The following is a 57671-nucleotide window of genomic DNA, read 5'->3' on the forward strand; positions in this document are numbered from 1 at the left end:
CAGTTGCCAGACTCATTTGCTGCACATGTGCACGATATATAGCATCTGCAGGGTCAAAGCCTGCCGTATCTGCATCAGCATCAACTAAACCGCCAAGGTAAGAGATGCGCCCCCAGCCATTTGATAAACGGGTAAGTTGTTCTTCACTTTCTTCCCATTTGGCACCAAAGTGGAGTGTATGGTACGTGTCACCCCAATCAAATTCATGTTCTAAGTTGAGTTCAAATGAATCACGATAGAAGTTTATATTGTCATATTGTGAATAAGCGCCAACACCACCGCTGCCTTTCATTACACCATCTTCAAGATAGCCATAAGTATTAATTAATGCGGTAGCTCCGGCATTATAAATAGCGATTTGCTCTTCTGTGAAACCTTCTTTAGAGACATATTCTCTTGGTTTTGGCACCGAAAAATAGCCCATCTGAGTAAGGTTGTTAACATCAAGCTGACTATTTAACGAAGGTACGACACTCAACTCAGTATCTGGTTTCGAACCTGTTTCTAATTCAAACTTACTGTATTGGAATGACAGGGTGGTTGCAGAGCCTAAAATCCAAGAGCCATCTAACGTAAAGATATCTTGGTCGGCTTTGCTACCAACAGATACACTGTCAGTTTCGTAAGCGCCTATTGAATCGCCTTTTACCTCTTTATCAGAGGTACGTTGTGAAATATTAATTAAAATATCGTCGGTCGGTGCCCATGTAAGCTTACCGAAGTATTCGTCACGGATACTTTCATAGTCTTTTACTTCGCCATAAGCTGTATTCTTGTTAGCCTTCGTTTCTTCAGGGCGATAATACGAGGTATAAAAGTACAGTGTATCTTCAATCAGCGGTCCACCTAGGCTTGCAGTTAACCAGCTTTTATCCATCTCATAACTTTCTTCGCCTATAGGGGTCGCAACAAAACTCTTCGGTTGTGCTTTGTATTCAACGTTACCGTGAAATTCATCAGTACCAGATTTTGATACTGTATTGATTGAGAAGCCACCTGAACGGTTAAAGCCTACCGCTTTAGCACCACCGCGGTCCATGGTGACATACGCCACGTCATGGGTCGAAGGCTCTGACGCTAAATTACCAAACATTGGCATAGAAACATTTACGCCATCAAAACCGTATGAGTTATCAACCCCTGAACCACCTGCTGACGGACCTAAAACTGTGTTCGCCGAAAGCTCCACACCTGGTACAAGTTTTAATAGGTCTCGGTAGTCTTGACCCACTGGCACGTTGTTGATTGCCTCTTCGCCTAGTGAGTTGGTCAGAGCTGACTTACCCTGACGGTATAATTTACTACCAGTAATGGTGATGACCTCAACATTTTCATTTGCGCCGCCGAAGGTAACGTTAAGGCTCGATGTTTGCTCAAGCAAAACATCGACGGTCATCGTTTGAGTGACCCCGTTTTTATCGGTGAAAGTGAGTTCATAAGTCCCCGGTTTTAGTTGGGGTAAGTCGTAGCTTCCGTCTTCACGAGTCACAACAGTGCGTGGTTTCGGCATTACGTTACTTTTTGCCGTTACCGTGATCCCCGCCAGAGACTGCTGTGCCTCTGGTGTTGATACTTTACCCTTGATTCCACCGGTTAAATTAGCAAAGGCTGGTGCGCTGGCTAAAGCCGCGGCCATTACAACACCTGTTAGAGCTGTTTTCTTTGCGCGAAGTGCATTATGTGTCGCTTTAGCTATGGAGCTTATTACGAGTGAGGATGCATGTTGTTTCATTGTTTCCCGTCCTTATATTTATATGCTTTGTTGGACTGCTTACCCAATTGAGACTTATGAACTTTAAAATTATGTTGCCTATACATTAAACAGCTGTTAGAAGAATCGGTCAAGAATATTTTTTTGTTACTCATGTTTGTTTGTGGAATAAAATATATTACCTTTATTGGGTAAGTGTTTGTGTTCATTTGCTTTTAAGAGCATACGGAATGTGAGGGGCTTTTTTGTAAGAAATTATGATCGCTTTATTTTTTATTAGCTTATACAAATCAATACATAACAAGATAGGTGAGGTGCAAATTTAGTTGCTAAATAAAGGCATAAAAAAAGCAGCTTTCGCTGCTTTTTTAGGTTTATAGTCAGTATTTAAAAATTAGTTATTCTTAAATTCGCCTACAACTTCATTAGAATGTTCTAGTAATTTCCTGCCTTGTCGACTCGATTGAGTCAGTGCAATGAACAGAATATCAATGACAAAATCTTGTGCAGTTCGGGCTAAAATTGATGACAGCCTTACTGATTCACCTTCAGCAACAGAGTAGAGTTTTACATCTGCTGAGTCTGCGACGGGGCTACTACCAAACTTAGTGACTGAGATCACTGCGCTGTCGTTTTTCTTAGCTTGTTTAACGACCTCAGCAATTTCACGGGTCATCCCCGATTCACTAATTGCAATAACCAAGTCACCTTTTGAAAACGTAGCAACGTAGGCAAGTTGGGCGTGGCCGTCTGGTTCAGCGATAGCTGGCATTCCTAGTTTTTGTAATTTATAAGAGAAATCTTTGGCAACCAGCGCCGAGCCACCTAAACCGCAAATAAGAATACGTTTAGCTGATTTTAATAATTCAACCGCTTTTTCGATTGCAGGCGCTTCGTTAAGGTTTTTGGTTTCAGTTAAAACGGCCAGTTTACTGCTGAGTAATTTTTCGGCAATTTGTTCAAGAGAGTCGTTTAAGGTAATTTTACCGTGTAACTTGGGCTCGCTGCTTTCATCGTTTAGTGCATCGATAACGGCTAGCTTAAAAGCAGGAAACCCTTTGTAACCTAATTTTTGTGAAAACTTAACCACGCTTGATTGGCTAACACCAACCACTTTTGCTAATTCAACAGAGGATAAATTACGAATCGCATTGGCCGAGTTTAATGTGAAATCTGCTAGTTTTGCTTCGCTGCTCGACAAAGACTGGCGTAAGGCTTTAATTTTTACAAAAGTAGACATTCGGGCTCACTTTGTTAGTTAACTTATTCTTTGTGTAATACAAACTTTTCAATCGAAAATATTAAGCGCCAAGACGCAAAATTAAGTATAAACGACGAATTATTTTTGTTTTACTCGAATTAACTTTGGAATATTTTTCTTAATTTAGATGGAATAATATAGTTTTATTCCATAATAGATACAACATTATTTGTTGAGATAGCACCATTTTTAGTGAGGTAGCGATAATGTATGCTTTTTATTCTTAGATCTTAAAATAAAATATTTTACATGTTAAGTCGGTGTTGCTACTGTATTGCAGTGAATCGTCAATGCTTAAAACTTCAGGTATGAAACTGTTATGAGTTTTCCCTCTTTAAAAACATTACTTAAACAGCTGTGTTATCTCAGTGGCGCTGCGCTTTTAGTCAGTTGTGCCAGTAATCAATATACGTTTACCCAGTCAGCTAACTACAGTCATCGCGTTAAGTTTTTAGTGATGCACTACACCGCGATTGATTACGAAAAGTCGATGCGAGCTTTAGTGGATGAAGGGGGCTTAAGCTCACATTACTTATTACCGGAGTCGGGCGATTCAAGTTATCCGCACGATAAATTAGAAATTATTCAACTTGTTGATGAGAACGATCGCGCGTGGCATGCTGGACGAAGTTACTGGCAAGGACGTGAAGATTTAAACGATCACTCCATTGGCATTGAAATAGTGAATGTGCCTACATGTCATATTCCTGAGCATAGTTCGCCTGCAATGCAAAATGATGCAAGCAAGCTGTGTATTTATCCTGATTATGATGCCAAGCAAATTGAATTATTAATTACGTTAAGCAAAGATATTCTTAAACGCAATCCAGATATTGGGCCAACTCAAATTGTAGGGCATTCAGACATTGCGCCAAGTCGTAAAAATGATCCTGGTCCGCGTTTTCCTTGGTATCAATTATATAAAGCGGGTATTGGCGCGTGGTACGACAGCGACACGGTCGATAAGTATTGGCAGTTATTTAGTGCATCGAAACCTTCGACAGAGTTAATGCAAAAAGCCATGCGCAGCTACGGTTACGAGGTGATTGCAACAGGGCAACTTGATTCACAAACATTAGATGCGTTGAGCGCCTTTCAAATGCACTTTTTACCTTGGCATGTTAGCGGTAATAACGATGCCAGAAGTGCAGCTGTGCTGTTTGCTTTATTAGAAAAGTATTTTCCTAAAAAGAGCGAGAGACTGTTTAAAGAGTATCAGCAACAGCAACTGGCAACGGAGCCTGAGACAACGGTGCTTGCGAATGCACAAGTTGTCGTACGTATTCCATCGCTCGACCCTAGTAGCCGTGAGTTAGTAAATAACCGAGGCACGTTTCAAGCGTATAAGGGACGTGGTGAAATAATCATTGAAAATCACGATGCCCGCAGTGCTGATATTTATATTAATGGTGAAAAAATTAATATCGCATCACCATTAACAGCTGAAAAAGTATATCAATACAGCTTAGCGAAACGCACTCATAACGGTATTAACACCTTTAAAGTTGACAATGTTCAACCCGAGGGGGCGAGCTTAACATTGCGGTTTCCTTACCCAACGTTGATTAAAAACACACATAAAGACCGTTTTAAGGCTGTTGATGAGCTGATAAATCAAGAAGTCGCCGCAGGATTTCCTGGCGCTGTGCTTGGCGTTATTAAAGAGGGTGAGTTAATTAAATTAAGCCACTATGGCGCTGCTAAAAAGTACCATGCAGATGGCACATTACTCGCATCGCCTGAAGCGATGAAAAACGATACCTTATTCGACATTGCCTCGAATTCAAAAATGTTTGCTACTAACTTTGCGTTAATGAAACTTGCAAGCGAAGGTAAGTTAGATGTAGAAAAACCATTATTTTATTACCTGCCAGAATTTAGAGGCAGCGGTCGAGAGCAGCGTTTAGTAAAGGATTTGCTCACGCATAGCGCAGGTTACCCTGCAGTGGTTGATTTTCACCGTAAAGATAATAAATTTGGCGAACGGTTTTTCTCGCAAAACAGTTTACGTACCAAAAATTTACTGCTTACAGGAGTGCCTTTTGTGGCGGGGCGTAATGTAAAGCACCTCTATTCAGATATTGATTACATGTTGCTAGGCGTATTGATTGAGCGCATTAGCGGTATGCCTCTCGACAGCTATGTTGAAAGCCAACTCTATCAGCCGCTAGGGTTAACACACACAGTGTACAACCCTTTGCAAAAGGGATTTTTAGCGTCGCAGATTGCTGCAACTGAAATAAATGGTAACACCCGTGGCGGGCGTATTGAGTTTGACAATATTCGTACCGATGTATTGCAAGGTGAAGTACATGACGAAAAAGCCTTTTATGCTTTAGGGGGCGTAGCAGGGCATGCAGGCCTCTTTAGTACGGCTGGCGATATAATGGTATTGATGCAGGTGCTGCTTAACGGCGGTGGCTACGACAATAAACAGTTATTTACCCCACAAGTACTCGCGCAATTTACTCAGCCTCAAGCCAGCGACGAAACCTATGGCTTAGGCTGGCGAAGAGCAGGGCACCAAGCACGCACATGGCATTTTGGCCCGTATGCCAGCCCAAGAGCCTATGGTCATACTGGCTGGACCGGCACCGTTACTGTGATTGACCCCGAGTATGACCTTGCCATCGTGTTACTTACCAATGCCCGTCACACACCTATTGAGGGCAACGATAAAAGTTATGAATTTGTCGGAAAGCGTTTTGAAACAGGTAAGTATGGTTCAATTATCTCACTGATTTATGAGAGTATATTAAATCACTAGTCGATTTAAGTTGAGTTTAGCGGCAAAGCCATTAAGCTTAGCGAGTTTTTGCATAATAAAAATAAAATATTGGTCTTAATTTAAAAGGGTTTTTATGTCTTGGTATTCAATTTTACCACCCTTGATTGCTATCTTAATTGTGTTTTGGCGCAAAGAAGTGATCATGGCTTTATTGGTCGCCGTTGCGTCGTCTGAGTTTTTGCTAGCCCTCAATGGTGAAGGCAATAGTGTGTTTTACACTTTTATCAATACCATTGAACGGGTAATCGAAGTCGCGAGCTCAGCGGGTAACAGCCGTATTCTTATTTTTAGTATTTTGATTGGTGCACTGCTTGCCTATATTCGTGAATCTGGCGGTGTGGCAGCAACCGTAAACCTATTAATGAACAAAGGTGTTGCTAAAAGTAAGCGCCAAGTGGGTTATTTAACCATGTTCTCGGGCATTGCGGTGTTTATTGAATCGAACTTGAGCGTATTAACTTCGGGTATTTTATCGCGAGGTTTATTTGATAAATTTAAAATGAGCCGGGCGCGTCTTGCCTATATTATTGATAGTACCAGTGCACCCGTGTGTATTTTAATTTTACTTAACGGCTGGGGTGCGTATGTGCTTGGCCTACTTGGTAACTACGAGATGGAAGAGTCTGCTGTTTCGGTACTGTGGGGCAGTATTGGTTATAATTTTTATGCGATTATCACCTTGCTCATCGTGTTTTATACCATTACTTTCGACAAAGTACATGGGCCATTAAAACAAGCCGAAGAGAACTTTGAGCAGCAAGAAACCGAATTAGCAGAAGAAGTTAAAGGCTCAAAAGCGCGTTACATGCTTATTCCACTTATTACCTTAATTGGCAGCATGGTTGGCTTTATGTTCTGGACTGGCGATGGCGATATTGCTAGTGGCAGTGGCTCAAAATCAGTGTTGTATGCAACCATTTTAGCCTGTGTAGTCGCTTACTTTTTAATGATTAGCTCTCGTGATTTTACTCACCATAAGCTTGTTGATATTGGGTTTAAAGGCATGGGTGAATTATTACCGCTGGTTGCAATTGTCTTGTTATCACTCACACTTGGTGCGAGCTTAAAAGACTTAGGCACCGGTGTGTTTGTAGCGGGGCTTGTGGGTGATTTCTTACCTATTTACCTTGTTGTGCCAGTGCTATTTTTAACCGGAGCGGTTATTTCATTCACAACGGGCACCTCGTGGGGCACATTTGCCATTCTTATTCCAATTGGTGTGCCGCTTATTCAAGCGCTAGGTTTACCGCCTTCACTGGTTATTGCTGCCATTCTAGGTGGCGGTGTGTTTGGCGATCACTGCTCGCCAATTTCAGATACAAGTGCGGTATCGGCGATTGCCTCTGGGTGTGACTTATTAACCCACGTTAAAACTCAAATGCCTTACGCCTTATTCGGCGGCGCATTAACCTTTATCGCTTATTTGGTAACCAGTATTTTGGTTTTGTAACTTTAAGCCCTTAAGCAAACAATAAAAAACCACAGAGAAATCTGTGGTTTTTTATTGTCCGTACCTCGTATTTCTAGGCTCGCTTCTCAAATCTCGATAGCCAGCACGTTCAAATCTGATATCTGACGACTGAAAACTAGCTTCTTCGAGGTGACAGCTTAAGGCTTGGAGCTAGGCTTTAGGCACAACTTTATAAATACCTACACCATCAACCCCAAGGTATAAATCTCCATTTGGATGGGTCGCAATACTGCGCACTCTGCCAACACCCTCAAATACTTTGCTGTGGCCAGTGACTTTATTACCATCGAGTTTAACAAGCACAAGGTGAGCAAACTTCATTGAGCCCACGGCTATTTGCCCTTGCCACTGCGGGTATTTATCGCTATTTATAAACGCCATACCAGAGGGCGCAATTGAAGGTACCCAGTACCAATCAGGTTGCTCCATGCCTTCGCGGCTTGTTTCATCAGTGATTTTTGTACCAATGTAGTTAATGCCGTAGGTGATCTCAGGCCAACCATAATTAGCCCCAGCTTTAATAATATTAATTTCATCTCCCCCACGAGGGCCATGTTCATGACTCCAAATTACCCCAGTTTCTGGGTGCATAGCCATACCTTGAGGATTACGGTGACCATATGAGTAAATGCTTTTACGCGCGCTCTTATGGTTATAAAAAGGGTTTGATTCAGGAATAGAGCCATCACTGTTGATACGGTGAATTTTACCCGCATCGTAATCAAGGCTTTGTGGGTGAACATCTCTGTCGCCACGGTCGCCAATCGAAAAATACAAATAACCGTCTTTATCAAACTCAATACGCGAACCATAGTGTTTAGTTGTTGTGGTATTTGGTTCACCATTAAATAAGAGTTGCTGGTCTACAAGCGTCATGTCCTTTAAACGTGCACGCATTATTGAGGTGTTATAGCCTTCATCATCACCTTCATAACCTGAGTAAGAAAGGTAAATCCAGCCATTGTCGGCAAAATTTGGGTCGAGCTCTATATCAAGTAATCCCCCTTGGCCTTCTGCGTGAAGCTTAGGAGTTCCTTTGATTATTTGTTTATCAAGCTGACCATCGCGGATCAGCCTTAACTCACCACGCCTATCGGTCACTAATAAATCACGCTCGTTTAGCCACGCCATACCCCAAGGGATCTGAATCCCTTTACTCACTAATTCAAGCTCATACTTATTGGCACTGGCATCTAACGGAATTGTTTGCTCTGGCTGCGCACATGCCTGCAAGCTGGTTAAACTGATAGAAGCGACGACGAGGCTGCTAAATAAAGACTTTTTCATGGTTACTCCAAATTATTAAGCACAATACTATTAGCCTAGCTTGTTCGTAGGTAAATTGTTATTAACTTTCAGTAAAGTGCGACTATTGGTAGAAAAAGCGGGATAGAACAAAAGCGGTTGTAAGTTAGGGGTTAGGGGTTAGAGGCTAGAGGTTAGAGGTTAGGGGTTAGAGGTTAGGGGTTAGAGATTAGAGGTTAGAGATTAGAGGTTAGAGATTAGAGGTTAGAGGTTAGAGGTTAGAGGTTAGAGGTTAGAGGTTAGGGGTTAGAGGTTAGAGGTTAGAGGTTAGAGGTTAGAGTAGGAGTAGGAGTAGGAGTAGGAGTAGGAGTAGGAGTGGCTTCAGCCGTGAATTACGTGAGATTAGTACGCAGGGTAAACCCGCTTCTCGCTTCTCATTACTCGAAGTTAGCGCAATCGACTCACAACTAACGACTGGAAACGAGTGTCTTAACTTTCACATTTCACGGCCTCATGCGTTAACTGTTTAAGTGCGATGATTTGCCCTTGTTGGTTTTGGTCAAGGGCCAACAGGTCGCCTTGGTGAATGTGGGTATCGAGTGTGCCGTGTTTTTGTAGCTCTTCAAGTAGTGACTGTTTTATTTGTACGAGTATATTTTGCTCGCAGTCTGCGATATACCAATCGTTATCAACACTGACTAAGCGGCCAGTGAAGCGGGTACGGGTTTGATGAGCTGCAAGGGCGTGTTGGTAGTCGGCATCTAGGGTCTGTTTTTGTTGTTTTAGGTTGCTGACATAGCTGCCTTTTGCGTCAAGTTCATGAACTTCAAGCCAGTGGTAATCTGATAAATCTACAGCATATACGTCAGTCAGTTCGCGGTTATTGTATTGCAACATAATAAAGCCCAAAATGGCCAGCGCAGCAAAAACACCTGTCATTTGAAGTCCTAAAAAGCGTTGCTGTTTTGAGCGAGCTTGTTGTGGCTTTTGCATTTGCGTCAGCTGCTCAGGACTTAAAGTATGCTGTGCTTTGCGTTTTTGATAATGCGCTTTTAAATCGGCATCAAATTGCTCGTCGTCACGCTTCATGATTGCCTCCAAGTTGTTGTTTTAGGTTTTGACGGGCGTATCGCAGCCGAGTTTTTATGGTCTCATGGTTGCTTTGTGTAATGGCAACAATGTCATCGAGGCTAAAGCCTTCTTGCTGTAATGTCAGGGCTTCTCGCTGTACAAAGCTAAGCGCCATTAGTGCTTTATCAAATGCGTCATAATCGTAGTGATAACTTGCATCGTGTGGCTCAGACACTAGCTGGTTGTCTTCTAGTTCAACAAATTTTTGTTGTTTTCGAAACTCATCAATTAGCACGTTACGCGCTAAACGAAATAGCCACGCTTTTGGGTTGTTTTGCGCGTGATAAAAGTCACGTTTATCAATGACTTTTAACCAGGTTTGCTGGCAAATATCGAATGCTAAATCTTTATCACTTTGTGTTACTAGGTAGTGATAAAGGTCGTTACCGTATTGAGCAACAAGTTGGTTGAGATAACGGTTGTCGCCTGTTTTGGCATACAGCGCCAAACAATCGCTGTTTGGCGTGTCAAATAACCATGTCTTGATGCTCATTAGCATAGGCCGTTATCCATCTATTTTAAAATCAAGTTGAACGCTTTGGTTTGTTTGTAATTGTGCCACACCTTCAACTACTTTGGGGCGGTATTTCCAACGTTTTATAGCGCGAATAGCTTCTCGGTCAAATACTCGTTTTGGCTCAGCGTCAATAATGACTGGGTCGATAACTTCGCCGGTGGGTGAAATGCTGAAACTAATTTGCACCCATCCTTCAATACCATCACGTGCAGCAACAGGGGGATACTTAGGGTTAATACGCACGATAGGGGTCGCATCACCGGTTGGTTGATTAATTGCTTTACTGAGTGAGTCGCCAATGCCATCAAATTTTATAGTAGGTGTTGCATCGGAAATGATTATTGTATCTGGGTTTTCAGCAGCTGGCCGCGGGGGCGTTTTCGGTGGCACCTGAGCAACGGGCGGTGGCGGCAAAGTTTGCTTTACTTGCACTTTTGAGTCTTCGGGCACTTGGTAAATTTCAACGGTGATATCGGGGCCCATTTTTATATCTGCGCGTTGCTCTGCTGAAATTAGGTATTGCATAAAAGCAAATGCAGCAAAGGTCATTACCCCGCCACCTATAATTGCGACGGTTGTCTTTAAAGCGCCATTGCTGTTATTCAAGCTTGCTGAGTTTAGTGGTAAAGTATGCATAGCCGTTCCTTTTTGGATAATTGCTTTCATAGCTAAAACGGCTGGCAAATAAAAAAGGGGTGAAACTATTTTCACTTTTTATTTTTTCACTTTAATTAGTGTGATTCTTTAGGTAGTTATGAAACTCATTCAAATAGATAAAGCCCGTTACCGTAAGCATTTAAACCACGTTATTGTAGCGTGTGTTATTGCTTTAGCCGTTGGTAGTTTAGCCATTTCACAAACCTTGATTGCGTTATTCCCAGACCCAAGTGGGAGTCATTTTCACTGGAATCTATTGGGGGTTGTTGTGTGCAGTTTGCTGGTGGGCTTTGTACTCAATAAATACCGCAACCATGATTATATGACCGAGATTGTGTATGTGTGGGAGCTTAAAAAAGCGCTGAATAAGATTACCCGTAAAATGCCAAAGCTAAAAGCGGCTGGGCGTGAGGGCAATGCCGATGCTTTATTAGCGATTCATTACAGCTATGCTGGCTCGCGTTTGTTATGGCAGCTCGACGACAACACCATCACTATGGATGAGCTGGCAATTAAACAAGCTGAGCTTGATAGTGTCGCCGAGAAATATAATTTAAGCCTGGATGCCGAGCGCTATGATGAGGCTATTTTAAAGAACTTTTAAGGACGAGTAATGAAGAAGGTTTTGGTTGTATGTTTGGGTAATATTTGCCGCTCACCAACTGCTGAAGCGGTGCTCAGAAGTCGTGCAAAGACGCTTAATGTTAATGTAAAAGTCGACTCAGCAGGCACGATTGGCTATCACCAAGGTAATCCACCTGATTCACGTTCAAAAGCAGCAGGCGAAAAACGAGGCTACAGCTTTAAAGGGATTTATTCGCGCCCGGTTACGCAGGCTGATTTTTATGAGTTTGATTTTATTTTAGCGGCTGACAAGCAAAACCTTGCTGATTTACACGCGCAATGCCCTGAGCATTTGCAATATAAATTGTCGTTATTTTTAAGCCATGGTGATGCGGGCGAGCAAGAAATTCCCGATCCTTACTATGGTGGCGATCAAGGTTTTGAAAAGGTCCTAGATTTAATCGAAAACGCGGCGGATAACTTGCTCAAAAAGCTTTAATTTTTTTAAAAGGTCGCACTGCGACCTTTTAGTTTATTTTGATTAGTTTATTTTAAAGTCGAGCTGAACTTGGGTTGTTGATGCAACGGCATGCCCATCTTCAAATTTTGGGGCATAACGCCACTTTTTCATTGCTTTTATAGCTTCTACTTCGAATGCTTTACCGCCTTTAGACTCAAGTACGGCAACGTTATCTACAAAGCCTGTGGGAGTCACTTCGAACTCCATAATAACAGAACCACTTTGTCTAAGCTGTGCCTTTGACATGGGGTACTTAGGATGCACGCGATACAAGGGCTCTTGCTCTTGGTTGTCTTTCCACGGCACCATTTTTGCGATAGCAATACAGTGTTTGGTTGCTTCATCGCTTTTACCTATTTTTTCGTATAAATGAACTAGCTTAGAGTGGGCGTCCAGTTCGGCTTTGTGATCAAAACTGAGTGCGTCATCAAATACTTTAACAACATGGTTAAGGCGCTCAATTGCGTAGTCATAATCGTGCCTGCTTTGAGCAAAAGCGGCGGCTAAAAAGTCTGCTTGAATACGCTCTAGCGAGTTACTTGGCACATTATCTTTGTAATATTCATCGGCTTCTTCTAGGTAACGTTTAGCTGTTAAGTAACGTTCACCACTGTTTTTAAGGGCCAAAATACGTGCTGCACTGAGCTTACTGTCGGCAACCAGTTTGTCATTCTTTTGTTGCTCAGCAATGCTAATTAAGTCGCTTAAGTAAGCACTTGCTTTTCTTGCTGATTGAGTCGATTCAGCCATGCCGAGCAGTGCATCATAGACTTCGGTACTGTGTTCACCATGTCTTTTTTCTAAAATAGTGTATGCCGTTTTGTATAACTCGTATTGTTTTTCGTGCTGGTACGTGGCAAGACTATTTGCGTAGTTAATGGCTAAATTCGCTGTATTATCGGTGTTTTCGCCATACACTTTTTGACCGAGTTGATAGGCTTTTTGCGCAAGTTCGGTAGTGTCTTGTTGGTTTTCAAGCGCAGCTAAATAGGCGCGGTAAGTTTCATTAAACTCACTGTTTATATCTTGATTAGCTAAACAAGGCTGGCTTAATAGTATGCCATAAACATATGGCTAAAGAGGCTTTTTTCATAATAATCCTTATTATATTTCGCAAGTTAGCTTTTAAATAAACCACAAACGAGGGTTACTCATATTTATTAGTCGAGATTAACAAAAGGTATTATAAATGTCACTTAATTGGGTAATTTCTAGTTAAAAATGCGGAGGAAGTGTTGATGAATACGGCTGTAAAATTAAGCTTGAAAGATGTGCAAAGCTCGTATCTTCGTCTGGTTTGAGTGTATAATACTTGAATTGCTGGTAACTGCCTCAATATTAGTTATCACTCGTCGTATGTTGCATTCTTACAACCTCAAACTGTTGTAATCACATTTGCAGTATTGCATTTATTTTTTTAATTTGGATTTGTCGTGGCGCAAGTAAGAGCAAGAGTCCAGCTAAATGTTGGCAAAAACAGTGATATCCCTGCAGAAATCGTCTCGTTTAGTGGTTTAAATGATGGTCAAGAGCATATTGCTTTAGTATTTAATCAAGCCGACACCGAGCAAGACATCCCCTTAATTCGTATGCATTCAGAGTGCTTAACGGGTGATGTATTTCATTCTTCGCGTTGTGACTGTGGTGAGCAGTTAAATGAGTGCATTGAAATGATGCATGAGCAAGGTGGAATTTTATTATATTTGCGCCAAGAAGGGCGTGGCATAGGTTTATACAATAAGATTGATGCTTATGTATTGCAATCGCAAGGTATGAATACTTACGAAGCGAATAACCACCTAGGTTTTGCCGATGATTTGCGTGATTTTTCTGACGCTGTTTTAATGCTCGAGGCACTTAATCAAAAGCATGTTAAGTTAATGACTAACAACCCAAATAAGCTCAAAGCTCTGCGTGATGCTGGCATTGAAGTTGATTCAGTTGTCGGCACGCATGCACACATTAAAGCAGGTGTTGTTGGTAATCGCGCTTACTTAGAAACAAAAATCAAACATGGTTCACACATGCTTGATATCAAAAAAATTAAAAAGCCTGAATAATTTTCACAGCAGGTGACTATAAACAAATAGCGCACCCAGTTATACTCGGTGCGTTTTGTCGTTATTGAATGAGAAGCTATGTCGATCGAAGTGCGTATTTTTAAAGCCGATGCAGGCGTAAAATGGTTTAAAGCAGGTTGGGAAATCTTTAAGCTGCAACCGTTTACGTTTATTTTAATGCACCTATTAATAGGTGTGATTGGTTTCTTATCGTTAGTGTTACCCCTGCTGCAAGTTGTCGGTGCATTTGTTGCCCCATTTTTAATGGCGGGCTTTTATCAAGCCGTGCTAACTAAACAACAAGGTGGCACGATTAGTCAGGCAGATATCTTTAAACCGTTTACCAATAAAGGGAATCGTATTGGTTTAGTGCGAGTTGCTGTGTATCAAATGGCGGCGGGCATTTTATTAGCGGTGTTATCTAATTTTATCTTTGCAGATGCCTATGCGGTTATTTCAAGTCAAACGTTCGACCCACAAAACCAAACACACATAGCGGATTTACTGGCAACCATTTCTATGGGGCAGGTGGCCGTTTTTTTACTGGCAATCTGTGTGTATTTAACGGCGTTTGCTTATGCAGTCCCCTTGGTTTATTTTCAAAAGCAAACCAACATGTTCCAGGTATTAAAAACCTCGTTCATGGTGTTTTATCATAATATGGCTCCGTTAGGTGTTTACGGTTTGATTTGTGCTGTATTAATGCTGATCTGTATACCTTTATCGTTTATTCCACTATTGGTTTTAATGCCAATTTGTTACATTAGCTTCTTCGTGTCTTTTCAGGCTATTTTTATGCCAGTTGTGCCAAAAAGTGATGACCAACCAAAGACACCAGAAACATCGTCACAATCAGGACGCTTTGACGCGTAATGGATGATAAAGAAAAAAAGTTAAAAAATTACGTACTTTGGTTACTTTCACGACAAGATTACTCGCGTCGTGATTTAACCCGAAAGCTACAACAAAAAGAAGCGACGCCCGAGTTTACAGAGCGTTTGTTAGATTGGTGTGAGTCACACAACTTTATTAACGAGCAGCGCTACTGCGAAGGGTTTGTACGCCGCCATTTAGCGAAGTATCATGGGGCTAAACGCATCCAAAGCGAAGCAATGGCAAAAGGGATAGATCGGGCTTTGTTAGACAAGACGCTCGAAGAGTTCGAAATCGATTGGTTTGAGCTCGCACAGGACGCATATTTAAAAAAGTTTTCAAATTCACGTAGAGAACTCGATCAGAAAGAAAAAGCGAAACGTGTACGCTACTTGATGTATCGAGGCTTTAATTACGAACAAATTGATTTTGCAATGCAAGCACAGCAATAAACGGGTGAGACTTTCACATGCAGCATATGACTACCGCACAGATCAGGCAACAGTTCTTAGACTTTTTTGCCTCTAAACAACACCAAATTGTTCCTTCAAGCTCGCTGATCCCGGGCAACGATGCCACATTATTATTCAATAACGCCGGCATGGTGCAATTTAAAGATGTATTTTTAGGTGCGGAAAGCCGCCCTTATTCACGTGCAACCAGCTCACAGCGTTGTGTGCGCGCAGGTGGTAAACATAACGACCTTGAAAACGTGGGTTACACTGCACGTCACCATACATTCTTCGAAATGTTAGGTAACTTCAGCTTTGGCGATTACTTCAAACAAGACGCGATTAAGTTTGCGTGGCAGTTTTTAACAGAGACTGTAAAGTTACCGCAAGAAAAGTTATTGGTTACTATTTACCACGATGACGAAGAAGCGTTTAACATTTGGCACAAAGAAGTGGGTCTAAGTGAAGACCGCATCATTCGTATTGCAACCAGCGATAACTTCTGGTCAATGGGTGACACGGGTCCGTGTGGTCCATGTTCAGAAATCTTTTATGATCACGGTGAAGAAATTTGGGGGGGGCCTCCAGGTTCACCTGAAGAAGATGGCGACCGTTTCATTGAAATTTGGAACCTCGTATTCATGCAATACAACCGCCATGCCGACGGTACAATGGAGCCGCTTCCTAAGCAATCTGTTGATACTGGTATGGGTCTTGAGCGTATCGCGGCTATTTTACAAGGCGTTCACTCAAACTACGAAATCGATTTGTTCCAAGCACTCATTGCTGCGGCGGCTAAAGTAACCAACGCGCAAGATTTAAATGATAAATCATTACGCGTAGTGGCTGACCACATTCGTTCGTGTGCATTCTTAGTGTCTGACGGCGTTATGCCATCAAACGAAGGCCGCGGTTACGTATTACGTCGTATTATTCGTCGTGCAGTACGTCACGGTAACAAACTTGGCGCAAAAGGCGCGTTCTTCTATAAGCTTGTTGCTGCACTAATCGAGCAAATGGGTCAAGCGTACCCTGAGCTTGCTAAGCAACAAGAAATTATCGAAAAAGTATTACGCATCGAAGAAGAGCAGTTTGGTAAAACACTTGAGCGTGGTCTAGCGATTCTTGAAGAAAGCCTTACTGACATCGAAGGTGATGTGATCCCGGGTGATTTAGTCTTCAAGCTTTACGATACTTACGGTTTCCCTGCTGATTTAACGGCTGACGTTGCGCGTGAGCGTTTCATGACTATTGATGAGCAAGGTTTTCAAGAGTGCATGGCTGTTCAGCGTAAGCAAGCACAGCAAGCGGGTAAATTTGGTGCTGATTATAACCAGCAACTTAAATCTGAAAAACACACAGACTTTAAAGGGTACGACTCAGAGCACTACACTGGCACCGTGGTTGAATTATTTGCTGAGGGCCAATCTGTTTCTGTACTTGAAGATGGCCAAGAAGGTATTGCAATTCTTGACCGTACACCATTCTACGCCGAGTCAGGTGGTCAGGTTGGTGACACGGGTGTGTTAAAAGTGGCGGGTGGTGAGTTTGTTGTTACTAACACTACCAAGCTGGGTAATGCATTTGCGCACCATGGTCGTGTACAAGGCCGCATTGGTACAAACGACAAAGCAGAAGCAACAATTGATGCTGCACGTCGCGATAGCATTAAGAAAAACCATACTGCCACGCATATTTTACATGAAACGCTTCGCCAAATTTTAGGTGATCACGTAAGTCAAAAAGGCTCACTGGTTGACCCTGAGCGTTTACGTTTTGATTTCTCTCACTTTGAAGCCGTAACAAAAGATGAATTACGTCAAATTGAGCGTGCAGTGAACGACGAAATCCGTCGTAACTTTGCGCTTGAGACTGAGCTTATGGCAATTGATGAGGCCAAGGCAAAAGGGGCGATGGCGTTATTCGGTGAGAAATACGACGACGAAGTGCGCGTAGTCACGATTGGTGATTACTCAATCGAGCTGTGTGGTGGTACTCACGTTAAGCGTGCTGGTGATATTGGTTTATTCAAAATCGTATCAGAAAGCGGCATTGCAGCTGGTATTCGTCGTATCGAAGCGGTAACAGGTGCTGAAGCTGTTGCGTATGTCAGTGAGCAGGAGCAACAGTTAAACGATGTTGCAGCTCTAGTAAAAGGTGATAGCAGCACGGTACTTGAAAAAGTAACAGCACTCCTTGAAAAGTCAAAAGGGCTTGAGAAGCAAATTGCTCAGCTTAACGATAAGCTAGCAAGTGCGGCGGGTGCATCGCTACTTGACTCAGTTGTTGAAGTGAATGGTATTAAACTTCTAGTTGCTGATGTAGCTGGTACAGAGTCGAAAGCATTACGTGGCATGGTTGATGACCTGAAAACGAAGATTGGTTCAGGCGTGATTGCACTTGGTGTAGCAAACGGCGACAAAGTTAGCTTAATTGCCGGTGTAACTAAAGACCTGACAGGCAAAGTGAAAGCGGGTGAACTTGTTAATCACATGGCTGCACAAGTGGGCGGTAAAGGCGGTGGTCGTCCTGATATGGCGCAAGCGGGTGGTACTCAGCCAGAGAACCTAAGCGCAGCCTTAGAAAGCGTAACTAGTTGGTTATCTGAACGTTCTTAATCACTAGTGGCACTTATCGTCCAAAAGTTCGGCGGCACTTCAGTGGGCTCCATTGAGCGTATTGAGGCCGTCGCCGACCTTGTTGTTAAAACAAAACAACAAGGCCATCAAGTTGTGGTGGTGCTCTCGGCTATGTCGGGAGAAACTAACCGTCTGATTGACCTCGCTAAACAAATAGATTCTCGGCCTAGTGCCCGTGAACTCGATGTGTTGCTTACCACTGGTGAGCAAGTGTCGGTATCGTTGTTGGCAATGGCAATAATTAAGCGTGGACACTCAGCTGTTAGCTTACTTGCCGATCAGGTAAATATTCGTACTGACAATATGTTCGGTAAAGCCCGTATTGAAGAAATTGCAGCGACACGGCTAAAGCATGAGCTTGAGCATAACCGGATTGCAATTATTGCTGGTTTTCAAGGCCGTGATATCGAGGGCAATATCACCACGTTAGGTCGCGGCGGCACTGATACCTCAGCAGTTGAAATTGCGGGGGCAATTAATGCCGATGAATGCCAAATTTATACTGATGTTGACGGCGTTTATACGACCGATCCACGCATTGAACCAAATGCGCGTCGTATGAGCCATGTTACCTTTGAAGAAATGCTCGAAATGGCGAGTTTAGGCGCAAAGGTCTTACATATTCGCAGTGTCGAAGCAGCAGGAAAGTATAATATACCGCTCAGGGTGTTATCGAGTTTTAATCCCGATCAAGGGACCTTGATCAGTTTTGAGGAGCCGGATGTGCAAGCAAATATTGTGTCGGGTATTGCGTTTAATCGAGATGAAAGTCTTATTTATGTCAACGCAGTGCCACAAGGAATGGAAAACCTTGCAAAAATTTTGCAACTTTTTGCAGAATTCGGTATCGAAATAGATATGATTAATCAAGTTAATCATAACTTTGAAAAAATAGACTATGCTTTTACTGTGCACACAAATGATTTTGAGCAGGCGCTTGAAATTTTAACCAGTAACCAAAGTGCTATCAAAGCTGAATCTATAAATGGAGTAAGCAATGTTGCCAAGGTATCTGCTGTTGGCGTAGGGATGAAATCTCACTCAGGTGTCGCAAGTTTATTTTTTAATGCACTTGCACAAGAAAGCATCAAAGTGATACTTATATCAACATCAGAAATAAAGATATCAGTTTTAATTGATGAAAAGTATTTAGAACTGGCTGTACGTGCACTACACAAAGTTTTTTTAACTGAAAATGAGTAAGATATAGAGTTTTTACTTACTTTTAGGTCTAGTTTTCATTAAAATGATTTTGACGCGGAATCTTTTAATTTTTTGGAACATGGGAGCAAGAGAATGCTAATACTAACTCGAAGAGTAGGTGAAACCCTAATGATCGGTGACGAAGTAACAGTTACTGTTCTTGGTGTTAAAGGAAATCAGGTTCGCATTGGTGTAAATGCACCTAAAGATGTCTCTGTACATCGTGAAGAAATTTACATGCGAATCCAAGCAGAGAAATCTAACCCTAATCCGGGTAATGTTTAATCAGCAAAAAGATTTTTTAAGAGCCACTCATTGAGTGGCTCTTTTATTTAGTGCGGTGGTCATTGCTTCGTTTAGCGCTTGCTTTGATAAATACTGCATGCCTTTGTCTGCTTTTAAAATATAACCCCGCTCTGTTTCAATAATCTCATTGATTTGCTGCCAACTTAATTGGTAGCTTTTGTAAGGGTTTTCGGCTTTTACACCCTCATCATCAAAACTAACGGTTACTTCACTGCCTGATGCGCGACTCAGCATTTGCCTAGTGACCCACCAAGGGCGTTTGTAGTAAAACGATAAACACTCAACGATAGCCAGCATAAACATAAAGCTGCCAAGGTAATGGTTTTCAAGCATATAAAAGGCAAGTAACCCTAGGCTTATTAGCAATACTAATAATGGATATTTTGGTTTTGCCTGTGAAGAGTAGGGCAATGACTCATCAAAGCACTCATAGTAATAAGGTTTATCTAGTGTGTAAGTTATACTTAGCGACATTCATGGTACTCACATTATTTGATACATGAAGTTTATCATTTTTAGAAAAAAACTACCGTAGTTGGTTTTCATTTTGTTGTCATTATGAGAGCTTATACCAACCTGCAATATTACTTAATCATTCAGAGGGATTAAACCTGACGCTAGCTGCGTTAAAAGTTTCTATCTAGAACAACGTAATGATGAAGCTTTTCGCCTTGCTATTGCCCGTTTTACCTGTCTCTAAACAGCTTATTTAATTAAGCTGCCTAGAGTTTAAGTGAATGCGTTTAAGTAAATGTGTTTTTAGGCGAAAATATTATGCTCTTTAGCTCTTTAGCTCATTATCTTTAGCTCTTACAGTGGCCACTAACTCGTTTTTAGTTATGGCCGACATGCCTTATACACCGATTGATGAAATTAACCTTGCTAAGCCCAATGGCAAGTTAGCAAAAGCTGTTGCGACTACGCCTCATGGCTTTTTGATGCATTTAGGTGATATGAAATCTGGCTCTCTTGCATGTACCAATGAACTCTTAACAAGCAATAAAAAACTACTTACTTCTCTTTCTTCTCAGCCATTTATTTACACGCCTGGCGACAATGAATGGACCGACTGTGACCGTGCTACGCTAAATCCCCGTTTTGATGAACTTGAGCGATTAAACTACGTTAAAGGATTAATGTATGACGAAGCATACGTTAAAAAAGCGAAGCAGCTAGAGGGCTTTACACAGCAGGCCGATATGCTTGAAAACGCTCGCTGGCAGTTTGACGGAATAGAGTTTCGCACTTTGCATATACCAGGTACGTTTAATGGCCGCTCTCAAATACTAAAAACTGATAAACATGTTGCACTCGATGCGGCCGATACACGAGACAAGCTTAATGTAAATTGGTTAAATCAGGCGTTAGTTAATCAGAGTGCGAGGGCATATGTGTTTGGCTTTCAAGCCGATATCTATCGTTCAACTAAAAAGCAGCCATGCGCTGATTTACGCCGAAGCGACTGCGACGCCTTTAAAGTATATCGAGATGCAATCAATGACTTTGCAAAGCGCACTGATAAGCCGGTGTTGGTAATGCATGGTGATACCCCCCCATACTGTCAGCAGCAACTGGCTGATAATTTAACCCGTTTGAATGTACCCGGCGACTTTGAAGTAAGTGATATAGCGAAGGTGAGTTTAGTCGATGGTAATTGGCAAATTAACAGTATGGCGTCAGGGAAGGTATTAACTGTTCAATGTAAGTAAAAAATTAAGTAAAAAAAGAGCGGCTTTATAAGCCGCTCTGGTTTTAAGTTATTAAAACTTTAACTTCACACCCATTTTAAATTGACGACCTAAAACGTCATAGTTACTTGGGAATGTGTTACCTGAGTTTGAGCTTGTATCACCAGCTTCACCACCCACTACAGGTGGCTCTTTTTCAAACATGTTATCAATACCGAATGTAACATTCATGTATTCGGTAACATGATAGCTGGCAAATAAATCGAAGTAATCGTAGCTTTCAATACTTCTGAATTCTTCAAAAACATTAGGTGCTTCGATTGGCTCAACATCAACACCATCTATATGGCGCCATTGTAATGAAACCGTAAAGTCTTCCCAAATCCAGCTAGTACGTTGTACCCAGCGTAATTCAGAAACAGGATCACAGCTTGTGCTGAAATACCCTTTACAGTCAATAATGCGGGCAGTGCTGGAACTTTGTGATTCTTGAGTTAGGTATTTGTTTACATTACCAGAGAACTGCAATTCGCCCATATCATCAAGCAAAATACCAAAATTAAACCCAAGCTCTACACCCTCGGCGCGTTGGTTTTTTAAGTTGGTCGTAAATTGCTCAATACCCGCGCCAGCAATTGTTAAATCACCCCCAATGCGGTTGATTTTTGCACACTCGTTTGCATCGCCAAGTACATAACATGCATCTAGAATTTCCTGAGCTGAGAAGTTACCAATAATATTATCAATATCAATATCGTAGTAATCGAGTGTAATTGTAAAGTTTTCAACTGCACTGAACTCAGGCGTCCAGACAATACCCGCAGTAAATGTTTCTGCTTCTTCAGCACCAGGTGGGTTTAAAGGATCGCTCCCGCTGATAACTTGCACTTGACCAGATATTACATCTTGTACATTACCTACTTGCGCGTCAGTCATGCCAGTTGAAATACAAAGTTGTCTCAACGTTGCATCAATATTAGCGGCATTTGCGACAGAGCAAGGATCTTGTTGTGCATTGTCTAAGCCTGTGACTACAGGTGATGCAATCTCACCAACATTAGGTGCACGTGTTGCTTGTTGTTGCATTACACGAACAAGTACATCACTTACAGGGCGCCAGTTAAAACCGAGCTTCCAAGTTTCGTTACTACCAACAGTGTCATAGTCTGCCCAGCGGAAACCAAATTCAACATCAAGTGTTTCAGCACCAGGTAACCCATCTAACACAGGTAGGTAACCTTCTAAAAATACCTCATCAACTTTAAAGCCACCCGAAATTGGTAGCTGGTTACCACCGGCTCCCCCTTGGCAGCTTGCAGGGGCAAGTTTTAAACATTCATCCGGTTCAAAAAGGCCTTTTTCGCGACGATTTTCGTAACCAAAGCTCATCGAAAGTGGCGCACCTGCACCTGGAATTTCGATAAAATTAATGGCGCCATTAACCGTTGCGGTGAAAATTTCTTGGCTGTATTTTTGCTGTTGCAGGGCGATTGCTTGAGCGTATCCTGCCATTTCTTCAGTGATTGTACCGAAACCACCAAATAAATTGATTGGCACACAGCTAGAATCACCATTTTTACAAGTGACACCATCTGTTGTATCAAGAGCATTTTGAATATTAGTTAGGTTAGTATAGCCGCCACGCACTGTGGTTCTGTTAGATTCACCATATTGGTAGCTAACATCGTATTCCCAGTCATCAAGGAAGAAACCTGTCACACCAGTTACAAGTTGGAATTGCGCACTGTCATAACGTTCTGTTCTTGCGCCAAGTTCTAACGTTCTACGACGAAGTTGAACTTTTAAATAGTCTTCACTATCAACGATACCATTGCCATTGACGTCTTGCCAGTTGCTATCATCTAAGCTTCCAGCTGCCAGAGCTGCTGTTGCTCCGTCAATCATAAATTGTCTAGCTTGGTCACCAATTAGTGGATTAGCAAGCGGTAAGTTGAAGCTTGAACCAAATGTTCCAGATGGTGCGACCTGAGTATCAACACTGGTATTTGTGTAGTTGAAGCTTGAATATACTTTATGCTCATCAGTTAAGTTATATTTAGCAATGGCTGTAGCAGAATAACGCTCTGAAGGTGTTTGGTAGAAGTTATAAGGGTTAAAGTTAAATACACTACAGGTGTCTGGTTGCAATGTTCCGTCATTTCTAAATTGCCCAGAACCTGTTGTACCCGCACCTACAATCGCAAATCTCGTAGGGAATGCTGTTGTTGAACCGCCACTTTCAACAGAGTTTGGACCGCTACAATCTGCTGGTGCTGGAATTGGGGGTTCACCATTGAGGAATTGCTCGTAGTTAGCACCTGTTTTAGTTTCTATACCGAGTAGGCCCAACGGACGGTCACCCAGTAAGATTTGATCACGTTGGCTCCAGCCTAAAGAGAGAACCACATTGCCTTTATCATCTTCTAAATTAGAGCCGATTGTAAGAGCTATGCTGTCTTTATCGCCATCACCATCACCTGTTTCAGAGTGCTTAAAGTCTAAATCAACGCCTTGGAAGTCATCTTTTAAGACTACATTCACAGCACCTGCAATCGCATCTGAGCCGTATACCGCAGAAGCACCACCGGTAATAATGTCAATTCTTTCAATGAGGGCTGTGGGGATTGTTGAGCTATCAACAGACCCATTATAGTTGTATGGAATCATCCGGCGACCATTCATTAACACTAAAGAGCGTTGTGAACCTAAGCCCCTTAAGTTAATGGTTGCTGCACCGCCAGAGCCATTATTTACGTTACTACCGTCTCCAGGGATTGTAGAGGGAAGGGTTCTAAGGATTTGCTCTACTTCAGGTTCTTGTTGATAACCTAGTTCTTTTTCTCCAATTGAAACAATAGGGCTTGCAGAGACCGCACCAGGTTGTCTAATCCGACTACCGGTGACTGATATCACTTCGAGATCTTTTTTTGCTTCAGTTTCTTCTTCGGCTGAACTTGTTGGTGCATACAGTAAAACTGATGACACGAAGCCTGTACTAATTGCTAATCTTATAGCATTAGATAGTTTGCTGGTTAACATTGTTATCTCCCAATAAATTATAGTTGGCTAGAAAACAATGGAATACTGCTGATAGTCCATTCTTAGCAATATCAGCTTAGTATACATATTAGGTAAAAGTAAAAAAATACTTCGTTATTTTGTATATGTTTTTCAAAAATACCAATGCTTTACGAAAAAAAGCGACTTATAAAGCCGCTTTTTTTCGTAAAGTCTCTATTTTTAGCAGTTAGTTTCTTCTGCTTTTACACCTTCTTTAACTTCTTCGCATGCATCTTCTACTGCATTTTGAGCGTCGGTTACTGCTTCATCAATGCGCTCACCAGCTTCTTCTGCTGTGTTGTCTTCACACCCCATAATAAATAAAGCTGAAAATAGGGCGATAGTAGCTGCTTTTAAAGTTGAATTTTTCATAATGAAATTCCTTGTAAATAAATTAGTAAAGTAAATTGCTGTTGGTTTGTTATTACTTAGGTACATTGCCTCTAAGAGCACCTGATATAAGTGAAATAACAAGTAAAACTAAGAATATAAAAAATATGATTTTAGCTATGCCTGCTGCGGCCCCTGCAATACCGCCAAAACCTAACACTGCAGCGATTAGCGCTATAACTAAAAAAGTAACTGTCCAGCGTAACATAATGTTCTCCTTGGTTATTTAATTTCGTTTCGGTTGATTAGACTGAAGCGAGTTCCATACCAAAGTTTTAAAGTCCTTATTTTTCAATTTGTTAGTTTTTTTTCGGTTTTTTTTGTGGCGTGTCGTTTGGTAATTATTACGAGTGATCATGTAACTTATTCATAGTGATAATTTTTCAACTTCTATGCTGAAAGTGGACGCCTGTGAGTATGTTTTCTTGGTAAGACCAATTTAACCTGTATGGCATACAAGTTACCAAACCCCTTGCTTTAGCTGATTTTTACGCTGCTACGTTACACAGTTAACTATTTTTACATATAACTTTTGACTATATTGAGTATTTTTATCGTCTATATTGGGTAGTTAATTGCCGTAATGGCTTGGTGTTAATTAATTGTTTGATGTGTTACCCTGTAATTAATTGGTTTTACCAATTGACAATAAAGCTTTAAAAATAAGTTTTGTTTGTTATTATGAGTGTATAAATATTCAATTTAAGTGTTTTTTTATTCTGAGTAGCGAGGGGAGCAGTATGGATATTGGTGGCTTACTTACAACCGCAGCCAGCTTAATGCTAACGGGTATGGTGGGTGTATTTATCTTTCTCAGTATTTTGATTTCAGCCGTACTGCTGATGTCGAAATTGTTGGGGCGATTTGAAAACTCTGCGAGCTCAGTTCCAGTCCGAACCGCAAAATTACAGCCTCAGCAAGGGGTACCACCGGCACATATTGCAGCTATCAGCGCTGCTATCGCTCAATTTAGAAATAAACAACAATAACGGAGCAGCTTGAACATGGCTAAATTAAAACTAACCGAATTAGTATTGCGTGATGCGCATCAATCTCTCTTAGCAACGCGTATGCGCCTAGATGATATGCTGCCTATTGCCGAAAAGCTTGATCATGCAGGTTATTGGTCTATTGAATCATGGGGGGGAGCTACTTTTGACTCCTGTATCCGTTATTTAGGTGAAGACCCTTGGCAGCGTATCCGTGAGCTAAAGGCGGCAATGCCAAACACTAAACAGCAAATGTTATTACGCGGTCAAAACCTTTTAGGTTATCGCCACTATGCTGATGACGTTGTTGAAAAATTTGTTGAACGCGCCCATAAAAATGGTGTTGATGTATTCCGTATTTTCGATGCGATGAATGATGTACGTAACTTAGAAACGGCGATTAAAGCGGCTGTTAAAGTGGGAGCGCACGCGCAAGGGACTATTTCGTATACGGTAAGCCCTGTTCATACGCTTGATATGTGGTTAAAACTTGCTAAACAATTAGAAGAGCTTGGTTGTCACTCTATTTGTATTAAAGATATGGCGGGTTTATTAAAACCGTATGAGTGTGAGCAACTCATTAAAGGGTTGAAAGAGACAGTTTCAATTCCGATTGCTATGCAATGTCATGCGACTACAGGGCTTAGCACTGCAACATATCAAAAAGCAATTGATGCAGGTATTGATATGCTTGATACCGCAATATCGTCAATGAGTATGACGTATGGCCACAGTGCCACTGAAACAATTGTGTCAATTGTTGAAGGCACAGAGCGCGATACTGAACTCGATTTAAATCAACTTGAAGAAATTGCTGCGTACTTCCGTGATGTTCGCAAAAAGTATGCGGCATTTGAAGGCAGCTTAAAAGGGGTTGATGGTCGAATTTTACTCGCACAAGTGCCTGGCGGCATGTTAACTAACATGGAAAACCAGCTTAAAGAGCAAGGTGCAGCAGATAAATTAGACCAAGTATTACTTGAGATCCCGCGTGTTCGTGAAGACTTAGGGTTCATTCCGCTTGTTACACCCACCTCACAAATAGTAGGAACACAAGCGGTACTTAATGTATTAACTGGTGAGCGTTATAAAACAATCACTAAAGAAACTGCCGGTGTACTTAAAGGTGAATATGGTGCGACACCAGCGCCAATGAATAAAGAGCTGCAAGAACGCGTCCTTGATGGTGCTGAACCGATTACTTGTCGCCCTGCTGATAAACTTGAGCCTGAACTTGAGAAATTAGAAGCCGAGCTTTTAAAAGAAGCCAAAGAGCAAGGCTTAGAGCTTGCTGATGAAGTAATTGATGATGTGCTTACTTATGCATTATTCCCGCAAATTGGCTTGAAGTTTATTAAAAACCGCCATAACCCTGATGCATTTGAAGCAGTTCCAACAGCTGAAACTGCCCAGACTGAAAGTAAACAACCTACGTCAGGCAAAAATGCCGTTAAAGCTGAGCAGTATAGCGTAAAAGTTGATGGGAAAGTTTACGATGTCGTAGTAGCGCAAGGTGGTGAGCTTAAAGAAGTTACTCTTAAAGACAGCGAATTAATTCCACAATCGGCATCAGCGTCAGCGGGTGAAACGCTCAATGCGCCATTGGCGGGTAATATCTTTAAAATTAAGGTAAAGCCGGGCCAAACGGTAAATCAAGGCGATGTGGTTATCATTATGGAAGCAATGAAAATGGAAACCGAAGTCCGTGCTGCACATACAGGCACTGTCGCTGAAATCTTAGTAGCCGAAGGTGACTCAGTTACCACTGGCGATGCTATGATTTCGTTAGCGTAGGGGATAGAAGATGGATGGTCTTTTAAACCTTTGGCATGCAACGGGTATAGCAAACTTTACCTTTCCTGCTTTGATTATGATTGCCGTAGGGTGTTTATTGCTGTATTTGGCAATTGCACGTAATTTTGAGCCGTTGCTGCTTTTACCCATTGGCTTCGGCGCTATTTTGACAAACATTCCAGTTGCTGGGTTATCTGACCCAGGTGGGCTTTTATATTATGTTTATCACATTGGCATCGACTCAGGTGTTTTTCCACTGTTGATCTTTATGGGGGTGGGTGCATTAACAGATTTTAGTGCTTTAATTGCAAACCCTCGCATGTTGTTATTGGGGGCTGCTGCTCAGTTTGGTATTTTTGCAACCTTATTTGGTGCCATTTTACTTAACTTTATTCCAGGTTTTGAGTTTACCCTGCAAGATGCATCCGCTATCGCTATTATCGGTGGTGCAGATGGTCCAACGGCAATATTTTTAGCGTCGAAATTGGCTCCTGATTTATTAGGTGCCATTGCAGTAGCTGCTTATTCGTACATGGCATTGGTTCCTATAATTCAACCGCCCATCATGCGAGCTTTAACAACGCCTGAAGAGCGCCAAATTCAAATGCCACAATTACGTGCTGTGTCGAAAACTGAGAAGATTATTTTCCCGCTTATGGTATTGAGCCTAACTATTTTGTTCTTACCAGCGGCAACCCCTCTTGTTGGCATGTTTTGTTTAGGTAATTTAATGCGAGAGTCTGGTGTTGTTGACCGTTTAAGTAATAGTGCGCAAAACGAGATCATTAACATTACCACTATTTTCTTAGGTCTTGCTGTTGGCTCAAAACTGGCTGCCGATAAGTTCTTAACTGTCGAAACGATAGGTATTTTAGTACTTGGTGCATTGGCTTTTGCCATTGGTACAGCGTCTGGTGTCTTTATGGCAAAAGGCCTCAATAAGATTTCTAAATCACCTATTAACCCGCTAGTAGGGGCTGCTGGAGTGTCAGCCGTTCCAATGGCTGCGCGTGTTGTTAATAAAGTAGGCCTTGAAAGTAACCCGCATAATTTCTTGTTAATGCATGCAATGGGGCCAAATGTTGCAGGGGTACTAGGCAGTGCTGTTGCAGCTGGTATTTTGTTAGCGATTGTAGGTTAATAAATCGATTACACATTTTACTTCCAACCGACTGGCGCAGTAATTTTACTGCGCTTTTTTTTGCCTATAGACTGGTTACATTACCGTCTACATTAGGAAGCCACCATGAATATATTTGTTATCTTACTTTGCTTGTTTATTGCCTTGGTTATTCTGGTGCCGTTACTTGAAAAGTACCATTCAAAACTGGGCCTTGATGGCGCAACTAAATACGCTAAGTACATTTGGCCTCTGGTGATGATCTCAATGGTTATTCAGCTTATTTATTTACTCGTAAGGTAATTTAGGGCCAAGCACAAAAAAGCCGCTACAACGTGCAGCGGCTTTGTCATTATTAATTAGCTTATTTGTTTAAGGCTAATTGCATTTCACGGTTACGCTGTAATTGCGCTAAGAAGTTATCTGCAATAGGTTTAAACTTGGCTAACTCATCACGAGGCAAGGGTTCTGATTTAGGTAGTTTTACCGTTTTAGGGTTACGGTGTACACCATTTACCAAAAACTCATAATGTAAGTGTGGGCCTGTTACACGACCAGTAGCACCGACCGTACCAATTTTTTGGCCTTGCTTCACTTTCTGACCCGTTTTAACCATTTTTTTGTTTAAGTGTAAGTACTTAGTCACGTATTGAGTGCCATGGCTAATAAAAACATAGTTACCGTTGTACTTACTGTAGCCTGCCTTAAGCACTTTACCATTACCAGCTGAAACAACCGGTGTGCCAGTGCGCGCGGCATAATCGATACCGTTGTGTGGCTTAACTGTCTTTGTTACAGGGTGTAAACGGCGTGGGTTAAAGCTAGAGCTAATATATTTAAAGTTAACTGGTGCACGCAAGAAGGCTTTTTTCATGCTACGGCCTTCAGGAGTGTAAAAGTTACCATCTGTATGACGAATTGCTGTGTAGCGCTCGCCTTGGTTAATAAATTCTGCGGCAATAATTTTACCGTCGCCAATGTATTCACCATCAACATAATGTGCTTCGTAAATTAAACCGAATTGGTCGCCATTACGAATATCATTGGCAAAATCGACATCCCAACCAAAAATATCAGCAAAGTTCATAATTTGACGTTCGCTAAGGCCTGCGGCAATACCTGATGTCCAAAAGCTGCTATTAATCTCTCCACCGGCTGATTTACTCAGCGTTTCTATCTCTTTACTATCGATAGAGGTGTCGTAGTTACCTTCTTCGTTTAAGGTAACGTATAAGGTATCTGTTTTTGAGATAACATAGCGAAGCTGTGCTAATGAGCCATCTTCTGCGGTTGCAAAGCTTAATACTTCACCTGGATGAATTTTTGTCAGTTTACGCGTTTCAGCATTTGTATTGATTAGCTTGTGTAATGTTTGTGCTGAAAAACCTGCACGTTTAAAAATAAGTGCTAAATTATCGCCATTGCGAACTTCATGGTCGATAAGGTCGTATTCTGGAAGTTTAGCTGCTGCTTGCTCAGAATTTAATTCAGTCAGTTTTTCGTTATCGTCAACTTTAACTTGTAATTCGTAGCGCTTGCCAATCTCAAGTGCATTCGCACTGTTATCCTTTGATGCGGTGGCTTTTTCCGAAGGTAATAATGCTAAGCCAGCAATAGCAGAAACCAAACCGAGAATAAGCAGTTTGTGTTTTTTGGGGAGTTTGTGCACAACGTGAACCATAACGTGCCTTTTTCTGCTGTCAAGAAAATTAATTACTAATATTGCAGGATATACCTAAAATAGAGCAAATACCAGAGTTTTGTAGATTTAAACTGGCGCTATTTTACGCTAGAATTAGTAGGCGCGTTAAACTTTTTTGATTAAATTTGCAGCAGATGCCAAGAGTTAAACTAATTATGCATTAGTTAACTAAAGTACCTTCATTAAAATGCAATAACGCGGTATAAAGAACAATCACGCGCGCTGCCTTCGGGGCTTTTACTTAACACGGTTAAGTTAGCTTTATTTTTGTGCAGTATTTCTGGCGCTAACTAGCTAAATTTTAATGTTTTAGTTCTATTTTAACCCTAATAGGCCACCACGCCCGGTAAGCTGAATTTTTGGAGTAATACACAGTGGATTTACAAACCGCTCTAGCTGAGATAAAACGCGGTGCAGAAGAGATATTAATTGAAGACGAATTAGTTGAAAAATTAAAGTCTGGTAAGAAGTTAAAGATCAAAGCGGGTTTCGATCCAACTGCGCCTGATCTACATTTAGGTCACACAGTACTTATCAATAAAATGAAAACCTTCCAAGACCTAGGTCATGAAGTGATTTTCTTGATTGGTGATTTCACAGGTATGATTGGTGATCCAACGGGTAAAAACGTGACACGTAAACCGTTAACCCGTGATGACGTGCTTGCAAATGCCGAAACATATAAAGAGCAAGTATTTAAGATTCTTGATCCTGCTAAAACAACGGTTGCATTTAACTCTACGTGGATGGAGACATTAGGTGCTGCGGGCATGATCAAACTGGCTGCGCGTCAAACAGTAGCACGTATGCTAGAACGTGATGACTTTAAAAAGCGTTATGCCGGTGGCCAATCTATTGCAATCCACGAATTTTTATATCCACTTGTTCAAGGTTGGGACTCAGTTGCATTAGAAGCAGACGTTGAACTAGGTGGTACTGATCAACGTTTTAATTTACTAATGGGTCGTGAGTTACAAAAAGACGAAGGTCAAAAGCCACAAACAGTGCTAATGATGCCGCTGCTTGAAGGGACTGACGGCGTACAAAAAATGTCTAAATCATTAGGCAACTACATTGGTATTACTGATGAACCAAACGATATGTTTGGTAAAGTGATGTCAATTAGTGATGAGCTAATGTGGCGTTACTATGACTTACTAAGTGCGTTATCTATTGAAGAAATTGCTGCGCTTAAGCAACGCGTTGCAGAGGGTGTTAATCCGCGTGATATTAAGATTGAACTGGCTAAAGAATTAATTGCGCGTTTCCACAGCGCAGATGCAGCCGAAGGTGCACACCAAGATTTCATCAAACGATTCCAAAAAAATGCTTTACCAGATGAAATCCCTGAAGTGACTGTAACGATCGCTGAAGAGTCGGTCTTTATCACTAATTTGCTAAAAGAAGCAAACTTAGTAGCGAGTACGTCTGAAGCAATGCGAATGATCAAGCAAGGCGCAGTTAAAATTAATGGTGAAGAAAAAGTAACAGATACTAAGCTTGAAGTTGCAAAAGGCACCACTGAGATTTACCAAGTAGGTAAACGTAAGTTTGCAAAGATCACGGTTGCTTAATACTTCCATACTAAGCAAAACAAAAAACCAGCTTCGGCTGGTTTTTTTGTCGCAATTAGTTAACGAGCAATAGTGTGGCTATTTCGATTGCAACGATTGATAGCAGCCAGAATGCTTTTGCTTGATTTAAACGGTTTATAAGCACAGGAATATCATCGGCAGTGGGTAATCGTTCGGTGCCTACACGCATTTTATTGTAACGTTCGCCTTGATAAAGTGCGGGGCCGCCAAGTTGTACGTGTAAGGCTGCTGAGGTCACACTTAATAACCAGCCTGTATTCGTTTGATAAAAATGTCTACCGTAGTATTTAATATAATGAATACTGTGTTTACTGGCATTGGTTGCCGCAATCGTGATGGCAACTAATCGAGTGGGTAGCCACTCAAGGACAAATAACAGCTTTGCGATAGGTTTTAAAAATGGACTATTTGGCTGTTGCTTTTTACGCCATGATTGGTGAATAAGCGTTAATAAACGATAAACGATTGCGCTAATAGGCCCGCCGATTAAATAAAAGAATATAACGGCAAAATAATGCCTCGCACTTTGCAGCACCAATGACTCCATGGTGGCTTTACAGATACCTGGCGATGAAAGTCGTGACACATCACGTGCAACCAAACTCGATAGTAGCTCTTTTGCGATAGCTTTTTGATTTTGTTTTATGAGTCTAGCAATACGCAGCGACTTCTTTTCTTGTAAGCGGCTACTTAGCAGTAAATATAAGATTAAGCCATTCAGTAACTCGGGGTAGAAAGCAAACTCTAAGAACAATACAACAAGAACGACAATCACTAAAACGGTCAAAGTAAAGGCAAGGGTAGAGGCAAGATATTGATAACTCGTGGGGTTTGAACGGTTATATAAACGCTCTCCCAAGGCTGCGAATATAATGCTTAAAAAAGTGTTGGGGTGATACCAGCTAACTAAGGGGAAAAAGCGCTCAGCAAGGAGCGCTATAAAAAATACAATAATGTCCAAATGGGTTTGAACAAAATGTGTAATCACCTTATAAACTCACCGAGGTCAGTTTTTCTAATAGGGCCACAACCATTTTTGATGAATTAATTGATGCTGTTTCAATGTACTCTTCAAATGACTGCGGTGATTCTTTACCCGCTATATCTGACATAGAACGAATAACCACAAACGGCGTTTCAAGTACGTGGCAAGCTTGAGCAATTGCAGCGCCTTCCATTTCTACGGCAAGCATTGTTGGAAATTCAGCACGTGTTTTTTCTATACGTACCGGGTCACACATAAACGAGTCGCCAGTACAAATTAGGCCAATCATGGTCTTAACATCACTGATTTGGCTAACGCTTTGTTCTGCAGCTTCAATCAGTTTTGGGTGAGCTGCAAAACCAGCAGGCATTTGTGGTACTTGACCGATTTCGTAACCAAACGCAGTAACATCAACATCGTGGTGACGCACTTCAGATGAAATAACCACATCACCCACATTTAATGACGGTTCAAAGCCACCCGCAGAACCGGTGTTGATCACACAATCAGGTGTAAAGTTATCAATGAGTAACGTGGTCGCTACCGCAGACGCCACTTTACCGATACCAGACTGAACAAGTGTTACTTTATTACCTGCTAATTCGCCTGTGTAGAATGTAAACCCTGCTTTTGTCATCGTGCTTGGGTTTGCCATTGCTTCGCGTAAAATTTTTACTTCTGGCTCCATCGCGCCAATAATACCAACGTGCATAATATTTGATTCCTTAGATTGAATAGGATGATTATACCTAAAAATGTATAAAACAAACAAAAAAGCAGACCCGAAAGTCTGCTTTTGCCACTATTATGACAACTTATATTTCAGCAAGTGCGGTAGAGCTCGTATGAGCTTTTGCTTGAGATGGCGACAATACTGCAGGCTTTGTAACACGGTTGCGTGTTGGTCTTATCGGCGCTGCTGCAGGTTTCCCTAGCTTAAACATAATCGCATCACGGACTTCCCTTGGTTGATAACCCGATTTCACCTTCATACGAATATGAGGAATGCCAGCCGCTTCTAATGCGCCACTAACAAACCAATCTCGCTGTGCTTTATGACCGTCTTTGTTGGTATTATTTACTAAATCAACCGCTGCAACGATTGTTAGCTTTTCTTTATCGATAAGCACATAATCTAATTGCTTACCTTTTGCCTTCGTCATGGCTGCTCGCTTTGCTTTAACAGATAAGCCTTGCTTGCAGTCAATTAAATCGATTAGTTTTACGCGGCTTACAATTTTGTATTGATCGCCAACGGCACGTTCAAGAAGGTTTAAAAAAGCACTTTCAACTTGAGTAAAAACACTTTGTTTACGAGTGAAAGGGTACGGGTTTCCGCCATCATCGCTGAACTTTGACGCAACAACAGAAGCCACTACGACTAAAACTAAAATTGATAATAAAGCGAATTCCATAAGGTAACTCCACAACAACAAATTGACACTGAAATATAAAAGCAATATGTGTGCCTAAGTGTCGGGAGTTACCAAATTATTTAAGCAGTATAACCGCCAGCAACTCCTTTTACGGCAATTGCAACAGCATCATGCGCATGAAGTGATTCGTAGTGGTTGATTTGCAACCAGTAATCGGCATACTCTTGCTCTTCTAACAGCCCTTTGATTTTACGAGCGGCGTCTTCACAGAACATCAGGTTTTGGCCATTTAAACGTGCAAATTCTTGCTCGTCTTCACGTTTAACTGCCGCTTGCACAGGGGTTTTTAATTCACCTTCTAATGCATCTATTAAGCCAACCACATCAAAGCTGGTGAGAGCGTTATCAAGCTTCACTTTCACATTTGCAATTGATCGCTGAGAGTGGGGTGTGGCGACAATCCCTTCTGTTGTGCCCAGCCAGTTTAAAACCATTTGTTTATCAATTTGTTGCTCTGCAAATTTTTCATCAAATGCATGTTGAATTAATTGCCTTGCGAGTGCAGCTGAGCATGGGCAAGTCGATGAGTAAGTGACATCAACCATTAGCTCAAAGCTTAATACACCTTGATTAATTTTGGCTATTAGGTGGATTGGGTAGTTTTTCCAACCCACTTTGCCACTCAACAAAGACTCACGACGCAATGGAAGCTCAAACTTAAATTCAATTTGTGCTTGGTCACTTAAATCATCATGGCTACTAATAAAGGTATCAAGTGCCTGAGCAAGTGTTTGTGGGTTCACTTGCTGTTCAGTTGATAAGGTATCGAGTGCTAAAAATAAGCGCGACATGTGAATGCCTTTCGCATCTTCTTTATGTAAATTTACAAATGCGCGTGCTTTAGCAACTACATTTACAGGGGCAATATTGCGAGATTCAAAAATGAAAGGAAGTTCAATTTCGCCCATGCCAACCCAGTCTAATTTTCCTGTTCGTAAGGCGGGAGCCGTATCAGCAATATCTGGCATCGTGGTCTGCATGGTAATACTCATTCTTTGCAATTATTAAAGCGCGGTATTTTACATGAAAAAATATAAAAAACGCGGCGTTGATGAAAAAATTCTGTGTTTATCGCACAATATGAATATTTCATAAGGAATAGTGATAAAATTAGCTATGCTGTTTTTTTTAGATTATGTGCCTAAGCTTTATCTATGATTGATTCTTCTTTGAGTCCGTGGGCTCGCACACTCTCAAGCTTTATATCAAAATACGGTGAATTCAAAACCGCCGCAGCTTGCTATGCCCTGTTATTGGTTATGTCTTTAATATTGTCGTGTATGTTTTACTACGTGGCAGTTGGAACCGTAACCTTAGTTGATGTATTGGCTGTAATGTTTTTTACGGCTGTCGTATCGCCAATTTTAATTTCTGTATTGTTAAATTCTATTCGTCAGTTAGAAGCGTCATACAGTTACTTAGACAGTGCAACCAAACAAGAAAAGCTCTTAAACCAAACGTTAAAAGACAATATTAGTCGCCTTAATGAAGAAATTGACGAACGTAAAATGGCGTTTCATGCCAAGCACCGAGCAATTGAAGAGTTAAGACGAGAAATTGCCGAGCGTAAGAAAACACAACAAGAGTTAGCACAACAGGGCATGTTACTTCGCTCTATTGTCGACTCCTCACCCGATTTATTCTACTACCGTGATAACAATGGTGTGTTCGCTGGGTGTAATAAAATGTTTGAAGAGGTGATTGGTAAAAGTAGCGAAGACCTGATTGGCAAAAGTGTCGAAGAAATTTACCCAAGCGATTATCTACCTGAAGTATTACGCACCGACAAAAAAGTGTCGCAGACTCATCAAGCACTCACTTTAGACGTTGAATACCCTGTAGCAGGGGAGAAACGTTGGTTTGAAATGCGTAAATTGCCGTTTATTAATGAAAAAGGTGAATACATAGGCTTACTTGCGTTCGGTCGTGATATCACCAGCCGTAAAGAAGCTGCTCAAGCGCTAGAGGCAGCCTACAAAGATAAAGGGAAATTCATTGCTACTCTGAGCCATGAATTAAGAACCCCACTTAATGGCATTGTTGGTTTAACCCGCATGCTACTCGATACTGAGCTCGATAAGCAGCAACGAAGCTGGTGTAATACGGTGTTCTCAAGTGCTGAAACGCTGGGTAATATCTTCAATGATATTATAGATTTAGATAAAATTGACCGTGAGCAACTTGATATTGTAGCCGATTCAGTGAATGTTGCAGACTTTATTAATGATGTTGTGAACTTTGCGGGTTTAATTGCTGAACAAAAAGGCCTCGACTTTAATATCAAGCGTAAAGGCACGCTTGATGTGTATGCGTCTTTAGATCCGACCCGCCTTCGCCAAGTTGTTTGGAACCTTATTAATAATGCGGTGAAATTTACCCAGCAAGGTCATGTAGAACTCGAATGCCGCCGTGAAAATCGCCCTGATGGGCCTTGGTTAGTAATGCGAGTGAGTGATACAGGACAAGGGATCCCTCAAGAGCAGCTACACCGTATTTTTGACATGTATTATAAAGCGCCAGATATAAATGGCACCAACGCAATTGGCTCGGGAATTGGTTTAGCCGTAACTAAAGCGTTGGTTAGTGCCATGAAAGGTGAAATACATGTTAGCAGCACAGAGGGCGAGGGCAGTGTATTCGTGGTAGAAATCCCCCTTAAACTTTGTATTGCGCCAACCGAGCAAAGCTATGCAGTTCGCAGCTTAAACATTTTGTTAGTTGAAGATGTGCCATTAAATGCTGAAATAGCAACTAACCTGTTAGAGCAGCGTGGTCACGAAGTTATTTGGGCTGAAACCGGTGAAGATGCGCTGTCGTTTGTTTACACCGAGGATGATTTAGACTTAGTGCTATTAGATATGCAATTACCCGACATTAATGGTGATGAAGTAGCAAGGCAAATTCGTTATGATGAGCATTTTGATAACTTACCGATAGTCGCCCTTACCGCCAACGTAAGAAGCGCCGAAGAGGAGCTCGCAGGTATAAGTATTCAAGGTGCATTAGCAAAACCAATTAACACCACGAAGCTTGATAAAATGCTGGGTGAGCTATTTGATATTAAACAGCAAAAAGTACCTGACTCTGCATCTGTTAAAGCCGCTAAGCCGAAAGATCTTTCCGGTATCAAAGTAGAATTACTCGACATTGAAACCATTGAAGATTTTGTTGGCTCTATGGGGTTAGAGGTGTTTAAACGCAGCGCTGCGTTATTTGCTAAGCTTAACCCGCAGTATCAAACAGAATTAGCCGATGCTCTGGCTATAGACGACAGAGAAGAATATAAATCGGTAGCCCATAAGCTAAAAGGTGCTGCAGGTTCTGTTGGTTTAAACGATGTGCAATTACATGCTAAAAAGATGGAACACGGTGCGCTTGATGAGAGTGCAGAAGAACTGCAAGAGTGGTTAAGTGTTTTAGCAGATAAAATAAATGAAGGGCATGAAGCCCTCCAATTATTTTTACAACAGTTAGAAGATTAGTTCTAATTAGTTGTCAATTTTACCAATGAAGCGGTAGCCTTCACCATGGATGGTGCTGATAAGCTCAGATGTGCTGTTATCGCTTTCAAAGTGTTTTCTAATACGACGAATTGTTACATCAACTGTACGGTCGTTAGCACGTAGCTCGCGGCCAGTCATATGCTTAATAAGTTGCTCACGGCTAAAGATACGGCCAGGAGAATCAAGCATTAAGCGTAACGCACGGTATTCACCTTTAGGCAGACGTTTAGCATCGCCACTTGGTGATGTTAAACAACGGCTGTTTTCATCAAGTTCCCAACCGTTAAATGTAATAACACCATTTGTTTCGATATTAGCTTCTTCGCCACCTAACGCTGTACGAGAGATTAGGTTGCGCGCACGAATCGTTAGTTCGCGAGGGTTGAACGGCTTAGTGATGTAATCATCTGCACCAATTTCAAGACCTAGAATACGGTCAACGTCGTTGTCACGACCTGTTAAGAAAATCAGGCCAACATTGCGTTTTTGACGTAATTCACGAGCTAAGATTAACCCGTTTTTACCTGGTAGGTTGATGTACATAACTACAAGGTTCACATCATCATTATTTGTAAGCTTGTCATGCATATCATCGCCATCAATGGCTTCAATAACTTTGTAACCTTCAGCTTCAAATAAACTAACGAGGTTTAGTCGAGTTACGTCTTCATCCTCTACGATCAGAATGACTGGCGTTTGCATTGTATATTAACCTTTTCGGAAATTTTATTTACAAAAATTCGGTATTATCAAGCAAAACCGAATACTAGAGATTATAGGAGTAGATCCAATTGTTAACAAGTAAAATCAATTTGGATAAAACTTAGCCATAGCTAACAATCGAGATTGCACTTTAAAGTTCTGCTGCAATACGTGCTGCTTATTGATATACAGTCGGATTTTATTCCCTTCTTGAACCAGAGAGGCTATGCCGCCGTTTTCTAAAAAACTGATACTTTCACCTATTGTTAAAGTATCCAATGAAATTGTATCGGTCCAAAGTGGAAGTATATCATTTTCTAATGTTTCATCAATGTATGTGATATCACAAAGTTGAGAAAGTTCAGAAATTTGCTGAGTTTTTTTAACTAATATCACATTAATTGGTTTGTTGTTAATTTGCAGTTCATCTCGGTCCTTCATAAATGCACCAGGACCACTATTTAAACTGTAAAAACAAAATGACACAGGGCGTGCAGTGTCATCATGTGTGAACTCAACAAACTTCGCAATTTGAAATAAAAATGCCGATTTTACTTGGTCAGGTGACTTAGCCTGCGCGGGGTATGTTATAAGCACTAATACAAATAGATAAAAGAGCGCTCTCATTAAACTGCACCTTCGTTCAATGGCAGAGTAATAATAAAGTGAGCGCCTTCATTACTTAGCTCATCGTAAATAATGCTGCCCCCTAATGCTTGGGTAACTAAATTATAAACGAGGTGCATGCCTAGACCACTTCCACCTTCGCCACGTTTGGTGGTAACAAAGGGATCAAAAATTCGTTTTTTAATCGATTTGTCTACCCCAACGCCATTGTCGAAATAATGAATGACTAAGCTGCTCTCATTACGCTCAACGTCAAAGGTTATTTCGTTATTTTGATTGTCAGTAAAAGCGTGTATCACGGAGTTACTTAACAGTTGTTGTAAGATCTGTTGCAGCGGCCCTGACTTTGTTTCGATGCTAATGTCGTGACTGCAATTAATGTTTACTTTAGGGCTGCGGTATTCAATTTCTGAACGCATTGAGAGCACAACATCACTTAATAGGTTATGTAAGTTAACCAGAGAAGTCATTTCGCCATCTTGGTTTACAGCCACCTTTTTGAAGCTCGACACCAGTTCGGCAGCGCGGTTGAGGTTACGATAAATTAAGTCGAGGTTTTCAATGCCATCATCTATAAAGCGTTTTAAATGTGCCGATGTTAAGGTTTTTTGTTCAAACAGCGTATTGATTTCAGCCAGCTTGTCACGCAACAGCGTCGACCCGGTTATCCCCAGACCAATTGGGGTGTTAACTTCGTGTGCGACCCCTGCAACCATTTGGCCCAACGAAGCCATTTTTTCGTTTTCAACGATTTGGTTTTGATATTGATGCATTCGCTCAAGGGTGTTGAGTAGCTCTTGGTTTGCTTCACGAAGGGCAATGGTTCGCTGATTTACTTTTTCTTCAAGGCTTTGGTTGAGTTGTTTTATCTCTTGTTTGTCTTTTTCATGGCGCTCAATTTGTTTTTGAGTGCGCGCAAGCATGATGTTTAAGCTGCCCGCGAGTTGATTTATTTCATCAATATTGGTTTTTTGCGCGCGCGTTTCATAATTATGATTTTTAGAAACGTCTTGCAGTAACACACTCAGCTCATCAATGGGGTTTGCAATACGCTTTTGAATACTTCGCGCAACAAAAAACACTAATACCAATACGAACAGCGTCAGTAGGATATCAATCATAATTTTATGATTAATGTATTCATTTAATCGGTCTAGACCACCGCGAATATACACATAGCCAATGGTGTTCCCCTCGTAAACGATAGGGGTAACAAGCTCAATAACCTTATCTTTAACATTAGGTACTAATAAGTCATTAATACTACCTACTTTAATTGGAACGGGCGGTGTTTTGCTGGCGTTAAAGCTACTGAAAAAAACCGGTTCATTAGAAAGCTCGTCAATAGAGTAAATATGAATGTTTTTTATTAAAGGCACTGACTCAAATGATTTTAAGCGCTCAGTTTCTGTTTCGTTATCGTCGAATAGCACGGTAACTTGTGCGTTGTATGCGACAATTTTAGATAAAATAGTAATCTTATCGATGATGAGTGATTTTTGCTCTTTTACATCAAGGTAGGTCGAAATAGAAATAGATAGCGACAAACAGAGTGCGGTAACTAACATTACTGCGTTAGTTAAAGCTTTGCGAATACTTGTTTGTGCAGAGAATATTGACATGCGCTGTCTAAAGCCAATCTTTTTAGTATTATTAGTAACTTCTTAGTCTAGCAAAGACAACAAAAAGTAACTAAATAATAAGAAAAATATTTCAACAACCAATATTAATTAACGAAAACTAAGCCGCTGAGTAAACTGAAAACTTAGTATTTTTGAAGTCAGTTGTGTATTGACCAAATTGTGCTTCAAGAATAGGAGGGTATTTCAAAAAGCTGTTCGCGACGATTGTAAGCTTACCCTGTTTAGTAAGGTGTTGTTTTGCATTAGCTAAAAACGCTTCAGCAATTGTGTAGTCGGTCGCAATGCCGGTATGAAAAGGTGGATTACTGATTATTAAATCAAATTTACCATCAATACTTTCAAGACCATCACTTAATATTGCGTCACCTTGTAAATTGTTTAACGCAAGAGTCTGTGTGGTTGCATAGGTTGCAAGTGCGCTGACATCACTGCAAGTAAACACAAGGTCAGGGTGTTTAATTCCTAGATAGGCGGCAATTACACCGGCCCCACAAGCAAAATCGAGTACTTTACCTTTACTGATATTAGGGGCGTTATTTAATAACACAGCGGTCCCTACATCGAGTGCGCCATGGTTAAATACTCCCGGTACACTGATAGCGGTAAATTCAAGATCGCCCGCTTTAACTTGAAATGGCTTGTGGTAACGGCTGATATCAAAACTATCGTTTAATGTCAGCTCAGAAAAAAGGTATAGAATACAGTGTTTGGCGCTATCGATTTTGTTACTAAAACCACATAAATCCTTAAGCTGCTTTTCTGCTGACTTAACGCCACCTTTGTTTTCACCAACAATAAGAAGCTGTGCATCTTCTTTACAAATAGCGCGAATATTATCAAGACACATTAAAGCTTCAGGCTTCGCTTTAGGGTAGTAATAGATAACTAAGTCGTAATTCCCTTCAGGAATAGTGTGATCAACCACCGCGCGTATGCCATTAATTTTACTGGCATACTGTGCATTTGCGTGGTTATAGCTAAATGCAGTTATGGCCGCATTTGGGTTTAATGCTTTTAGCTCTCGTAAAAAGCCATCTTGTTCAAAGTTAACCACTAAAATGGATTGCCCAACTAACTCTTCGTCGTTGCGAAGTAATAATAAACTGGGGTTGGTTAACTTACTCATTCTGGCTTTACCTTATGTTACTTCGTACGTTCAAACATTAAATCCCATACACCGTGACCTAGACGGTGACCGCGTTGCTCAAATTTAGTCAACGGGCGAGAATCAGGGCGAGGAACATAATCGTTTGTTTCAGATTGGTTTTTGTAACCTTCTGCAACTTGCATAACTTCTAGCATGTGTTCTGCGTAATTTTCCCAGTCTGTTGCCATATGGAAAACCCCACCTATTTTCAACTTGCTACGTAGTTTTTGTGCAAATTCAGGTTGCACGATACGACGCTTGTGGTGACGCTTTTTATGCCATGGATCAGGGAAAAACAGTTGCAGCTTAGATAAGCTTTCATCGGCAATACAGTCAGCCAACACTTCAATAGCATCGTGCTCAAATACACGTAGATTGGTAATACCCGCTTCATCGGCATCCATTAAACATGCACCCACACCTGGGCGATGTACTTCGATACCAATAAAGTTTAACTCAGGGGCATTTTTGGCCATTTCAACAAGTGATTTACCCATACCAAAGCCGATTTCTAATACGATATCGTTATCGTTACCAAAGACGTCTTTCAGGTCGAGCATGCCGTTTTTATGCTCAAGGCCCATTGTTGGCCAACACTTTTCGATGGCGGCTGCTTGGCCTTTAGTTAGGCGACCTTCGCGCTTAACGAAACTACGAATAGTGCGGATATATTTACCCTCTTGCTTTGCTTGCTCGAGGTTAGGGTTACTTGAGTCATTCATATAATTTGGCCTGATAAAAACACGGACTATAGAAAAAGGGTGCGTATTATCCCTGACCAGCGCCTTGAGTACAATAGTTAGGACCTGTTTATCTTTCGAGATTAATTTTGCTGGAGTGAATTTGATATTGAGGCAAGGCGGAGTTTATGACGTGGAGAGGGGGCATAATTGGCAAAAGCGCTGTGTCGCTGTTAAATACGCGAATAAATACGCGAATAAATATGCGAAGCGCTTTTGCTCTATTTAAGGACGGATTAACACTTATATTAACTCTTATTTAATCCTGTAAGGGTAACACGCCTCGATGCTGGGTTTTCACTTGCTTGGCCTAACTAACTGCAATAGACTGAGCCGCAATGAGCTTCAGCAAGTAAAGATGTTATTTTGAATTTAAGCAATAAGGAGTCAACTTGGTTTGCTAACCAAGTGGTTGACTGGTATCACCTTCATGGTCGTAAGACACTGCCATGGCAGTTAAATAAAACCCCTTACAAAGTATGGATCTCCGAAGTGATGTTGCAACAGACGCAAGTGATCACTGTTATCCCATACTTTGAGAAGTTTATGCAAAGCTTCCCTGATATTATCGCGCTCGCTAATGCTGATGAAGATCAGGTATTACATCACTGGACTGGGCTTGGTTATTACGCCCGTGCCCGTAATTTACATAAAACAGCAAAAATAGTCCGTGATAAATACCAAGGCAAGTTTCCTACAACCCTCGAAGAAGTCATGGATTTACCTGGCATTGGCCGCTCGACTGCAGGCGCTATTTTATCGTTATCGCTGGGTCAACATCACCCTATTTTAGATGGTAATGTTAAGCGGGTTCTTGCGCGGTTCTTTATGGTTGAGGGCTGGTACGGGGTTAAAAAAGTTGAAAACCAGCTTTGGTCGTTATCGTCTCAGTTAACCCCCAAAGAGTCGGTTACTGAATTTAACCAAGCCATGATGGACTTAGGAGCAAGTCTTTGCTCTCGCAGTAAGTTTGATTGTCAGCCATGCCCGTTAAAGAGTAAATGTCAGGCATTTAATCAAGGTAAAGTGAAAGAGTTTCCACACTCAAAACCTAAAAAAGCGGTGCCTAAAAAAGCGTGTCATCAACTTATTTTAGCCTGTGACAATAAAGTATTAATGGAAAAGCGGCCAAGTAGCGGTATTTGGGGAGGTTTATTTGGCTTTTTTGAATTTACCGAGTACAGCGAGTTAGAACACTTTTTAGCACAACATGGTTTAACTGGTAACACGCAAGCACTTGAGGCATTTACCCATGTATTCTCGCATTTTGAATTAACCATTAACCCACATGTGCTAACCTTACCGGCAATTCCTGATTTTATTAACGAGCACCAACTTGTTTGGTATCCGCTTGACGAATCGGTTGAAGTTGGGTTGGCTGCACCCACTAAAAAGCTGGTTAAACAATTAAGCACAATAGATTACAATAGCATCACGCAATAAGAGTAGAGAGCAATTATGGCACGTACAGTATTTTGTCAAAAGTTACAAAAAGAAGCTGAAGGCTTAGGCTTCCAACTATACCCAGGTGAGCTTGGTGAAAAGATTTTCAACAACATCAGCAAAGAAGCGTGGGGCCAATGGCAGCATAAGCAAACAATGCTGATCAATGAAAAACATTTAAATATGATGGACCCAGAGCACCGTGCTTTTTTAGAAGAGCAAATGGTAGGGTTTTTATTTGAAGGTAAAGACGTAGAAATTGAAGGCTACCGTCCACCTGAAAAATAATAGAAAAGGGCCAAAAGGCCCTTTTTTATTGCTCGGTTTCAGCTTTTTTAATTTGCTCTTTGAGAAACTGCGCTACCTTAGAGTACTCAATTTCAAAACCATCACGCAGCTCAATTAGCTCATCGCTGGTTGGCTCTTCGTTTTTGCAAAAGTGCTCAAATTCAGCGGCAAGCTCGGCGACTTTCATCGCACCAATCGTTTTCGAAATTGATTTTAGCTGGTGGCACGACGAAATAATGCTGTCGATGTCATGTTCAATGACACCCGCATTAATATTTTTAGTCAATTGATTACTTTGCTCTAAATACATTTTAAAGAAGCGCAGTTTTTTAGCCTCATCGTTATTAATATATTTAGCGAGCATGTTCATATCGATAGGCATAGCTGATTTTTTGGCTTCAACCGATGTGCTTTGTGGATTTCTTTTGTTAGACCACTTTAATAAGGTGGATTCAAGCACATTTAATTCAACAGGCTTAGTGATGTAATCATTCATACCAATGCTCAAGCAACGATCTTTTTCACCTTTAAGCGCATTTGCTGTGATTGCTACTATATACGGTTGTGCATTAATGTCTTCTAGCTGAGAAGCTTCTTCGCGAATACTTTTTACCATGTCGTAACCTGACATTTTTGGCATGTGTAAGTCGGTGAGAATAATCGCATAGTGATTTTTTCGCCACAGCTCTAAACCTTGTTGGCCATTTTCTGCCAACTCGACCCCGTAACCGAGTAAATGAAGTTGGTCAGTTAACACTTGCTGGTTTAAAACATTATCTTCCACTAACAGAATAAGCTTATTTTCCTCGCGCGCTTGTTCAACGCTTAAGTAGTTGTTAAATGTTTTTGCAGAAGTAATTTGCTTTGGCTGATGTAAGCCCGCAGCAACAAGTAGCGACATCATAAAGTTAGACTTACACAGTGGGGCAGCATTTAAATAGAAAATATTTTTATGATTAACGGCTGCTTCATCTAATTTACTGAGAACGATTACTTGTTGGTGGTTATCTTCTAGCGTGTAAAGCAGGCGGCGCAATATATAATTAATGTCCTCCATGCTTTCGATCCCATCGAGAACCCAAATAATATCTTTACTGTCTTGTTCTGCTTCTATTTTTTCGTTGCTGTCGGCAATGACGGCGGTGGCCCCCATAAACGAGAGATAGCGCGTTAATAGTTTTTTACGGCCATCATGATTCGTAACAACCACAACGCGCTGATCTTTAATGACGTGTTTATGTGCAAAATCGACTTTACCTTGCGTGCTAAAAGGAAGTTCTACAATAAATTCACTGCCGATACCCAAGTCACTGGTGACAGAAATAGTGCCCAGCATAAGCTCTGTTAAGCTTTTACAAATGGATAACCCTAGGCCTGTTCCACCGTATTCACGCGTAATTGAGCTTTCGGCTTGTATAAAGGGATTAAATATTTCGCCAAGTTGTGCGCGTGTCATCCCTTTGCCATTATCAGAAACACCAAAGCGTAAGGTGTAGTGATCGGTGGTATTTTGCACCACTTCTACTGATATTTTTACGCAGCCTTTACGGTTATCATCGGTGGTGGTGAACTTAATGGCGTTACTACATAGGTTGTACAGTACTTGGCGTACGCGAACAGTATCTCCAATCAGGTTGGTTGGAATGTCGGGGGCAATGGCAAGCTCAAGGTCAAGATCGCGCTTTCTCGCGACAGATGACAACACCCGCGCGACCTCTTCAATGGTGTCTGACACTGAAAATGGCGTATTATCTATATTAAGTTTACCCGCCTCGATTTTAGAAAAATCAAGAATATCATCCAAAATTCCCAATAATGAAAACGCTGAGTCTCTAATAATGGTGCTTAGTCTATGTTGCGCTCCATCAAGTTCTGTTTGACGCAGTAAATCAATTGTACCAATCACGCCATTCATGGGAGTGCGAATTTCATGACTCATGGTTGCTAAAAAGGTCGTTTTGGTTTCGTTTGCTTGTTCTGCTTTTAAGGTGGCTTGTTCAAGGGCCAGTGTTCTGCTTTGTACCTCTGCTTCAAGACCGCTTTGTAGTTTTTCTAAGTCTTGCTGAGCGGCTTTGTTTTCGGTAATAACCGACAACACTTTATTAAGTAATTGATTAATATTTTTAGCGACTTTATCTAAGCCAAAATCGAGCTCTTCTGACACCTGCGTTTGATAATCGGCATTTTGTGTTATTACCATTAATTCGTTGCTGAGTGATTCGCTGTTTTTCATAAAACGTTTATTAATTAATACACTCAAGGCAAATGATAAAATAACTAAAGCTAAAAGCGTTAAACCCGCGAGGGCATACGAGAGCGCGGCTGATTCTATGATTGGTTGCTGCTGTGGATGTTGTTTTACTATAAGCTCACCAACGGGTTGATCATTCAGCTCAAGCACCGTATGAATAATTGTGCCTTGAGCAAGTTGCTGGTCCACTTTACTTGAAGCGATAAGCGCCTCTTTGTTATTAGCGTAGACAAGCGATGCATCGCCATTAATTTCGTATCTATATAAGTAGTAATCAAAATCTTTATTAAGCAATAGGCTTAAATCGAGTACTTCTTTAACTTTATCTTGTCCAGGCATAGTGAGTGCGCTGATAAGTGGTGCAGATAATAACTCTGAAACTTCTATTGCAGTTAAGCGAGGGGGCTCTGTTTGCTTCGGCGCGTTACTGGTTGGGTAAAAGGAGTAAGCAACCACCGCTAATAGGGTGATAACTACGTTTGTTATTATAAAAAGAGGTAATAGGCCTTTTACAGTAGAGGTCGATTTACTCGGCATGGGTCTTATCCAATAATTTTACAGCAAAATTAAGCAGTTCCTTGATGGTAGAACAATCCTACCATCAACGAAGAAAAATTCACCACGTTTTTACCTAAGGAAACCAAATAACAATTAGAGTAAACTATCAGAAAGCGTCAGTTTGATGCTTAAATAACCGTAAAAGTATTAAAAATAGCAATCTTGATGGAAAACTGTTCAAACAGTTATAAAGCTCAAAAAAAAAGTTGACTTGCGAAGGCAAAACCCGTTTAATACGCCGCACGCCCAGATAGCTCAGTCGGTAGAGCAGAGGATTGAAAATCCTCGTGTCGGTGGTTCGATTCCGCCTCTGGGCACCATTATTAAAAATATTGGTGTTTTAAATCAAAAGATTATAACATTAATATAGTGCAGCAGCACACAGCTTTAGTGTGCCGACTTAGCTCAGTTGGTAGAGCAACTGACTTGTAATCAGTAGGTCATCCGTTCAACTCGGATAGTCGGCACCATTTATTAAAAGTCTAGTTAATTAACTAGTTTTTAAGCCCAGATAGCTCAGTCGGTAGAGCAGAGGATTGAAAATCCTCGTGTCGGTGGTTCGATTCCGCCTCTGGGCACCATTATTTGATAATTACTTTTAAAGTGATTATAGTGCACAACGCACACAGTTTTAGTGTGCCGACTTAGCTCAGTTGGTAGAGCAACTGACTTGTAATCAGTAGGTCATCCGTTCAACTCGGATAGTCGGCACCATTTATTAAACAATTAGTAAATTGTTATGCCCAGATAGCTCAGTCGGTAGAGCAGAGGATTGAAAATCCTCGTGTCGGTGGTTCGATTCCGCCTCTGGGCACCATTATTTAAAAGCCTCGCTATTGCGGGGCTTTTTTGTTTCTGTTGCAAAAAATAGTAACAAGTAATGGTCATAGGCTTTGAGTGTTAAACCGGTCGCTCCTAATACAGTTTCACTCATGGTTGCTTTTTCTCCTCAAATTGCTCCCAGCTTACGTTTGAACGTTGTAACTCTAATCTCATCGCTAAATACCTGCCGTTTATCGTACTACAACGTCAACGAGTGTAATTTTATGTAAAGTCAGTTGAGCAAAACTTAATGCAATGCTTGAATTACACTCATAAATAGTTATTTTTCAGGTTTTTATGATGAATTGGCAATGTAGGCCAAGTTTAGTTGCCTTAAGTGTGGTTTTGCTAAGTGCATGCGCAAGCCAGCCAACGAATAGTGAACGAGTACCAGAACTTGAAGCTATACCAAACGCTTGGCAACAACTAGACAGTGCTTCAAAAGTATTAGCTGTGAAGGGTAATTGGTTACAGCAGTTACAAGATCCACAGGTGCTGAGCTTAGTTGAACAGGCTTTAGCGAATAATCAGGGGATTTTACAAGCGGGTTATGATGTTGCAATTAAAGAGCAACAACTCGTTGCTGCGGGTGCGGCTTTGTGGCCAAGCTTAGACTTATCAACACGAACTAGCCGCAGTAAAGATAACCGCCCGGTAAATTACAATAATGCAAGTTCAGCATCACTTGAGCTCGGATACGAAGTTGATCTATGGGGTAAGTTGTCGGCGTCAGAGCGCCAAGCTAACTTAGAATACTTAGCAGAGAAAGCGTCGTTTGAGCAAGCTAAGCAGCAGTTAGTTGCTGATGTTGTTTCGGGTTGGTTTAATGTGATCAGCAATCATAAATTGCTCGAACTTTTTAAGCAGCGCGAACAAAATGCAGAACAAAACTTATCAATCATTGAATCTGGTTACCGCCAAGGTCTAAACGAAGCACTGGATGTTTACCTTGCTCGCAATGAGCTAAATACAGAGCGTTCAAACATTGCAGAGCAGCAAGCTACGTTAACAAAATCAATTCGTGATTTAGAGCGTTTAACAGGGCAATACCCCAGAGGAGCGCTTACGGTTAGCGCAGACTTACCTTTACTTGATAATGCCATACCACTTGGTTTGCCGTCTGAGCTTATTACCCGTAAACCTGATTTAATGGCCAGTTGGTATCAATTACTCAGCACCGATGCCGGTCTTGCGTATGCGCACAAACAGCGTTTTCCAAGCTTGAACTTATCAGCCTCAATCAGTGATAGCACTGATCGAATGAGTGATTTATTTTCGCCTTCAAGCCTTGCTTGGTCTTTACTTGGCAGCATTTCGATGCCGTTATTTGAAGGCGGACGTTTAAAAGCGAACGAAGAGCAAGCTAGGCTCAATGTTAAACGCCAAGAACAAGTTTACTTAGCGACTCTTTATGATGCATTTAACGATGTTGAAACAGCAATAAGCCAAGAGCAAGCGCTAAAAGTGCGTTACGAAAAAACACTTGAAGCACAAAAAAATGCCATCGCGGCAGAGCAACTTGCTTTTGAGCAATATCAAAGTGGTTTGGTAACGTACACCACGGTTCTGGATGCACAAGACCGCTCTTTTAACGCACAAAGTTCAGTTATTCAAATTAAAAACCAACTTATCATCAACAGAATCAACTTACATATTGCCCTCGGGGGTGATTTTAGTGAAGCAAACACCGAAGTAGCAGAGCAATAATCATGAAAAGCAAAACTCGTAAAATATTAATTCCACTCGTAGTGATAATCGTGACGGTACTTTTAGTGATGTTTATAAAAGGGAATCCGCCGCAAGCTAATCGCTTTTCATCACCTCCTAAAGCAAAAGTGAATGTTGCTGTTGAGAGCCTCACACCGCAAAGCTTTCAAATTATGATCGACAGTTTTGGTACAGTTAAACCGCGCACACAGAGTAAGTTGGTTGCGCAGGCCTCAGGACAAATCATTAAAATAAGTGAGCAATTCCGTGAAGGGGGCTTTTTTGAAAAAGGCGATGTACTTGTACAGCTTGATGATAGAGATCACCGCGCTGAAGTTAAATCAGCGCAAGCCGCACTATTAACCGCTGAACAAAGTTTACTTGAAGAGCAAGCGCGTGGCCGACAAGCAATGACAGATTGGCAGCGCTTAGGTAAAGGCGAAGAAGCGAGTAGCTTAGTACTTCGCAAACCTCAACTGGCAGCCGCAGAGGCGAGTGTATTATCGGCACAAGCCAACCTTGAAAAAGCAAAACTTGATTTAGAGCGAACTAAAATAACCGCGCCTTATGCAGGACGAGTGTTAAGCCGTAGTGTTGATTTAGGCCAAGTTGTTAGCAATAACATGGAAATAGCCATTATTTATGCTGTAGATAGTGTTGAAATTAGGCTACCGATTAAAAATAAAGACTTACCGTTTATTAATTTGCCGGAGCAATTCCGCGATGGTGCTAAAAATAGTGCGGGTTCACTTGTCGAGTTCAGCTCAAACCTAGTAGGCAAACAGCATTGGCAAGGCCAAGTGATTCGTACCGAAGGTGCGATTGATGAAAGTGCTCAGCAACTTTATGTTGTGGCGCAAATTCACGACCCGTATAAAGCCACAAGCGATAACCAGTACCCCATTAAAATTGGTCAATATATTAAAGCGCAGATTAAAGGTAAAACCGTTGAGAATGCTTTAGTTATTCCAAACAGTGCAATTTACCAAGGCAGCTATGTGTACACCGAGGAAAAAGGGGTTTTACGTCGAAAAGACATTACTTTGGCTTGGCAAAATGCAACTCAGGCAATCGTGGCTGATGGTTTATCGGCTGGAGATAATTTAGTGCTTACACCACTTGGGCAAGTAAGTTCAGGTACGCAAGTAACGGTAATGGGCAGCGAAGCTTATCAAGCTACGCGCGCCGATACACCGCGACTAAGCCGCGAAGAGCTTGAAAAAAAAGCAAAAGAGCAAGGCATTACGGTTAAAAAATTGATTGAGCAACGCCGCGCCGCTCGTGAGCAAGGAGCGCAATAATGATAGCTTGGTTCACAAAAAATCATGTTGCAGCTAACTTATTGCTGATCAGCATTTTATTAGCGGGGTTATTTAGCGTTTCAACGCAAATACCGCTTGAGGTGTTCCCATCATTTGAATCTGATCGCATCAGCGTCAGCGTCTCATTACGTGGCTCTACACCTGAAGATGTCGAAAAAGGGGTCACGATCCGAATCGAAGAAGCGGTGCAAGATTTAGAAGGTGTAAAACGCATAACGAGCCGTTCAGCTGAAGGCTCGGCTTCTGTCACAATTGAAGTCGAAACAGGTTATGACCCGCGAGAGTTATTAGCGGATATAAAAAGCCGAGTCGATGCGATTAATACCTTTCCGGTTGATGCTGAAAAGCCAATAGTGTCGCTCGCTGAATGGAAACGTGAAGTAATAGCGGTCACCGTTTCAAGCATTTATGGTGAAAAAGAAACCTTAGAATATGCAGAAACAGTGCGCGATGAATTGTTGCGCCTACCTAGCGTGACTCAGGTTGAGCTAAGTGGGGTGCGCAATTATGAAATTGCTATTGAGGTAAGCAAAGATACCTTGCGTCAATACGATTTAAGTTTGTCGGATATCTCTTCTGCTATTCGTAATTCAAGTACCGATGTCTCAGCAGGTAACTTAAAAACAGAAGGGGGCGATGTGCTTATTCGCTCTAAAGGGCAGGCATATCGTAAAGATGAGTTTTCAAAGATTGTAATTAAGCATCAAGCAGATGGCACGATCATTCGCTTGGGAGACATTGCTAGCATTAAAGACGATTTTGAAGAAACCCCGGTACGCACGCGTTTTAATGGTAAACAAGCCGCCTTTATTGATGTTTATCGTATTGGCCCACAAAGTGCGATTGAAGTCGCTGATGCCGTGAAAAACTTTATTGTCGCACAGCAAGATAACCTGCCTGAAGGCTTCGAATTAAGCTACTGGGATGATGACTCAGAAGTGGTAAAAAGTCGTATTGCAACCCTCACCAGCAATGCGATTCAAGGTGGTATTCTGGTGCTTGCTTTGCTGACACTGTTTTTACGTCCCGCTATCGCATTTTGGGTGTTTATTGGTATACCGGTATCGTTTATGGGGGCATTTTTAGTGATGCCACTATTTGGTATCACATTAAATGTTATTAGTTTATTTGGCTTTATTTTAGTGCTGGGTATTGTTGTGGATGATGCGATTGTCACCGGCGAGAATGTCTATACCCACTTAAAAACAGCCGAAACAGGCGAGCAGGCTGCAATTCGTGGTACACAAGAAGTAGCGACCCCAGTGACATTTGGGGTATTGACTACGGTGGCAGCATTTTTACCGCTTGCCTTTATTGAAGGTGCGCGTGGTGCTATTTTCGCGCAAATCCCCGTGGTGGTTATTCCTGTATTACTGTTCTCGTTAATTGAGTCTAAGTTTGTATTACCGGCACATTTAAAGTATTTAAAGCTGCGCCACGAAAAGGGTGAGCCTACTAAGCTGGAGCGCTTACAACAGCGTTTTGCCGATGGCTTTGAGCATGCCATTATGAAATATTACCAACCGCTGCTTAATCACGCTCTTAAGAATAAACTGGCAACAGTCAGCTTGTTTGTGGGTATTTTCGTTATTATTTTAACGTTAATTACCAGTGGCTGGACAAAGTTTGTGTTCTTCCCGCGCATTCCAAGTGAAACAGTGAGGGCATCAGTAACATTTCCTGCGGGTACACCGTTTGAAGTCACTAATAAATACGTGATTAAAATGTCTGATAAAGCAAAAGAGCTGCAAGATAAGTACCGTGACGAAGACGGTCAAAGTGTTATTTTAAACATTTTGGCTACTACAGGTGGCCGTGGTGGCGCGTCTAATTCGGGGAGTGTTCGGTTTGAAATTATGCCAGCAGAAAAACGCGAATCAGACATTGGCTCTCGAGAACTTGCGAGTGAATGGCGCGATTTAATTGGTATTATCCCCGGTGCGGAAAGCGTAACCTTTCGTGCTGAATTTGGTCGAACATCGAGCCCTATCGACGTACAGCTAACAGGCAATTCAATATCGACACTTGAGCAAGTTGCAGAAAAAGTAAAGCAACGTTTGGCAACATACCCAACAGTGTACGAAATTGCCGACAGCATGTCCGATGGTAAAGAAGAGCTGCAAATTGAGCTAACAGAGCAAGGTTTAGCGCTTGGTTTGAATCGCGTTGATGTGTCGCAGCAAATACGTAACTCGTTTTTTGGTGCGCAAGTACAGCGCATTCAGCGTGGTCGTGACGATGTACGTGTTATGGTGCGCTTACCCATTGATGAGCGTCGTTCAGTAGCCGATTTAAAAGATATTCTTATAAATACACCTAGCGGTGGTACGGTGCCATTGTCGCATGTTGCCACTTTAGTGCCGGGACAAAGCCCGTCATCAATTTACCGTATTGACCGATACCGTACGCTTAATGTGACTGCCGATGTTGAAAAGTCAAACACCAACATGACAGTGCTGCAGGCAGACCTAAAATCGTACCTTGATGAACTAATGCAGCAATTCCCAGGTGCAGACTATTCGCTTGAAGGTGAAGCTAAAGAGCAGCGCGAGTCATTTGGGTCGCTTGCTTGGGGGCTGGTGTTTGTGTTTTTCATTATTTATGCGCTGTTGGCAATACCGTTTAAATCGTATATGCAGCCATTGATTGTCATGAGTGTTATCCCCTTTGGCATGATAGGTGCGGTAATGGGGCATTGGATCATGGGGATGGAGCTTACCATTATGAGCTTGCTCGGTATGCTGGCCTTGATTGGCGTGGTTGTGAATGACTCACTGGTGCTGGTTGATTTTATCAATAAAAAGCGCGAGGAGGGCGGTGACCTTCTCGAAACAGTTAAAATGGCGGGAGCATCGCGTTTTCGCCCAGTAATGCTTACCAGTTTAACCACTTTTATTGGTTTAATGCCGTTGTTATTTGAAAAAGCCACACAAGCACAATTCTTAATTCCGATGGCGGTAAGCCTTGGGTTTGGGATTATTTTTGCAACCCTTATCACCTTATTACTTGTTCCGGTTAATTACTTATTGATGGAACGTTTTCAGGGGTGGTTTAAATAGGCTTGAGACTAGGTACTCGTTATTAGATTCTAAATACAAGTACTCAGTGCTATAACGCGGGGTAAACCTGCTGCTACAGGTAAAAAGGTGGCGGCGGGTTTATTCCGCGTTTTTATTCGTAGGTAGATTCGAGCGTAGCGAAATCAAGTAAGTTAGCAAATTCTAAAGATTAAAGATAAACCGAAGAAGACCTTTAAACGCCAAAAAATTAAATGCCAAATGGTCTAGGTGAGAATTTATTCTGCGTGCAAAAAATACAGTTTAGAAAAATATAAAATGAAAGTATTGATAGCTCGTAGCTCGTAGCTCGTAGCTCGTAGCTTGAAGTAATGAAGGTGTTCCCCAAGTATGCGGTGCCCGGTGTCAGTCCTGAAACCTTGAGGTTTCAGGGCGGGAATCTGCGGTCTACCGTAGGCTTCTCGGTACATGCCGAGCTTGCACAATAGTAAACGAACAGAAACCCTAACATAAAATTTATCGGCTCAGGGACTTAACCAAGCTCCAACACCCTAGGGAACATATTCAGTATATAAGACAAGTTTCAATCATTAAACCATAGAAACCAAAAAAGCGGATCGTTCGGGTAGTTTTTCCCCACCTTTAACGAGGCATTTACTTTTCAGATTGCTTTTTGACCTCAATCATACAATTAATTGGAGTTGCGATTTATCGAGTGGTAGCATGACGTTACTGAGACGAACAAAGAAAAAGTTATGAGCACGTTACCTGATTACCAGCAAGCGCAATTGCTATTAGAAAAAAATGAAATTTTTGTCGCACCCGCCGAAGCCCATGGCGTAATAAGTGGCTTACTTGCTTGTGGCATTAATATTGAAGCCGACGAGTATTTAGGCTTATTAAGCGATGTTTTCAATGATGGTTTAGCATTCAATACCGATCTAAAAGCGTTTTTTGCCACTATATATACACAGGTTGTGGCGAGTTTTGGTGACGATGAATTTCAGTTCGATTTATTCTTGCCAAGTGATGACGAGACCCTAGTTGACGTAGCAAACGGCCTAGTGTCTTGGGTATCGGGTTTTATGCTTGGTTTCGGTTTAAAGCAAAAAGACTATGGCAAATTGTCTGCGGACGTAAAAGAAGTTATTAGCGATTTTAGCGAAATTACTCGCTTGGATACTTTATTCGAAGAAACCGAAGAAGACAGCCAAGCACTACACGAAGTGATCGAGTACGTGCGCGTTTCTGCCTTATTATGTTTTGCTGAACTCGGTAAAGAGCAAACAGATAAAAGCACTAAAAAGACCCTTCACTAATTAAATTACAGAGGTTTAGCATGTTGTCTATTGCTATCGATAAAGCTGAATTTAAAGCCCGTCGCGAGCGTTTACTTGCGATGATGGACAAAAATAGCATCGCGATTATTCCTGCAGCTGCTGAAGTTACACGCAGTCGTGATACCGAATACGCATTTCGCCAAGACAGTGACTTTTTCTACTTAACGGGTTTTAACGAACCCGATGCAGTGTTAGTGCTTTGCCCATCAAGTGACACGCCAAGTACGCTTATTTGTCGCAATAAAGATAAATTAGCTGAAATTTGGCATGGCCGTCGAATTGGCTTCGAAAAAGCGAAATCTGAGTACTTATTCGACGCAACCTGTCCACTTAGTGAACTAGATGAACAATTATTAGATTTGGTGAACGGCCAGCAGATTTTATTTTATGCACAAGGCACTTACCCACATTTCGATACGAAAATTTGGGACTTATTAAGCACGCTTCGTGGTGCACCAAAAAAAGGTTACAAAGCGCCTCACACTATTAAAGATATTCGTGGCCTAGTACACGAAATGCGTTTATTTAAATCTGACGCTGAACTAAACATTATGCGCACTGCTTGTGAAATTAGTGCGCAAGGCCATATTCGTGCGATGCAATTTGCAAAACCAGGCGCAACTGAATATCAGCTAGAAGCAGAACTGCACCATCACTACGCAATGAATGGTGCTCGCCACCCAGCATATGGCACCATTGTTGGCAGTGGTGATAACGCCAATATACTGCATTACACACAAAACGACGCCGAACTAAAAGAGGGCGACCTAGTACTGATTGATTCAGGGTGTGAGCTTGAGGGTTATGCAGCAGACATTACTCGAACATTCCCTGTGAATGGCAAGTTTAGTGAGCCACAAGCCGCGCTTTATAATATTGTACTTGCGGCGCAAGAGGCTGCATTTAGCCAAGTGAAACCCGGTGGTAGTTTATCTAAAGCCAATGAACTGGCTTCAACGGTATTAACGCAAGGCTTAATTGACTTGGGTATTTTAACGGGTGAGCTTGATGAGCTAATGGCAAACCAAGCCTGTAAAGCGTTTTATATGCATGGCCTTGGCCATTGGTTAGGCCTTGATGTGCATGATGTAGGCGAATACAAGCTTGACGAAAAAGAGCGCGTATTTGAGCCAGGAATGGTCTTAACTATCGAACCCGGTTTATACATCAGCGAAGATACCAAAGCACCTGCGCAATACAAAGGTATTGGTATTCGTATAGAAGATAACTTACTTGTCACAAAAGAGGGTCATGAAAACCTGACACTCTCAGTACCTAAAACTATCAGTGACATTGAAGCAGTGATGCAAGGCAAATAAAGGCTAGGAGCAAACGTGGCAGAGCAGTTTGATGTTGTCATTATCGGCGGTGGTTTGGCTGGCGCAAGTTGTGCATTAGGCCTAAAACACAGCAATAAACAGTTATCAATCGCTGTGATTGAAGCAAATGAAGTAAGTGCAAACTATCACCCAAGCTTTGATGATAGAAGTATTGCACTGGCTCAGCAATCGGTTCAATACTTACAATCCATTAATGCATTTGATTGCCAAGCGCAATTTGCTGCTGCAATTGAAAAAGTAACGGTTTCTGACCGTGGTCACTTTGGTAAAACCCACATTGATTGCCATGAATATGCGCAAGATGCACTTGGGTATGTCGTTGAGGTGAATCCATTTGGTCGCAGCTTGCACCAGCAGTTAACTCGCACAGATGTGAGCCTGTTTTGTCCTGACACGGTTGCTAAACTTGAGTACCAAGCCGATGCTGCGAACGTTACTTTAAGTTCGGGCGAACAGCTGAGTGCAAAACTGGTGGTTATAGCCGACGGTGCTAATTCGAGTAGTCGAAAGCTGGCTAATATTGAGTTTAATACGCGCCCTTATCAGCAAGGCGCGATCATTGCCAATATTGAAGTGGCGGGTGGTCATCATCATCACGCATTTGAACGCTTTACCGAGCATGGCCCGATGGCGCTTTTGCCCATGAGCAATAACCGTTACTCGTTAGTATGGTGCATGGAGCCTGAGCATATAGATGCGCACATGGCGCTTTCAGATGATGCATTTTTAGCTGCTTTGCAAAAGTCGTTTGGCTATCGTGCCGGCACGTTCAGTAAAGTTGGTATGCGTGCCAGCTACCCGCTGGTGTATGGAAAAGTAGACGCGCTAAGCAGCCATCGAACTGTACTTATAGGTAATGCTGGTCATGCTATTCATCCCATTGCGGGGCAGGGCTTTAATTTAGGCTTACGTGATGTGCAACTACTTTGTGATATGGCGCACCGCAGCGATTTAGGTGATTACGCTTTTACCCGCTACTATAGCCAAGTGCGCAGTCAAGATATTGCCACGGTTATGACTTTAACTGACAGCTTGGTGCGGTTATTTTCAAATTCATCGCGAAT

At 41.6% G+C, this 57671-nt stretch carries 46 protein-coding genes, 5 tRNA genes, 1 other RNA gene and 1 pseudogene (2 of these 53 cut by a window edge); 30 read left to right on the plus strand and 23 right to left on the minus strand.

Translation table 11 applies throughout. The features are described 5' to 3' along the window. Both D0907_RS04185 and D0907_RS04190 read right to left on the minus strand, forming a co-directional pair. On the minus strand, nt 1-1732 hold the 5' portion of the coding sequence (locus D0907_RS04185) for a TonB-dependent receptor (protein WP_118844069.1). 1310 nt of this gene lie to the left of the window's left edge; only the first 1732 of its 3042 coding nucleotides appear in the window; it begins with the start codon at nt 1730-1732; the stop codon falls past the left edge of the window. A gap of 373 nt (nt 1733-2105) precedes the next feature. Beyond that, complete coding sequence (locus tag D0907_RS04190) at nt 2106-2951, minus strand: MurR/RpiR family transcriptional regulator (protein ID WP_036970537.1); 846 nt, start codon at nt 2949-2951, stop codon at nt 2106-2108. Between the two features lie 340 nt (nt 2952-3291). Here D0907_RS04190 and pbp4b point away from each other — a divergent pair, with 340 nt between their 5' ends. Together pbp4b and D0907_RS04200 are read left to right on the plus strand one after the other, a co-directional pair. Beyond that, nucleotides 3292-5739, plus strand: a complete 2448-nt coding sequence (gene pbp4b / locus D0907_RS04195) for a penicillin binding protein PBP4B (RefSeq protein ID WP_118844070.1) — start codon at nt 3292-3294, stop codon at nt 5737-5739. A 94-nt stretch (nt 5740-5833) separates the two neighbouring features. Continuing rightward, nucleotides 5834-7210 (plus strand): Na+/H+ antiporter NhaC family protein, encoded by a 1377-nt coding sequence (locus D0907_RS04200; RefSeq protein WP_036970533.1) that lies wholly within the window; start codon nt 5834-5836, stop codon nt 7208-7210. Between the two features lie 171 nt (nt 7211-7381). On the opposite strand, the gene D0907_RS04205 is transcribed toward D0907_RS04200, so the two are convergent. From D0907_RS04205 to D0907_RS04220, 4 genes are all read right to left on the minus strand, one after another. After that, on the minus strand, nt 7382-8518 hold the full coding sequence (locus D0907_RS04205; protein WP_036970531.1) for a PQQ-dependent sugar dehydrogenase: 1137 nt from the start codon (nt 8516-8518) through the stop codon (nt 7382-7384). Nucleotides 8519-8965: 447 nt separating this feature from the next. After that, a complete protein-coding gene (locus D0907_RS04210; protein ID WP_074989453.1) occupies nt 8966-9565 on the minus strand; it encodes a hypothetical protein in 600 nt (199 codons plus the stop codon). Beyond that, complete coding sequence (locus D0907_RS04215; protein ID WP_065978423.1) at nt 9555-10106, minus strand: RNA polymerase sigma factor; 552 nt, start codon at nt 10104-10106, stop codon at nt 9555-9557. The genes D0907_RS04210 and D0907_RS04215 overlap by 11 nt, the downstream gene beginning before the upstream one ends. Nucleotides 10107-10112: 6 nt before the next feature. Then, nucleotides 10113-10760 carry an energy transducer TonB gene (locus tag D0907_RS04220; RefSeq protein WP_118844071.1) on the minus strand — a complete coding sequence of 216 codons (648 nt, stop codon included), beginning with the start codon at nt 10758-10760 and terminating at the stop codon, nt 10113-10115. 118 nt (nt 10761-10878) lie between these two features. On the opposite strand from D0907_RS04220, the gene D0907_RS04225 reads away from it, so the two are divergent. After that, nucleotides 10879-11385 carry a DUF3087 domain-containing protein gene (locus D0907_RS04225; protein ID WP_074989455.1) on the plus strand — a complete coding sequence of 169 codons (507 nt, stop codon included), beginning with the start codon at nt 10879-10881 and terminating at the stop codon, nt 11383-11385. A 9-nt stretch (nt 11386-11394) separates the two neighbouring features. Continuing rightward, complete coding sequence (locus D0907_RS04230) at nt 11395-11844, plus strand: low molecular weight protein-tyrosine-phosphatase (RefSeq protein WP_036970515.1); 450 nt, start codon at nt 11395-11397, stop codon at nt 11842-11844. 42 nt (nt 11845-11886) lie between these two features. On the opposite strand, the gene D0907_RS04235 is transcribed toward D0907_RS04230, so the two are convergent. After that, nucleotides 11887-12783: an energy transducer TonB gene (locus D0907_RS04235; protein ID WP_231387315.1), complete on the minus strand. Its 897-nt coding sequence runs from the start codon at nt 12781-12783 to the stop codon at nt 11887-11889. A gap of 515 nt (nt 12784-13298) precedes the next feature. On the opposite strand from D0907_RS04235, the gene D0907_RS04240 reads away from it, so the two are divergent. The 6 genes from D0907_RS04240 (at nt 13299) to csrA (ending at nt 19377) form a co-directional block, all read left to right on the plus strand. Beyond that, on the plus strand, nt 13299-13925 hold the full coding sequence (locus D0907_RS04240; protein ID WP_036970507.1) for a GTP cyclohydrolase II: 627 nt from the start codon (nt 13299-13301) through the stop codon (nt 13923-13925). 78 nt (nt 13926-14003) lie between these two features. Continuing rightward, nucleotides 14004-14798, plus strand: a complete 795-nt coding sequence (locus D0907_RS04245; RefSeq protein ID WP_065978419.1) for a BPSS1780 family membrane protein — start codon at nt 14004-14006, stop codon at nt 14796-14798. Further along, nucleotides 14798-15250 (plus strand): regulatory protein RecX, encoded by a 453-nt coding sequence (locus D0907_RS04250; RefSeq protein WP_118844073.1) that lies wholly within the window; start codon nt 14798-14800, stop codon nt 15248-15250. Before D0907_RS04245 ends, D0907_RS04250 begins: the two co-directional genes overlap by 1 nt. Nucleotides 15251-15267: 17 nt before the next feature. Beyond that, nucleotides 15268-17868 (plus strand): alanine--tRNA ligase, encoded by a 2601-nt coding sequence (gene alaS, locus D0907_RS04255; RefSeq protein ID WP_065978417.1) that lies wholly within the window; start codon nt 15268-15270, stop codon nt 17866-17868. A gap of 6 nt (nt 17869-17874) precedes the next feature. After that, a complete protein-coding gene (locus D0907_RS04260) occupies nt 17875-19092 on the plus strand; it encodes an aspartate kinase (protein ID WP_036970498.1) in 1218 nt (405 codons plus the stop codon). 93 nt (nt 19093-19185) lie between these two features. Then, entirely contained in the window at nt 19186-19377 is a 192-nt protein-coding gene (gene csrA / locus D0907_RS04265) for a carbon storage regulator CsrA (RefSeq protein ID WP_036970495.1), read from the plus strand. A 27-nt stretch (nt 19378-19404) separates the two neighbouring features. On the opposite strand, the gene D0907_RS04270 is transcribed toward csrA, so the two are convergent. Continuing rightward, nucleotides 19405-19872: a YcxB family protein gene (locus D0907_RS04270; protein WP_036970492.1), complete on the minus strand. Its 468-nt coding sequence runs from the start codon at nt 19870-19872 to the stop codon at nt 19405-19407. A 341-nt stretch (nt 19873-20213) separates the two neighbouring features. Between D0907_RS04270 and D0907_RS04275 the strand changes: the two genes are divergently transcribed. After that, nucleotides 20214-21107: a hypothetical protein gene (locus D0907_RS04275; protein ID WP_244223140.1), complete on the plus strand. Its 894-nt coding sequence runs from the start codon at nt 20214-20216 to the stop codon at nt 21105-21107. 51 nt (nt 21108-21158) lie between these two features. Here the strand turns inward: D0907_RS04275 and D0907_RS04280 are convergent, their stop codons facing one another. The 3 genes from D0907_RS04280 to D0907_RS04290 all read right to left on the minus strand — a co-directional run bounded on the left by D0907_RS04280 (nt 21159) and on the right by D0907_RS04290 (nt 24744). Further along, a complete protein-coding gene (locus tag D0907_RS04280) occupies nt 21159-24125 on the minus strand; it encodes a TonB-dependent receptor domain-containing protein (RefSeq protein WP_036970486.1) in 2967 nt (988 codons plus the stop codon). A 201-nt stretch (nt 24126-24326) separates the two neighbouring features. Next, nucleotides 24327-24518, minus strand: coding sequence for a hypothetical protein (locus D0907_RS04285; RefSeq protein ID WP_036970483.1), 192 nt, complete (start codon nt 24516-24518; stop codon nt 24327-24329). 52 nt (nt 24519-24570) lie between these two features. Next, nucleotides 24571-24744 carry a DUF1328 domain-containing protein gene (locus tag D0907_RS04290; protein WP_036970480.1) on the minus strand — a complete coding sequence of 58 codons (174 nt, stop codon included), beginning with the start codon at nt 24742-24744 and terminating at the stop codon, nt 24571-24573. A gap of 532 nt (nt 24745-25276) precedes the next feature. Here D0907_RS04290 and D0907_RS04295 point away from each other — a divergent pair. The 4 genes from D0907_RS04295 to D0907_RS21015 all read left to right on the plus strand — a co-directional run bounded on the left by D0907_RS04295 (nt 25277) and on the right by D0907_RS21015 (nt 28742). Further along, nucleotides 25277-25525 (plus strand): OadG family transporter subunit, encoded by a 249-nt coding sequence (locus D0907_RS04295; protein WP_065978414.1) that lies wholly within the window; start codon nt 25277-25279, stop codon nt 25523-25525. Between the two features lie 15 nt (nt 25526-25540). Further along, complete coding sequence (gene oadA, locus D0907_RS04300; RefSeq protein ID WP_036970475.1) at nt 25541-27319, plus strand: sodium-extruding oxaloacetate decarboxylase subunit alpha; 1779 nt, start codon at nt 25541-25543, stop codon at nt 27317-27319. 10 nt (nt 27320-27329) lie between these two features. After that, a complete protein-coding gene (locus tag D0907_RS04305; RefSeq protein ID WP_036970471.1) occupies nt 27330-28460 on the plus strand; it encodes a sodium ion-translocating decarboxylase subunit beta in 1131 nt (376 codons plus the stop codon). Nucleotides 28461-28565: 105 nt separating this feature from the next. Next, nucleotides 28566-28742 (plus strand): hypothetical protein, encoded by a 177-nt coding sequence (locus D0907_RS21015; RefSeq protein ID WP_162898025.1) that lies wholly within the window; start codon nt 28566-28568, stop codon nt 28740-28742. Between the two features lie 61 nt (nt 28743-28803). Here D0907_RS21015 and D0907_RS04310 read toward each other — a convergent pair whose 3' ends face one another. Next, the gene (locus D0907_RS04310) at nt 28804-30120 is read right to left on the minus strand and encodes a peptidoglycan DD-metalloendopeptidase family protein (RefSeq protein WP_036970468.1); all 1317 of its coding nucleotides are present in this window, start codon (nt 30118-30120) and stop codon (nt 28804-28806) included. A 395-nt stretch (nt 30121-30515) separates the two neighbouring features. Here D0907_RS04310 and tyrS point away from each other — a divergent pair, with 395 nt between their 5' ends. Then, entirely contained in the window at nt 30516-31715 is a 1200-nt protein-coding gene (gene tyrS / locus D0907_RS04315) for a tyrosine--tRNA ligase (protein ID WP_065978412.1), read from the plus strand. Between the two features lie 55 nt (nt 31716-31770). Here the strand turns inward: tyrS and D0907_RS04320 are convergent, their stop codons facing one another. The 4 genes from D0907_RS04320 to folE2 form a co-directional block, all read right to left on the minus strand. Next, complete coding sequence (locus D0907_RS04320) at nt 31771-32724, minus strand: cobalamin biosynthesis protein CobD/CbiB (RefSeq protein ID WP_075593839.1); 954 nt, start codon at nt 32722-32724, stop codon at nt 31771-31773. A 1-nt stretch (nt 32725) separates the two neighbouring features. Then, nucleotides 32726-33433 carry a 5'-methylthioadenosine/S-adenosylhomocysteine nucleosidase gene (mtnN, locus tag D0907_RS04325; RefSeq protein WP_065978410.1) on the minus strand — a complete coding sequence of 236 codons (708 nt, stop codon included), beginning with the start codon at nt 33431-33433 and terminating at the stop codon, nt 32726-32728. A 103-nt stretch (nt 33434-33536) separates the two neighbouring features. Continuing rightward, the gene (locus tag D0907_RS04330; protein WP_036970456.1) at nt 33537-34136 is read right to left on the minus strand and encodes a DUF2726 domain-containing protein; all 600 of its coding nucleotides are present in this window, start codon (nt 34134-34136) and stop codon (nt 33537-33539) included. 80 nt (nt 34137-34216) lie between these two features. Continuing rightward, nucleotides 34217-35137 carry a GTP cyclohydrolase FolE2 gene (folE2, locus tag D0907_RS04335; protein ID WP_075593840.1) on the minus strand — a complete coding sequence of 307 codons (921 nt, stop codon included), beginning with the start codon at nt 35135-35137 and terminating at the stop codon, nt 34217-34219. Between the two features lie 174 nt (nt 35138-35311). Between folE2 and arcB the strand changes: the two genes are divergently transcribed. Beyond that, nucleotides 35312-37639 (plus strand): aerobic respiration two-component sensor histidine kinase ArcB, encoded by a 2328-nt coding sequence (gene arcB, locus D0907_RS04340; protein ID WP_075593841.1) that lies wholly within the window; start codon nt 35312-35314, stop codon nt 37637-37639. Nucleotides 37640-37645: 6 nt separating this feature from the next. On the opposite strand, the gene arcA is transcribed toward arcB, so the two are convergent. The 5 genes from arcA to trmB form a co-directional block, all read right to left on the minus strand. Next, the gene (gene arcA / locus D0907_RS04345; protein WP_118844074.1) at nt 37646-38362 is read right to left on the minus strand and encodes a two-component system response regulator ArcA; all 717 of its coding nucleotides are present in this window, start codon (nt 38360-38362) and stop codon (nt 37646-37648) included. Between the two features lie 105 nt (nt 38363-38467). Then, nucleotides 38468-38989, minus strand: a complete 522-nt coding sequence (locus D0907_RS04350) for a YfiR family protein (protein WP_036970447.1) — start codon at nt 38987-38989, stop codon at nt 38468-38470. Next, entirely contained in the window at nt 38989-40611 is a 1623-nt protein-coding gene (locus D0907_RS04355) for an ATP-binding protein (RefSeq protein ID WP_036970444.1), read from the minus strand. Before D0907_RS04355 ends, D0907_RS04350 begins: the two co-directional genes overlap by 1 nt. A gap of 118 nt (nt 40612-40729) precedes the next feature. Further along, nucleotides 40730-41758 (minus strand): methyltransferase, encoded by a 1029-nt coding sequence (locus D0907_RS04360; protein ID WP_065978407.1) that lies wholly within the window; start codon nt 41756-41758, stop codon nt 40730-40732. Nucleotides 41759-41775: 17 nt separating this feature from the next. Then, the gene (gene trmB / locus D0907_RS04365) at nt 41776-42501 is read right to left on the minus strand and encodes a tRNA (guanosine(46)-N7)-methyltransferase TrmB (RefSeq protein ID WP_074989461.1); all 726 of its coding nucleotides are present in this window, start codon (nt 42499-42501) and stop codon (nt 41776-41778) included. 384 nt (nt 42502-42885) lie between these two features. Here trmB and mutY point away from each other — a divergent pair, with 384 nt between their 5' ends. Both mutY and D0907_RS04375 read left to right on the plus strand, forming a co-directional pair. Then, entirely contained in the window at nt 42886-43962 is a 1077-nt protein-coding gene (gene mutY, locus D0907_RS04370; protein ID WP_371915640.1) for an A/G-specific adenine glycosylase, read from the plus strand. Nucleotides 43963-43977: 15 nt separating this feature from the next. Continuing rightward, on the plus strand, nt 43978-44250 hold the full coding sequence (locus tag D0907_RS04375; protein ID WP_036970432.1) for an oxidative damage protection protein: 273 nt from the start codon (nt 43978-43980) through the stop codon (nt 44248-44250). Nucleotides 44251-44275: 25 nt separating this feature from the next. Here the strand turns inward: D0907_RS04375 and D0907_RS04380 are convergent, their stop codons facing one another. Then, nucleotides 44276-47038, minus strand: coding sequence for an ATP-binding protein (locus tag D0907_RS04380; RefSeq protein WP_075593842.1), 2763 nt, complete (start codon nt 47036-47038; stop codon nt 44276-44278). A 265-nt stretch (nt 47039-47303) separates the two neighbouring features. Here D0907_RS04380 and D0907_RS04385 point away from each other — a divergent pair. From D0907_RS04385 to D0907_RS04420, 8 genes and pseudogenes are all read left to right on the plus strand, one after another. Then, nucleotides 47304-47379, plus strand: a tRNA-Phe gene (locus D0907_RS04385). Between the two features lie 74 nt (nt 47380-47453). After that, a tRNA-Thr gene (locus D0907_RS04390) sits at nt 47454-47529 on the plus strand. 35 nt (nt 47530-47564) lie between these two features. Continuing rightward, nucleotides 47565-47640, plus strand: a tRNA-Phe gene (locus tag D0907_RS04395). Between the two features lie 57 nt (nt 47641-47697). Next, nucleotides 47698-47773: transfer RNA gene (locus D0907_RS04400), tRNA-Thr, on the plus strand. 27 nt (nt 47774-47800) lie between these two features. Further along, nucleotides 47801-47876, plus strand: a tRNA-Phe gene (locus tag D0907_RS04405). A 305-nt stretch (nt 47877-48181) separates the two neighbouring features. Then, nucleotides 48182-49610 (plus strand): annotated as a pseudogene (locus tag D0907_RS04410) (efflux transporter outer membrane subunit). Continuing rightward, nucleotides 49591-50889: an efflux RND transporter periplasmic adaptor subunit gene (locus tag D0907_RS04415; RefSeq protein WP_075593843.1), complete on the plus strand. Its 1299-nt coding sequence runs from the start codon at nt 49591-49593 to the stop codon at nt 50887-50889. Before D0907_RS04410 ends, D0907_RS04415 begins: the two are co-directional and overlap by 20 nt. After that, a complete protein-coding gene (locus tag D0907_RS04420; protein WP_065978401.1) occupies nt 50889-53969 on the plus strand; it encodes an efflux RND transporter permease subunit in 3081 nt (1026 codons plus the stop codon). Before D0907_RS04415 ends, D0907_RS04420 begins: the two co-directional genes overlap by 1 nt. Nucleotides 53970-54304: 335 nt before the next feature. Here D0907_RS04420 and ssrS read toward each other — a convergent pair. Beyond that, a non-coding RNA gene (ssrS, locus tag D0907_RS04425) (6S RNA) lies at nt 54305-54488 on the minus strand. Nucleotides 54489-54682: 194 nt separating this feature from the next. Here ssrS and D0907_RS04430 point away from each other — a divergent pair. The 3 genes in view from D0907_RS04430 to ubiH are tightly spaced (at most 20 nt apart) and all read left to right on the plus strand, a layout consistent with a single transcriptional unit that may run on beyond the window. Further along, the gene (locus D0907_RS04430; RefSeq protein WP_036970422.1) at nt 54683-55246 is read left to right on the plus strand and encodes a UPF0149 family protein; all 564 of its coding nucleotides are present in this window, start codon (nt 54683-54685) and stop codon (nt 55244-55246) included. A gap of 20 nt (nt 55247-55266) precedes the next feature. Continuing rightward, a complete protein-coding gene (gene pepP, locus D0907_RS04435; protein WP_075593844.1) occupies nt 55267-56586 on the plus strand; it encodes a Xaa-Pro aminopeptidase in 1320 nt (439 codons plus the stop codon). Between the two features lie 15 nt (nt 56587-56601). Then, nucleotides 56602-57671, plus strand: partial view of a 2-octaprenyl-6-methoxyphenyl hydroxylase gene (gene ubiH / locus D0907_RS04440; protein ID WP_065978399.1) — the 5' portion only. 112 nt of this gene lie beyond the right edge of the window; only the first 1070 of its 1182 coding nucleotides appear in the window; it begins with the start codon at nt 56602-56604; its stop codon lies beyond the right edge, outside the window.

The organism is Pseudoalteromonas lipolytica, from assembly GCF_003515105.1.
In the GTDB taxonomy this organism is placed as follows: Bacteria; Pseudomonadota; Gammaproteobacteria; order Enterobacterales; family Alteromonadaceae; genus Pseudoalteromonas; species Pseudoalteromonas lipolytica.

What these genes read in the sequence shown, in the direction of transcription:
- D0907_RS04190 (WP_036970537.1), bottom strand. Translation starts at nt 2,951, where the DNA reads ATGTCTACTTTTGTAAAAATTAAAGCCTTACGCCAGTCTTTGTCGAGC.
- pbp4b (WP_118844070.1), top strand. Translation starts at nt 3,292, where the DNA reads ATGAGTTTTCCCTCTTTAAAAACATTACTTAAACAGCTGTGTTATCTC.
- D0907_RS04200 (WP_036970533.1), top strand. Translation starts at nt 5,834, where the DNA reads ATGTCTTGGTATTCAATTTTACCACCCTTGATTGCTATCTTAATTGTG.
- D0907_RS04205 (WP_036970531.1), bottom strand. Translation starts at nt 8,518, where the DNA reads ATGAAAAAGTCTTTATTTAGCAGCCTCGTCGTCGCTTCTATCAGTTTA.
- D0907_RS04210 (WP_074989453.1), bottom strand. Translation starts at nt 9,565, where the DNA reads ATGAAGCGTGACGACGAGCAATTTGATGCCGATTTAAAAGCGCATTAT.
- D0907_RS04215 (WP_065978423.1), bottom strand. Translation starts at nt 10,106, where the DNA reads ATGCTAATGAGCATCAAGACATGGTTATTTGACACGCCAAACAGCGAT.
- D0907_RS04220 (WP_118844071.1), bottom strand. Translation starts at nt 10,760, where the DNA reads ATGCATACTTTACCACTAAACTCAGCAAGCTTGAATAACAGCAATGGC.
- D0907_RS04225 (WP_074989455.1), top strand. Translation starts at nt 10,879, where the DNA reads ATGAAACTCATTCAAATAGATAAAGCCCGTTACCGTAAGCATTTAAAC.
- D0907_RS04230 (WP_036970515.1), top strand. Translation starts at nt 11,395, where the DNA reads ATGAAGAAGGTTTTGGTTGTATGTTTGGGTAATATTTGCCGCTCACCA.
- D0907_RS04245 (WP_065978419.1), top strand. Translation starts at nt 14,004, where the DNA reads ATGTCGATCGAAGTGCGTATTTTTAAAGCCGATGCAGGCGTAAAATGG.
- D0907_RS04250 (WP_118844073.1), top strand. Translation starts at nt 14,798, where the DNA reads ATGGATGATAAAGAAAAAAAGTTAAAAAATTACGTACTTTGGTTACTT.
- alaS (WP_065978417.1), top strand. Translation starts at nt 15,268, where the DNA reads ATGCAGCATATGACTACCGCACAGATCAGGCAACAGTTCTTAGACTTT.
- csrA (WP_036970495.1), top strand. Translation starts at nt 19,186, where the DNA reads ATGCTAATACTAACTCGAAGAGTAGGTGAAACCCTAATGATCGGTGAC.
- D0907_RS04270 (WP_036970492.1), bottom strand. Translation starts at nt 19,872, where the DNA reads ATGTCGCTAAGTATAACTTACACACTAGATAAACCTTATTACTATGAG.
- D0907_RS04280 (WP_036970486.1), bottom strand. Translation starts at nt 24,125, where the DNA reads ATGTTAACCAGCAAACTATCTAATGCTATAAGATTAGCAATTAGTACA.
- D0907_RS04285 (WP_036970483.1), bottom strand. Translation starts at nt 24,518, where the DNA reads ATGAAAAATTCAACTTTAAAAGCAGCTACTATCGCCCTATTTTCAGCT.
- D0907_RS04290 (WP_036970480.1), bottom strand. Translation starts at nt 24,744, where the DNA reads ATGTTACGCTGGACAGTTACTTTTTTAGTTATAGCGCTAATCGCTGCA.
- D0907_RS04295 (WP_065978414.1), top strand. Translation starts at nt 25,277, where the DNA reads ATGGATATTGGTGGCTTACTTACAACCGCAGCCAGCTTAATGCTAACG.
- oadA (WP_036970475.1), top strand. Translation starts at nt 25,541, where the DNA reads ATGGCTAAATTAAAACTAACCGAATTAGTATTGCGTGATGCGCATCAA.
- D0907_RS04305 (WP_036970471.1), top strand. Translation starts at nt 27,330, where the DNA reads ATGGATGGTCTTTTAAACCTTTGGCATGCAACGGGTATAGCAAACTTT.
- D0907_RS21015 (WP_162898025.1), top strand. Translation starts at nt 28,566, where the DNA reads ATGAATATATTTGTTATCTTACTTTGCTTGTTTATTGCCTTGGTTATT.
- D0907_RS04310 (WP_036970468.1), bottom strand. Translation starts at nt 30,120, where the DNA reads ATGGTTCACGTTGTGCACAAACTCCCCAAAAAACACAAACTGCTTATT.
- mtnN (WP_065978410.1), bottom strand. Translation starts at nt 33,433, where the DNA reads ATGCACGTTGGTATTATTGGCGCGATGGAGCCAGAAGTAAAAATTTTA.
- D0907_RS04330 (WP_036970456.1), bottom strand. Translation starts at nt 34,136, where the DNA reads ATGGAATTCGCTTTATTATCAATTTTAGTTTTAGTCGTAGTGGCTTCT.
- folE2 (WP_075593840.1), bottom strand. Translation starts at nt 35,137, where the DNA reads ATGCAGACCACGATGCCAGATATTGCTGATACGGCTCCCGCCTTACGA.
- arcB (WP_075593841.1), top strand. Translation starts at nt 35,312, where the DNA reads ATGATTGATTCTTCTTTGAGTCCGTGGGCTCGCACACTCTCAAGCTTT.
- arcA (WP_118844074.1), bottom strand. Translation starts at nt 38,362, where the DNA reads ATGCAAACGCCAGTCATTCTGATCGTAGAGGATGAAGACGTAACTCGA.
- D0907_RS04350 (WP_036970447.1), bottom strand. Translation starts at nt 38,989, where the DNA reads ATGAGAGCGCTCTTTTATCTATTTGTATTAGTGCTTATAACATACCCC.
- D0907_RS04355 (WP_036970444.1), bottom strand. Translation starts at nt 40,611, where the DNA reads ATGTCAATATTCTCTGCACAAACAAGTATTCGCAAAGCTTTAACTAAC.
- D0907_RS04360 (WP_065978407.1), bottom strand. Translation starts at nt 41,758, where the DNA reads ATGAGTAAGTTAACCAACCCCAGTTTATTATTACTTCGCAACGACGAA.
- trmB (WP_074989461.1), bottom strand. Translation starts at nt 42,501, where the DNA reads ATGAATGACTCAAGTAACCCTAACCTCGAGCAAGCAAAGCAAGAGGGT.
- D0907_RS04375 (WP_036970432.1), top strand. Translation starts at nt 43,978, where the DNA reads ATGGCACGTACAGTATTTTGTCAAAAGTTACAAAAAGAAGCTGAAGGC.
- D0907_RS04380 (WP_075593842.1), bottom strand. Translation starts at nt 47,038, where the DNA reads ATGCCGAGTAAATCGACCTCTACTGTAAAAGGCCTATTACCTCTTTTT.
- D0907_RS04415 (WP_075593843.1), top strand. Translation starts at nt 49,591, where the DNA reads ATGAAAAGCAAAACTCGTAAAATATTAATTCCACTCGTAGTGATAATC.
- D0907_RS04420 (WP_065978401.1), top strand. Translation starts at nt 50,889, where the DNA reads ATGATAGCTTGGTTCACAAAAAATCATGTTGCAGCTAACTTATTGCTG.
- D0907_RS04430 (WP_036970422.1), top strand. Translation starts at nt 54,683, where the DNA reads ATGAGCACGTTACCTGATTACCAGCAAGCGCAATTGCTATTAGAAAAA.
- pepP (WP_075593844.1), top strand. Translation starts at nt 55,267, where the DNA reads ATGTTGTCTATTGCTATCGATAAAGCTGAATTTAAAGCCCGTCGCGAG.